A 57,671-nucleotide genomic window follows, 5' to 3' on the forward strand; every position below is an offset into this window, starting at 1 on the left:
GCGGGTTCCGTGTGCGCGTCGCCGGATCCCGCCGTCACCACAGCCGGTTCGACGGCCGTGTCACCCAGTCCCTCCGCCGCGGCGGCCGCATCCTGCGCGGCGCGGTCCGGAAGTGCCTCATTCTTGGTCATTCCCCTTCGACTCCCTTGCTGCCGAGCGAGGCCGCGACGGCCTCCAGCAGCTCCTGCCAGGCCGCCTCGAACTTCGCGACGCCCTCGTCCTCCAGCTGCTTCACGACCTCGTCGTACGAGATCCCGAGTGCCTCGACGGCGGCCAGTTCGGCGCGGGCCTGGGCGTAGCCGCCGGTCACCGCGTCGCCATGGATGTCACCGTGGTCGGCGGTGGCGTTCAAGGTCGCCTCCGGCATGGTGTTGACCGTGCCCGGCGCCACCAGCTCGTCGACGTACAGCGTGTCCTTGTACGCGGGGTCCTTGACGCCCGTCGAGGCCCACAGGGGGCGCTGCTTGTGGGCGCCGGACGGGGCGAGGGCGGTCCAGCGGGCACCGCGCTGTGTCGAATCGTCGGCAGAGCCGAACACCTCCTCGTAGGCCTCGTACGCGAGCCGGGCATTGGCGAGCGCGGCCTTGCCCTTGAGGGCGAGCGCCTCGTCCGTGCCGACCTTCGCCAGCCGCTTGTCGATCTCGCTGTCGACACGCGAGACGAAGAAGGAGGCGACCGAGTGGATCGTGGACAGGTCGAGGCCGGCCGCCCGGGCCTTCTCCAGGCCCGCCACGTAGGCGTCCATGACCTCGCGGTAGCGCTCCAGCGAGAAGATCAGCGTGACGTTGACGCTGATGCCGAGGCCGATGACCTCGGTGATCGCCGGGAGGCCGGCCTGCGTCGCCGGGATCTTGATCATCACGTTCGGGCGGTCGACCAGCCATGCGAGCTGCTTGGCCTCGGCGACGGTCGCCTCGGTGTGGTGGGCGAGACGCGGGTCGACCTCGATGGAGACCCGGCCGTCACGGCCGCCGGTCGCGTCGTACACCGGGCGCAGGATGTCGGCGGCGGCGCGCACGTCCGCGGTCGTCATCATGCGGACGGCCTCGTCGACCGTCACGCCGCGCACGGCGAGGTCGGCCAGCTGCTCCTCGTATCCCTCTCCCGAGCCGATGGCGGCCTGGAAGATGGAGGGGTTGGTGGTGACGCCCACCACGTGCCTGGTCTCGATGAGTTCGGCGAGGTTGCCGGACGCTATCCGCTTGCGGGAGAGGTCGTCGAGCCAGATGGAGACGCCTTCGTCGGAGAGGCGCTTGAGGGTTACCGCGGTAGCGGTTGCTTCGGTCACAGTGATCATCTTCCTTTGTGCGATCGGATCAACCGCGGACTGCGGTAAGAGATTCCCGCGCGGCGGCGGCTACGTGCTCGGCGGTGAAGCCGAACTCGGCGAACAGGGTCTTGGCGTCGGCGGAGGCGCCGAAGTGCTCCAGAGAAACGATGCGTCCGTGGTCACCGACGTACCGGTACCAGGTCAGGCCGATGCCCGCCTCGACCGCCACACGGGCCTTCACAGACGGCGGAAGGACGCTCTCGCGGTACTCCGCGGGCTGCTCCTCGAACCACTCCACGGACGGCATCGACACGACACGCGTCCCCACGCCCTCGGCCTCCAACTGCTCGCGCGCGGCGACGGCGAGCTGTACCTCGGATCCGGTGGCGATGAGGACGACGTCGGGCGTCTGGGTGGAGGAGTCGCGCAGGACGTAACCGCCCTTCGCCGCCTCGGGGTTGGCCGCGTAGGTGGGCACACCCTGACGGGTGAGCGCGAGGCCGTGCGGCGCCGGGTTGGCGGCGTGCCGCTTGAGGATCTCGGCCCAGGCGATCGCCGTCTCGTTGGCGTCGGCCGGACGGACGATGTTCAGGCCGGGGATGGCGCGCAGTGAGGCGAGGTGCTCGACCGGCTGATGCGTCGGACCGTCCTCGCCGAGGCCGATGGAGTCGTGCGTCCAGACGTACGTCACCGGGAGTTGCATCAGCGCGGACAGGCGTACGGCGTTGCGCATGTAGTCCGAGAAGACCAGAAACGTACCGCCGTAGATACGGGTGTTGCCGTGCAGTGCGATGCCGTTCATCTCGGCGGCCATCGAGTGCTCGCGGATGCCGAAGTGGACGGTGCGGCCGTAGGGGTCGGCCTCCGGCAGCGGGTTGCCCTTCGGCAGGAAGGAGGAGGTCTTGTCGATGGTGGTGTTGTTCGAGCCGGCGAGGTCGGCGGAGCCGCCCCACAGCTCGGGGAGCACACCGCCGAGCGCCTGCAGGACCTTGCCGGAGGCGGCGCGGGTCGCGACGGACGTGCCCGCCTCGAAGACCGGCAGCGCGGATTCCCAGCCCTCGGGCAGCTGACCGGCGACAACACGGTCGAAGAGCCCCGCGCGCTCGGGCTGCGCGGTGCGCCACTCGGCGATCTGCTTGTCCCAGGCGGCGTGCGCCTCGGCGCCCCGGTCGAGGGCGGTCCGGGCGTGGTCCAGGACCTCGGCGTCCACCTGGAAGCTCTGCTCGGGGTCGAAGCCAAGGATCCGCTTGGTGGCCGCGATCTCCTCGGCGCCGAGTGCCGAGCCGTGGGAGGCCTCGGTGTTCTGCGCGTTCGGGGCGGGCCAGGCGATGATCGTGCGCATCGCGATGATGGAGGGGCGCTCGGTCTCCGCCCGGGCCGTCTGCAGAGCCGTGTACAGCGCGTGGACGTCGATGTCGCCGCCCAGCGCGGGCTCGATCCGCTGCACGTGCCAGCCGTACGCCTCGTAGCGCTTCAGCACGTCCTCGGAGAACGCCGTCGCGGTGTCGCCCTCGATGGAGATGTGGTTGTCGTCGTAGACGAAGACGAGGTTGCCGAGCTTCTGGTGGCCGGCGAGGGACGAGGCCTCGGCGGAGATGCCCTCCTCCAGGTCGCCGTCCGAGACGATCGCCCAGATGGTGTGGTCGAACGGAGACTCGCCCTCGGGGGCCTCGGGGTCGAAGAGGCCGCGCTCGTAGCGGGCGGCCATCGCCATGCCCACGGCGTTGGCGACACCCTGGCCGAGCGGGCCGGTCGTCGTCTCGACGCCCGCCGTGTGCCCGTACTCCGGATGGCCCGGCGTCTTCGACCCGTGGGTACGGAACGCCTTCAGGTCGTCGAGTTCGAGTTCGTAGCCCGACAGGAAGAGCTGGGTGTACAGGGTCAGCGAGGTGTGGCCGGGGGAGAGGACGAAGCGGTCGCGGCCGGTCCACTCCGGGTCGGCGGGGTCGTGACGCATCACCTTCTGAAAGAGGGTGTACGCGGCCGGGGCCAGGCTCATCGCGGTGCCCGGGTGGCCGTTTCCGACCTGCTGCACGGCATCGGCCGCCAGGAGGCGGGCGGTGTCGACGGCACGCCGGTCCAGCTCGGTCCACTCGAATCCGTCGGAGAAGCTGTCGGGTGTCTGCGTGCTCATCTTCAAGAAGTCCTCGATAGGAGCGGTGTAAGTGCTCGGGCGTGTTCAAAACTAAAAGTCTGACTTTTGCCGGGGAAGGTGCCCGTGTGTCAGCCTTCGGTGAAAGTGGGACACGCAGCGCCGTACCGAGCCGACGCGAGAAGGACATGGCAGACAGAACCACCCAAGACGGTGACGGGATCAGAACGTTTCCCTTCCCCATAGACCTGAGCGTGAGCGGCGTCGGCATGCAGGTCCGGCCGATGGAACCCGACCGGGCCTGGGCCGAGGAGGCGCCCCTGGACCGGGTGCACCGCATCGACTTCCACGTGGTGATGCTGTTCCGCGGGGGTCCTGTGACGCACATGGTCGACTTCACCGAGTACGAGGTCACGGACGGCGATGTGTTGTGGATCCGGCCGGGTCAGGTACACCGTTTCTCCAGGGGAGGCGAGTACCGGGGGACCGCCCTGATCATGCAGCCCGGCTTCCTGCCCCGCGCCACGGTCGAGGCGACCGGCCTCTACCGCTACGACCAGCCCCCGCTGCTGCGTCCCGACGCGGCCCAGCTCGCCGCCCTGGAGAACTCCCTCGCCCAGCTGGAGCGCGAGTACAACGACACGACCACGCTGCCGCTCAGCCTGCACACCGCGGTACTGCGGCACTCCCTGACCGCGTTCCTGCTGCGCCTCGCCCATCTCGCGGCGAGCTCCGCCGAGGCGGCGCGCGAGCGGACCGACACCACCTTCACCCGCTTCCGGGACGCGGTGGAGAAGGGCTTCGCGACCAACCACAGCGTCAGCGCGTACGCCGACGCCCTCGGCTACTCCCGTCGCACGCTCGTCCGCGCGGTGCGCGCGGCCACCGGCGAGACCCCGAAGGGCTTCATCGACAAGCGGGTGATCCTGGAGGCCAAACGGCTCCTCGCCCACACGCAGATGCCCATCGGCCGCATCGGCGTCGCCGTGGGCTTTCCCGACTCGGCCAACTTCTCCAAGTTCTTCCATCAGCACACGGACACGACTCCGGCGGCATTCCGGGCGGAGCTGCGCTGAGGGCGCGGGTCGGCGGGGCGCCCGGACAGCGGTGAGCGCCGTGGGCATTGCCGCACGGAAAGGGGGCGGGCCGTCGGGCCCGCCCCCTCATCACTTCTTCACCGCGTGTAGTCGGCGGCGGCCTTCGCGGGCGCCGCCCCGGCCAGGCCGAGCGCCGGCACCGTGAGGAGGGCGGTCAGGACGGCGGTGACCAGTCGCCTGACCTCGGTGCGTGACGCGGCCGGCCCGGCCGGGGAGCGTGTGAGTATCGGTCAACTCACCTCTCAGTGACCGAAGTCGAACCAGTTGACGTTCACGAAGTCCGCCGGCTGGCCGCTGGTGAAGGTCAGATAGACGTCGTGGGTTCCGGTGACGGAGCTGATGTTCGCGGGCACCGTCCTCCAGGACTGCCAGCCGCCGGTGTTGGCCACCGCGAAGCTGCCGATCGGCGCGCTCGTACGGCTGTCGAGGCGCACCTCGACGAGTCCGCTGACACCGCCCGCCGCGCCGCTCGCGACCCGGCCGTAGAACTGATGAGCCGCCGTGGAACCGAAGTTGACGCCCTTGTATAGCGCGTAGTCGCCGTTCGCGAGTGAGCTGATGTTCTGTCCGCCGCCGGTGTCGGTGGTGGTTTCCGTGCCCACGCCTGCCTGGCCGTCGTACGACTCGGCCTGGATGGCGCTGTAGGCGTCACGGTTGCCGGAGGGTGGCGGGGTCGTGCCGCCGCCGTCGCCGGCCGCCTGCAGGACCTGGACGTAGTCGACGACCAGCGGGTGGCCGGGGTCCGTGCCGCTGTCCGGGCCACCGCCGAAGGCGTCGGGGAAGCCGCCGCCCATCGCCACGTTCAGGATCAGGAAGTAGCCGTGATCGGTGGCGTTCGCCCAGGTGGTCGCGTCGACCTGATTCGCCCGCACCGTATGGAAGTTGACGCCGTCGAGGTAGAAGCGCATCTCCTCGGGGCTCGTGGACTTGTCCCACTCCACCGCGTACGTGTGGAAGCCGGCCTGGCAGGTGGTCCCGGCGCAGGGGGTGTTGCCACCGATGCCGGAGGTCTCGTTGCAGGGGCCACCGGGCGAGGTGCCGCAATGCATCGTGGCCCACTCGGTGTTGAGCCCCTGGACGTTCTCCATGATGTCGAGCTCGCCGATGCCGGGCCAGTTCCAGTAGTTGCCGCGGAAGGGCGCGCCCAGCATCCAGAAGGCGGGCCAGTAGCCCTTGGCAGCGGCGCCGGTCACGTTCGGCATCTGCAGGCGGGCCTCGACGCGCAGCTTGCCGCCCGCGGAGGGCTGGAAGTCGGTGCGGACCGTCTCGATGCGGCCCGAGGTCCAGTTGCCCGCCGCGTCGCGCCGGGGGGTGATCCGGAGGTTTCCGGCGCCGTCCAGGGAGACGTTGTTCGTGCTGGAGGTCATCGTCTCGACCTCACCGGTACCGAAGTTGGCCGGCCCGCCGGGGTAGCTCGTACCCGTCGTGTACTGCCAGTTGGCGGTGTTGACGCCGGACCCGGCGGCCCCGTTGAAGTCGTCGAGGAAGACCTGGGACCAGCCGGACGGGGGTGTGGGGGCGGAGGCGTTCGCGGGGAGGGTGGCGGCCGTGGCAGCGGCGGCCGCCAGGCCGAGGGTGCTGAACACGGCGATGAGTACGCGCCGCAGGGGGCGGCGTCTGCCGGATGCGCCGGGTGTGCCGGAAGTTTCACTCATGGGTGCCTCTTCGGGTACGGAGTGGGGTGCGCGGGTGGGGATGAGAGCGCTCCCACGTTTGTGAGAGCGCTCTCACAGCAGCTGCGCGGACAATGTGCTCTCTGTCACTCCGGTCGTCAAGAGGTAAAGCCGAGAAACTCCCTTCCGCAGAAGGGAGTTCACGATGTGAAGGAAGGGCCGAGGGGCGCTAAAGTGCGCTTCCCGCCTTCCAGTCCGCCCAGGACAGGTTCCACCCATTGAGGCCGTTGGCGGGGGCCACGGTCTTCTCACCCGAGTTCTTGACGATCACCACGTCGCCGAGCATCGAGCTGTTGTAGAACTTGTAGCCCGGCACGGAGCTGTCGTTCGCGCCCTCGGCGTCGTGCAGGCCGACACAGCCGTGGCTGGTGTTGCTGGCGCCGAAGACCGACGTAGAGGCCCAGTAGTTGCCGTGGATGAAGGTGCCGGAGGTGGTCAGGCGCTGGGCGTGCGGGACGTCCGCGATGTCGTACTCGTCGCCGAGGCCCACGGTCGAGGACTCCATGCGGGTCTGCTTGAACCGCTCGCTGATCACCATGATCCCGGACCAGGTGGTGTGGTCGGAGTCGCCGCCGCTCACCGGGTAGTCGGCGAGCGTCGAGCCCTCCCGCTCGACCGTCATCGTCTTCTTCGCCAGGTCGACCGTGCTGATCTGGCGGCGGCCGATGTGGAAGCTGACGTCCTTGGACTGGACGCCGTAGACCCCGTCCGTGCCCTCGATGTCCTTGAGCCGCAGGCTCAGCGTGATCTTCGTGCCCGCGGCCCAGTACTCCTCGGGCCGGAAGTCGAGCCGGGTGTCACTGAACCAGTGGCCGATCACCTCGACCGCGGGCTCGGCCGTCACCGTGATCGCCTTCTCCACCGCGGCCCGGTCCTTGACGGCCCGGGTGAAGTTGATCGACACGGGCATGCCGACACCGGACGTCGAATTCGCCTCCGGAGTGAAATAGCCCACGAAGGTCTCGCCGGGGGACTTCGTGACGAAGGTCGCCGTGTGCGCGTCGGCACCCTGTGGTGTCGCTGTGACCGTGTACTTGGTGCCCGAGTACGGATTCCTGGTGGAGGTCCATGTCGTACGGGCGTCGTTGAAGGAACCGGCCAGGGTGGAACCGTCGTTGCCGGTGACCTTGACGGTCGACAGGGTGCCGTTCGCCACGGTGACCTCGACCGGGCTCGTGAAATCGGCCTTCTTCGTGCCGTCGGCGGGGGTGACGGTGACGGCGGGCGTCTTGGCCTCGACCTTGGCCTTGGTGCTGGTCGCGGCCTGCGTGGTACCTGTGCCCTCCGAGGCGTCCGCCGAACCGGAGCAGCCCGTCAGGGCCGTGGCCGTGGCGCCGCCGAGCACGGCGAGGATCCCGCGCCGCGACCACGCCGGCAGGTCGGACCGGTTCGCTCTCTGCTCGGACCGGTTCGATATCTCAGGGACGCCCACGGCACGCCTTTCCTAGATCACCACCACTGCGGTTGAATCCTGCGCCGCTTTCCTTTGTTGATTCTTTGAATCCGAGGGCCCCGACCTGAGATTCCTGTGAAGACGTCCCGGGGGACGGCCTGAAACCACGGTTGTCGGGCCTCCTCGGATTGTGAACACAGTATGAAACAGTCGACCGGCACCCTGAGTTTCCGATGAGATCCCCGCTCCCGGGGCCGTTTCCCACCTCTCCGGTCGGAGTAGTGAAGAAGGAGTTCCGCTGACCGGTCCCGCCGAACACCCCTGCCGGAGGTATCTGTGATTCCAGCTCGCAAGCGGCACACCGTGGCCATCGTCGGAGCGGGCGCGGCCGGAACGCTGACCGCCGTCCAGCTGTGCGAGACGGCGGCGCGCCGCCGGGCGCCCCTGGACCTGGTCCTGGTCGACCCGGCCCCGGAGGCCGGACGCGGTACGGCGTACGCCACCCCCGACCCACGGCATCGACTCAACGTGCCCGCGAGCGGTATGAGTTGCTATCCCGACGACCCCGGCCACTTCACCCGCTGGCTGTGCCGGCACGGCGAACCCGCCGTCAGGGGTGCCGACTTCGCCACCCGGTACCGGTACGGCGCCTATCTGGCCGACACGCTCGCCCAGGCGATCGTCCGCGCCCACGGCACGGTCGCCGTCCGTCGGCTGCGGACGCGGGCGGAGAGCTGTACCCGCACCCCCGACGGCGGACTGGAGCTTCAACTAGTCGATGGCGAAGGTCTCTTGGCCGACAGTGCGGTGCTCGCCACCGGGCCGGCCGCCGCGCGCGGCGACTGGGCGCCGTCGGGACTGCAGGCGTCCCAGCGCTTCCTGCGGTCCCCTTGGGCGCCGGGCGCCCTCGACGGCCCGCTCGCCGACCCGGCCGACGTCCTGCTGGTGGGTACCGGACTCACGGCGGTGGACCTGGCTCTGAGCCTCGACCGGCCCGGGCGCACCGTGCACGCCGTCTCCCGGAGGGGTCTGCTGCCCCAGCCGCACGCGATCGGGCCCGCCGCGGCGATGGCCGCCCCCGACGGGCTCGACGCGCCGTCGCTCTCCGCGCTGCGCAGGACGGTCTACCGCCACATCGGCCGGGCCGTCCGTGCCCACGGCGACTGGCGCCCGGCGCTCGACAGCCTGCGGCCGCACACCGCGCGGCTGTGGCGCAGCCTCACCCCCGAGGAGCGGGCCGAGTTCCTGGAACGCGAGGGCGCGCTGTGGAACACCCATCGCCATCGGATGGCGCCCGCGACGGCCGAGTCGGTGTCCCGTGCCCGTACGGCCCGGCGACTGCGGGTGCATGCCGGAGCGGTCACCGACGCCACCGTCCTGAACGACGGGTCGTTGCTGGTCGTGCTCTCCAACGGCCAGGAGGTCCATACAGGTTGGGTCATCGACTGCACCGGACCCGGCCCGCGTCTCGAAGACCCCTTGTGGAGTTCGCTGTTCGACTCCGGTGCCGCGGTGCGCGGTCCGCTGGGCATGGGCGCCGCGACGCGAGACGGCCGTCTTCTCGACGCCGAGGGCCGCAGTGAACACGGGCTGTTCACGCTCGGTGCTCCCCGTCGCGGGGAGCTGTGGGAGACCACCGCCGTCCCGGAGATCCGTGTCCAAGCCGCCGCGCTCGCACAGGAGTTGCTGGCGCCGCTGTCGCCACCCCGGCGAGCCGTTCGCCGACGGCCCGTCGACGGGCACGGGCTCTCGCTGTCCACCCACGCCGAGGCGGCCGCCGCCTATCGCACCGGGCTCGACCGGGTCCTCAAGGTCAGGGCCGGAGCGGAGGCGGCCTTCGGGCGCGCGGTCTCTCTCGACCCCGGATTCGCGCTCGCGCACGCCGCGCTCGCCCTGCTCGGTCACGAGTGCGGCGCCGACGTCGACGTACCCAGGGCCCTCGCCGACGCACAGCGCTCCGCGCGCGAGCGGGCCGACGAACGGGAGCGTTCCTTCGTGGACGTCGTCACGCGGCGCGTCCACGGCGAACCCTCGGACGGGGGCGCAGACGCCCTGCTCGGGCATCTCGACCGGCACCCCGCCGACGCGCTGGCGCTCGCCGCCGCCGTGCCCACCATCGCCTTCTCCGGCATCAACGACCTCGACGACGCCTACGCGCTGCGCCTGGTCGAGCGCACCTCGCCCGCGTACGACGGGCACTGGTTCCACACGTCGCTGCTGGCCTTCCTGCGCCAGGAACAGGGCCGCTTCCACGAGGCCGCCGAGCTGGCCCACCGCGCTCTGGCCACCGAGCCCGCCTCCGGGCACGCCGTGCACGCGCTCGCCCACGTCCACTACGAGTCGGGCGCTCACGAGGTGGGCCGCGACTGGCTCGACGCCTGGGTGTCCGGGCAGGGCCGGGGCGCCGTCCACCGGGCGCATTTCTCCTGGCACATCGCGCTGCACGAACTCGCCCTGGACGACCGCGCCGCCGTACGCAAGCGATGGTTCGCGCAGCTCGCGCCGGGGCGGGTGACCGGGGTGCGGGCGCTGGTCGACTCCGGGTCGCTGCTGTGGCGGGCCCGGCTGAGCGACAGCTGGCGTGGGCAGGTGCCCGCGGCGGACGTTCTCGACACCGTCTCGCGCGAGGTGGTCGAGCGGCCCGCGACCGCGTTCACCGCGTTGCACGCGGCGGTCGCCCTCGCCGCCGCCGGGGACGTGGCGGCCCTGCGCCGCCTGCGCGACCACGCCGCGGGGGCCGATCCCGTCCAGCGTGAGGTCATCGTCCCGCTCTGCCAGGCCTTCACCGCCCTGATCGAGGAACGCTTCCACGAAGCCGCCCGCGGCCTCGACGCCCTCCTGCCGGCGCTCCGCAAGGTCGGCGGGAGCGCGGCCCAGCGCGAGGTCGTCGAGGAGACCCTGCTGTACGCCCTTGTCTCGGCGGGCCGTTGCGACGCGGCCCGGCGACTCCTGGACACCCGCCTCGACCGCGGGGCGGCCCCGCGGGACCGGCGGCTGCTCGCCGCGCTGCCGGGCTGAGCGAGGCGTCTCGAACCGGGTCCCGTTCGACATGTGTCTCGGGCGACCTGTGACGAACCGCCGGCACCCCCGACTCCGGAGCCGGGAGCGCCGGCCCCCGGCTCCGGAGCCCCGCCGCGGACCTCGTCGTGGACCTCGTCGTGGAGCCGCGCGCCGCCCTTGCGCAGGGCGGGTTGGCGGCAGCCCTGGAGGTTTACCGGTCCGGCAGACGCCTGGGACGGACAGCGAGGACCAGGAATTCGGGGGCGACCAACTGGCGGATCCTGTGCGGCCGTTCGCGGACAGGGACAGTCCGTCCTCGCCGCCGGGCAGCGGGGACGGACTGTTGGATCAGCTCTCAGACACTGGTCAGTTGAGGCTGAGGCGACGCCTCCTCACTCACTCCGAACCGGTCGTGCGCCCGCCGCATGGCGCCCGGCGCCCACCACGCGCGCCGCCCGAGCAGCGCCATCGTCGCCGGTACGAGGAGCATCCGTACGACGGTCGCGTCGATCAGCACGGCGAGCGTGAGCCCGAGGCCGATCTGCAGGATGGGGGAGAAGCCGCCGGTCATGAACGCCCCGAAGACGATCGCGAGGAGCAGTGCCGCACAGCTGACCACGCGTCCGGAGCGGCGCAGACCGGTCACCACGGCCTCCTGGGCGTCGCCGGTCCGCAGCCAGGTCTCGCGCATCCGGGCGAGGATGAAGAGCTCGTAGTCCATGGCGAGTCCGAAGGCGATCGCGATGATCAGCGGCGGAGCCGTCAGGCTGAGCGAGCCCAGCCCTTCGGCGCCCAGCGCCCCGGCCAGATGGCCGTCCTGGAAGACCCAGACCACCGCACCGAGCGCGGCGCCCAGGCTGAGCAGTGTGGTCGCGATGGTCCGCAGAGGGATCAGGACCGAGCCGGTGAAGGCGAAGAGCAGCGCGAAGATGCCGAGCAGAACGGTGGCCGCCGCCCAGGGCGCCCGCTCGGCGAGCATCTCGCGGAAGTCGACCAGCCGGGCCGCGACGCCGGTGACCTCGACGGGCTCGTTCCCGCGCACCTGCCGTACCCGCTCGACCAGGTCGGTCGCCGCCTTGCCGTCGACGCCGCCGGTCGGCTGGAGGTGCACCAGCGTGGCGCCGCCCGGGAGGGTGCGGGAGTCGGTCGTGTCGGAGAGGGCGCGGATCCGGGCCACCATGTCGGGGGCCGCGCCGGGGCGTACCACCACGGTCACCGGCGAGACGCCGGTGCCGGGCGGGAAGTGGGCGTCCACGGTGTCGTACAGCTGCCGTGCCTCGGTGTTGGAGGGCAGTTGCTTCGCGTCCCCGATGCTGATCTTCATTCCGGCGACAGGCAGCGCGAGGACCAACAGGGCCGGGACGAGGGTGGCCAGGATGACGAGGGGACGGCGCGCGGCGAATCGGGCGACGCGGGCGAAGACGCGGCCCTCGTTGTCGGGATCGGTGCCGGACTTGAAGCCGAACCTGGAGCCGGCCTTGGCGTCGGCGTCCTCGCGAGGAGCGCGCGCCGGTGCGATGCGGGCGCCGGTGGGGGTCCCCCCGCGCGAGCGCAGCCGAGCGTGGGGGAGGGTCAGAAGTGCCGGCAGCAGGGTGAGCGCGGCCAGCATGTCGACGACGACCACGGCGGCCACGGCCAGACCCATGCTGCGCAGGAACGGGCTGGGGAACACCAGCAGCCCGGTGAGGCTGACGGCGACCGTGAGTCCGGAGAACAGGACGGTCCGCCCGGCGACGGCGACGGTACGGTGCACGGCCTCGATGACGTCGTCGGTGTGCCGTCGCTCCTCGCGGAAGCGGACCACCATCAACAGCGCGTAGTCCACGGCGAGTCCGAGGCCCAGCATGGTGGTGACCTGGATGGCGTACACCGAGATGTCGGTGAACTGGCTGAAGGCGAAGAGCGCCAGGAACGCGCCCGCGACTCCGCTGATCGCGATCAGCAGCGGCAGCCCGGCCGCCCGCAGCCCGCCGAAGACGACGAGCAGCAGCGCCAGGACGACCGGCAGGGAGATCAACTCGGCTCGCTGTACGTCCCCTTGGGCGCGCCCGCTCATCTGCTGGCCGAGCAACAGGCCGCCGCTGACATGGACTTGGGGCGCGTCGATCTGCCGAATGCGCTCGGCTGCCGTGTCCACGGCCTTCTTCTTGTCCTTGAACTTCAGGTCGCCCTTGAGTGTCACCGGGATGACGAGGGCCTCGCCGTCCTCGGAGGTGAGGCCGTGGGTGGTGTAGGGGTCGGGCACCTCGGCGACTCCCGAGACCGTACGCAGGTCGGCGACGACACGACCGACTTGGGACCGCAGGCCGGGGTCGGAGACCGCGGTGCCCGCGACGACGGCGGTGATCGACTCCCCGCTCTTGTCGACGCGGTCGAGGTAGTCGGCGGCCCGGGCCGACTCGGTGCCAGGGACATCGGGCACCGAGTCGACGAGCCGGCTGAACACGCCCGTGCCGAGGCCGAAGCCGATCAGCAGCATGAGCAGCCAGACGAGGATCACGGTGAGCGGGCGGCGGGTCGCCGCCCGGGAGATCGTGGCGAGCACGGTACGCCTCCCGGCGGTGGGTGCGGTCGGTGACATCGCCACTCAGCGTGCTGCCGGACAGGGGGCCGGCGGATCGCCGGGGGGAGCGGTTTCGGGAACTCCCCCGCGCGACGGATACCGGATCCGGCCTCACTCCTTCGAGGGAGTCGGACCTGCCCGCCCTTCGGGCGACGACGGGAAGGTGACGACAGGCCCTAGGCCCTGTCGTCAAATTCCCGTCTGCCCCGCGACGCCATGCACGCACTCTCGCCGCACCGGGCACAGACCCAAGTACATCCAGTACGAGGGCCTGTGCCCGGCACGCCGAGAGCACGCACCTGACGCCGCAGGGCCCGCCCTCCGGGCGGACGACGGGAATTTGACGACAGGACCTAGGAGGCGCCGGGTGTCACCAGACCCGTCTCGTACGCGCAGATCACCGCCTGCACCCGGTCCCGCAGTCCCAGCTTGCCCAGCATGTTGCTGACATGGGTTTTGACGGTGTGTTCACTCACGAAGAGCGTCGTCGCGATCTCCGCGTTGGACAGGCCGCGGGCGAGCAGCCGCAAGGTCTCCTCCTCGCGGGCGGTGAGGGATTCGAGGCGGGCCGGCGCGGGTTCCGTGGCCGCCTCGGCGTGGCGGCGCCGGGTGATGTCGGCGACCAGACGGCGGGTCACCGAGGGCGCGAGGAGCGAGTCGCCCGCCGCGACGACACGGACCGCGTGCACCAGGTCGTCGCGCCGGACATCCTTGAGCAGAAAGCCACTCGCTCCCGCGTACAGCGCCTCGTACACGTACTCGTCGAGGTCGAACGTGGTCAGCATGACGACCTTGCAGCCGGACTCCGCGCACACCAGGCGGGCCGCCTCCAGGCCGTCCATGTGCGGCATACGGATGTCGAGCAGCAGCACGTCGGGCGCGTGCTCCCGTACCGCCGCCACGGCTTCCACGCCGTCGCCGGCCTCCGCGACCACCTCGATGTCCGGCTGCGCCTCCAGGATCATGCTGAAGCCGCTGCGCACCAGCTCCTGGTCGTCGGCGACCACCACGCGGATGCTCATCCCAGGGCCGCCTGCCGGTCGCCGGTGGCGGGCAGGCGTACGGCGACACGGAAGCCGCCGTCGGGACCGCGCCCCGAGTCCGCGCTGCCACCGCAGGCGGCGGCCCGCTCACGGATGCCTATCAGCCCGTGACCGCCGGGTGGCGTGGTCGGCCCACCGGTACCCGGCCCCCGCCCGTCGTCCGTCACCGTGAGCGTCAACGCGTCCTCCGTCCAGTCGAGTTCGACCCGTGCCGTGGAAGCGTACGCATGCTTCACGGTGTTGGTGAGGGCCTCCTGCACCACCCGGTAGGCGGCGACCTCGGTGTCCGCGGGGAGCGGGCGGGGCACACCGGTCGTGCTCAGGTCCACCCGCAGCCCCGTGGACTCCGCGACCTGGCCGACCAGTGCGGCGAGCGCCGCGATGCCGGGCTGCGGCAATCGCGCCGATGTCCCGTTCACCTGCTCCTCCTTGAGCACGCCGAGGATCCGCCGCAGCTGCCGCATCGCGTCCCGCCCGCTCGTCGCGATCGCGTCGAAGGCCGCCTCGGCGCGTTCCGGATCGCTGCGCACGACCACCGGGCCGGCCTCGGCCTGCACCACCATCAGGCTCACCGCGTGGGCCAGGATGTCGTGCATGTCCCGGGCGATCCGGGCGCGTTCCTGCGCCGTCGCCCGCGCCGTGTCGGCGGCACGCTCCCGCTCCAGACGGCGCGCCCGGTCCTCCAGCTCCGCGGTGTACGCGCGCTGGACGCGGGTGAGGATCCCGAGCGCGTACGCGCTGAGGAAGCTCGTCAGATGGAAGGCGTACTCGAAGGGCTGGGCGTGTGCCTTGGCCATCATCGTCAGTGAGGCGCCGACCAGCCAGGTCACCAGCATGAACCGGCGTTGCGCGGGCGGACAGAGCGTGGCCACGGTGTAGAGGACGACCAGTCCGCCGTAGGCGACGTTCGGCGGCGGCGCGTGATACACCGCCATGGCGGGCGTACAGATCGACACCGCGCAGGCGGACAGGAAGGGCGCCCGCCGCCGCCACACGAGCGGCACCGCGGTGCCGACCGCCAGCAGGAACCCCTGCCATGTCAGCCGGTCGTCGCCCTCGTCGGGGAATATCCACTGCAGCGAGGCGGCGAACAGCACCAGCGCGGCGAGCGCGGTGTCGAGGACGTAGGGATGCGTCGTGCGCAACCGCGAGAAGACCGACCGCCATCGGACCGCGGTGGGCGAGAACACCGCCCGCCAACGTGAGACGGCGGGAGTGAACCAGGACTGAGCGGACATACAGGGCTCCTCTGGGCAAGGGCCGTCCCAGTATCCCGACCCCCGGGCGGCGAAGTCCTCACCGATGAGAGGGATTTCCGGCGTCCTACGCGTCGCGCGCGGCCCGCGTGTCCGGCTGCCATCCGAGCGCCCGCGAGATCCCGCGCGCCGCCAGCCGTACCGCCGGGATCAACACCGGTACCCGGCCGTCGGCCTGGGGCACGACCACCGAGACGGCCGCGACGACCGTCCCGCCCGCGCCGCGGACGGGAGCGGCCACCGACAGGGCGTCGTCGGTGACCTGACGACTGCTCACCGCCACTCCCGTGCGCCGCACTTCGGCCAGCAGGCGGCGCAGCCGAGCCGGATCCGTGACGGTGTGCGGGGTGAACGAGGCGAGCGGGCTGTCGCAGTACGCCTCCTGGAGCGCCGCCTCGCCGTGTGCGAGGAGCGCGAGCCCGACGCCCGTGGCGTGCAGCGGCCAGCGGGCGCCCACCTGGATGCGGACGCCGACCGCGGAGCGCCCGGAGATCCACTCGATGTAGACGACCTCGGAGCCGTCGCGGACCGCCAACTGCACGTTCTCGTGGGTCGCTTCGTACAGGTCCTCCAGGTACGGGAGCGCGATCTGCCGCAGTGCCAGGCCCCGGGGAGCGAGCGCCGCGATCTCCCACAGCCGCAGGCCCACGTGGTAGACGCCGTCCTCGTCCCGCTCCAGGGCACCCCATTCGGTGAGCGCGCCGACCAGCCGGTGGGCGGTGGTGAGGGTGAGCCCGGCCCGGCGGCTGATGTCCGACAGGCACAGCGCCGGGTGCTCGTGGTCGAAGGCGGCGAGCACGGCGAGCAGGCGGTCGGGCGCGGACAGGGCGGTCATGAGTTGAGTTCGGTCTCCGCGACCCGTTGCAGCAGGGCGTGCAGGGTGGCTCGCTCGGCGGGGTCGAGGGGCTGGAGCAGATCGTTCGTGACGCGCAGGCCGGCTTCGTCGGTGTCGCGCAGGAAGGCGCGGCCTTCCTCGCTCAGCACGACGATGCGGCTGCGGCGGTCGTCCGGTGCAGGGCGCCGCTCGGCGAAACCGAGCTTCTCCAGGTCGTCGACGAGCCCGACGATCGCGCTCGGGTCGTAGCCGAGCCGTGAGCTCAACTCCCGCTGCAGCGCGCCTTCGGTGGTGGCGAGGAAGCGGAGCAGCGCGTAGTGGCGCAGGCGGAGCCCCGACTCCTGCAGGAACGTGTTGAACAGCTGCCCCGAGCGCAGCCCCAGCCGGTACAGGAGGTAGCCGGTGTCCGCGTGCAGTCCGCGCATCCACGGTTCCTGGGCATCGATGGGGGCAGAGCCCTCGGCGTGGTGTGTGGTGCGCTGCTGACGTGCGATGACGGGCTCCCTGGGCCGGGCCCCGGGCGGGGCGGTTCGGATGTACGTCCGTACGGCACGACGCCGTACCGCGCTCGCGATGACGCCGTACCGCGCACAGCTTCGCGTCGTACTACGCACAGCATGACGCACCGATGAGTCAGCAACAACTATTGACGTCAACAATTATTGTCCTTAGCTTCGATCTCGTAGCCGCAGCTCGGCATTCCAGGCCGCGCTCGCTGATCCGAAGCATTGAAGGGACCCCTCGTGCCCAGCATCGATCTCACCGGCAAGGTCGCCGTCGTCACCGGCAGTGGCCGTGGCCTCGGCCTGGCCTACGCACACGCCCTCGCGGCCGTCGGTGCCTCCGTGGTCGTCAACGACGTCGACGAGGCTGTGGCCGAGCAGGCCGTCAAGTCCATCACCGAAACCGGCCGCAAGGCCGTCGCCGAAGTGGTCCCGGTCGGCACGTCCGAGGCCGCCGGCCGACTCGTCGCCCGCGCGGTGGAGGAGTTCGGACGGCTCGACATCCTGGTGACCAACGCGGGCATCCTGCGCGACAAGGTCCTGTGGAAGATGACCGACGAGGACTTCGAAGCGGTGATCACCACCCACCTCAAGGGCACCTTCACCTGCGCCCGCGCCGCCGCCGTGCGGATGCGCGAGCAGGGCGAGGGCGGCAGCCTGATCCTGGTCGGCTCGCCGGCCGGACAGCGCGGAAACTTCGGTCAGACGAACTACGCCGCCGCGAAGGCGGGCATCGCTGCCATGGCCCGCACCTGGTCGATGGAGCTGGGCCGCGCGGGCATCACCGTCAACGCGATCGTGCCGGTCGCCGCGACCGCGATGACCGAGACCATCCCGGCCTTCGCGCCCTACATCGAGGCCATGAAGCAGGGTGAGCCGCTCCCCGACTTCCTCCGCAAGGGCGAGGGCTTCGGCACCCCCGAGGACTGCGCGGCCCTCATCCCGTTCCTCGCCTCCGAGGCCGCCCGCGGCATCACCGGGCAGGCCATCGGCATTGGCGGTGACAAGGTGACACTCTGGTCGCATCCGCAGGAGGTCAAGGCGGCGTACGCGGACGGCGGCTGGACCCCGGACACCCTGGCCGACGCCTGGGCCACCTCGGTCGGTGCCGAACCGCAGACCGTCGGGATCCCCGCGCCGAAGCTGCCGGAGGCGTGATGGACCTCAGCGAACTGGTCGCGATCGACGTCCATACCCACGCCGAGGTGTCGTCGAAGGGCCACTCCTCGCTCGACGAGGACCTGCACGACGCCTCCAGTGCCTACTTCAAGGTCGAGGGAAAGCGGAAGCCGACCCTGGAGGAGACCGCCGCCTACTACCGCGAGCGGAAGATGGCCGCCGTGATCTTCACGGTCGACGCCGAGTCCGCCACCGGCACCGAGCCGGTCCCGAACGAGGAGGTCGCCGAGGCCGCGGCCGCCCACCCGGACGTGCTGATCCCGTTCGCCTCCATCGACCCCTTCCGCGGCAAGGCGGGGATCAAGCGGGCCCGCCGCCTGGTCGAGGAGTACGGGGTGAAGGGCTTCAAGTTCCACCCCAGCATCCAGGGCTTCTTCCCCAACGACCGCTCGGTGGCGTACGACCTGTACGAGGTGATCGAGGAGACCGACACGATCGCCCTCTTCCACACGGGACAGACGGGGATCGGCGCCGGGGTGCCCGGCGGGGGCGGAATCCGGCTCAAGTACTCGAACCCGCTGCACGTGGACGACGTGGCCGCCGACTTCCCGCATCTGAAGATCATCCTGGCGCACCCCTCCTTCCCCTGGCAGGACGAGGCGCTCGCGGTGGCTACGCACAAGCCGGGCGTGCACATCGACCTGTCCGGCTGGTCGCCGAAGTACTTCCCGCCGCAGCTGGTGCAGTACGCCAACACGCTGCTGAAGGACAAGGTCCTCTTCGGCTCCGACTACCCCGTCCTCACCCCCGACCGGTGGCTCTCCGACTTCGAGAAGCTGCCGGTCAAGGACGAGGTCAAGCCGAAGATCCTCAAGGAGAACGCCGCCCGCCTGCTCGGGCTCACGCCGTAAGGGGCCACCCCATGTGCCATCCCATGTGCGACGACGGACAGGGGCAGACAGATGCGCAATGAGGGACTGGGCTCATGGCCCGCACGCAGGGCCCGCAAGACCCCGCACCGCACCGCCCTGATCCACGGCGACACCGGCGTCACCTATGCCGAGCTGTACGCGCGCACGACCCGGCTCGCCCAGGCCCTGCGCGCCCTGGGGCTGCGCCGCGGCGACCGGATCGCCTATCTCGGTCCCAACCACCCGGCGTACCTCGAAACGCTCTTCGCGGCGGGTGTCCTGGGCGCGGTCTTCGTACCGCTCAACCCCCGCCTCGCGGGACCCGAGATCGCCTACCAGCTGAGCGATTCGGGCGCCAAGGCCCTGGTGTACGCGCCGTCGCTGGCGGGGCTCGTCGCGGGTCTGCCGGGCAGCACCGATGTGCGGACGTTCGTCGAAGTCGGCGACCATTACGAGGAGTTGATCGCCGAGGCCGGCGACGAGGCGATCGACCAGCCCGTCACCGCGGACGACACCTGCATCATCATGTACACCTCGGGCACGACCGGCCGCCCCAAGGGCGCGATGCTCACCCACGGCAATCTGACCTGGAACGCGGTCAACGTGCTCGTCGACCACGATCTGATCGCCGACGAACGCGCCCTGGTCTCCGCCCCGTTGTTCCACACGGCCGGGCTGAACATGCTCACCCTGCCGGTGCTCCTCAAGGGCGGCACCTGCGTCCTGGTCGAGTCCTTCGACCCGGCGGCCACCTTCGGCCTGATCGAGCGGCACCGGATCACCTTCATGTTCGGTGTGCCGACCATGTTCGACCAGGTGGCCCGGCATCCGCGCTGGGCCGACGCCGACCTGTCCTCGCTGCGCATCCTCACCTGCGGCGGCTCGCCGGTGCCGACTGCGCTGATAGCCGCCTACCAGGAGCGCGGCCTCACCTTCCTGCAGGGCTACGGGATGACCGAGGCCGCACCCGGCACCCTCTTCCTGGACGCGGAACACGCGGTCGGCAAGGCGGGTTCGGCGGGGGTGCCGCACTTCTTCAGCGATGTACGGGTCGTACGGCCCGACTTCATGCCGGTCGACGTCGGCGAGACGGGCGAAGTGGTCGTCCGCGGCCCGCACGTCATGCCCGGGTACTGGGGTCTGCCCGACGAGACCGCCGCCGTCTTCGCCGACGGCTGGTTCCGCAGCGGGGATGCCGCCCGGATCGACGAGGACGGCTATGTCTTCATCGTCGACCGCATCAAGGACATGATCATCTCCGGCGGCGAGAACATCTACCCGGCCGAGATCGAGGACTTGCTCCTCGCCCACCCCGACATCGTCGAGTGCGCGGTCATCGGCGTCGCCGACGACAAGTGGGGCGAGGTGCCGCGCGCGGTCGTCGTCGCCCGCGAGGGGGTCGACCTGGACCCGGACGCCGTCCTCGCGTCGCTGGCCGGACGCCTCGCCAAGTACAAGATCCCGAAGTCGGTCGTCATCGCGGACGAACTCCCGCGAACCGCCTCCGGGAAGCTCCTCAAGTCCCGTGTCCGTACGCGGTACGGCACCACCAACTCGTCAGCAAGGAAGCACATATGAGCATCACCGTGAACGGCCTCGACGCACTCAGGAAGCTTGCGGGCGGCGACCTCGGGACCAGCGAGTGGATCGAGATCACCCAGGAGCGCATCAACACCTTCGCCGACGCCACCGGCGACCACCAGTGGATCCACGTCGACCCCGAGGAGGCCGCGGAGGGCCCCTTCGGCGCACCCATCGCGCACGGCTATCTGACCCTCTCCCTCTTCATCCCGCTCTTCACCGAGCTGCTGGAGGTCGAGGGCGTGTCGGCGAAGGTCAACTACGGCCTGAACAAGGTGCGTTTCCCCTCGCCCGTGAAGGTCGGTTCGCGGATCCGCCTGGTCGCGAGGCTCGCCTCGGTCGAGGACGTGCCGGGCGGGGTGCAGATCGCCGTCGACGGCACGATAGAGATCGACGGCGGCGGGAAGCCCGCCGCCGTCCTGCAGAGCCTGTCGCGTTTTTACGCCTGACCTCTACTGCTGGCGGTACGCGTACACGGTGGTCGCCACCGCGCACACTCCGGGCGAGATCACCTCGGCCCGGAGCGTGCCGCGTACGGCGTCGTAGTCCACGCCCTCGGTCTCGTACGTCCCGTCCGTGCACAGGCTGCGCTGCGGCAGGGCGAAGAGGCTGGTGACATGGCCTGTGACCGGCTGACCGTCGAGCTTGTGGTCCAGGTCGACCTGGAGCAGCGGCCGGTCTTCGGGGAAGAGCGTGCGCGAGCCGTCGTCCGAGGCGCACAGCAGCCGGCTGGAGTTCACGAAGTCGCAGCCCTGGATGTCGCGGACCGGCTTGTCGAGGGTGATCTGCCAGGCCTCCGGCAGGGCGCCGCCGGTACGCGGGGTCGACGGATTGAGCAGGGGAGCGGGGAAGACCTGGAGCCGGTTCTGGTCGCCCCACTCGCCCGACACCAGCCACTGCCCGTCGGGCGACACGGTGGCGAAGGAGTTGTTCAGCTTCTCGCCCGGATCGAGCTGATGCACGTACTCGTAGCGCTTCCCGGCGGGTGTGGTGACGGCGAACATCTTCGACGTCGCCGTGTCCGGTCCCTGATAGGCGTCGAACACATAGCCCTGCGCGATGTCCGGGTCGCCCACGTGGTTCCAGCCCTTGATCCGCAGATCGAGGGGGACGGAAGCGAGCCCGCGGTACAGCAGTGACCCGTTCGCGCGGCTCGCCAGTCCCTGACCACCGCTCAGCGAGTCGACGTACGCCGTGCCGGTCTCGGTCCAGTGGGGTTCATCGGCGACGGCGGACGACGTACTCATGCCCACCGCCAAGGCGCCCAACAGGGAGCCCAGAGCCAGTAACTGACGTTTCATCACACACCTGCCACATCGACGAAGACCGGGTTGGCATAGAACCACGTATCGACCCACGGGTCACCGTCGCCGGGCACATGCGGAATCGGGCCGTGCGGGTCGATCGAGGCGCCGAGATACCCGGCGCCATTGCGGTTGCCGTCGCTGCCGCGCAGCCGGACGTAGAAGGACTCGTCACCGGCGACCAGCGGGATGCGCAGGGTGTACGTCCCCTTCCGGCCGCTCACGTCCCGCGTGTGGACGACCCTGGTGTCGGGCGCCCGCCAGTCGTCGCGGTCGGCCACCGGGCCGCGCACCGCGCCGCGGATCACGTCGACGTGCGCCAACTCGGGCAGGATACCGTGGGGGTTGGGACGCGAGGCGGTCGTCACGGTGACGCTCAGCGTGAGCTTCTCGCCCTTGCGGACGCGCAGTCGGCCGCCCATGGTCACACCCGGGCCGTGGTCGCAGTCCCGCTTCAGCCGGACGTCGAGGCCGTCGAGCAGATGTCCGTGGTCCAGCCAGACCCGGCCCGCGCGCAGGCCCGCCATCACGGCGCGGTAGCCGTAGCGGGTCACGCCGACATGCGTGCGGCTGAACTGGCCGGGCCAGAAGTCGCCGCCCGGCTGCTGTGTGTCGGTGTTCACCGGGTCGGGGATGTGCCCGGTGTTGTCGAAGTTCTGCCCGGGCGCCCAGTCGCCGTTCTTCCAGGTGTCGAAGACGACACGGTGCACATCGGAGTTGGTGGTGATCGTGAAGAGCCGCCCCTCGGCGAGCATCGCGTCCCACATGCCGCCGACGGTCGCCGTCATCCAGTCGAAGCCGCCGTACAGGACGTACGCGTCCTCCGGGTACCCGGCGAAGGAGTTCTCGGACGGCTTGTTGACGTACTCGCCGCGCTGCCGGCCGGAGCCGACCCAGCCGGGGATGCCGCCGCCCTGGGCGCCGGGCGCGCCCTCCATGCCGATCATGATCTCGGGGGCCGCGTCCCGCCAGTTGCGCATCTCGTGCGGGGAGTCGATGCCCAGGCGCAGCGGATGGTTGGCGAGGACGAGGACGTCGTCGACGTATCCGGCACGGCGCTGTGCGGCCAGCCACTGGATGGCCTTGACCGCGTGGGCCTCGTTGCGGGCCGTGTCGGGGCTGGTGGGGGAGCCCGCGGTGTAGCCCAGCAGCTTGCCGTCGTAGGCGAGTTCGAACTGGGTGAGCAGGTCCACCTCGTGCGGTCCGGGAGCGGCGAAGACGGTGGCGTGCTCGGCGGCCGGGATGTACCACTCCAGACCCTGGAAGATCAGCTGGCGCGGGTTCTGGGCGCGCGCCGCGAGGATCTCCTGGTGTTCCAGCTTCGCGCCGTAGTGGGCGTGCCCGAAGTTGGAGTGCTCGTTGAAGACCATCCAGTCGAGCCCGTACTGGGCGCCGGCCCGGGCGAGTTGGGAGAACGTGTACTTCGCGTCGTGGCTGTAGACGGAGTGGATGTGGTGGTCGCCCACGAGGTAGGCGAGACGCGGGTCGTTGCCGCCGAAGCCTCGGGTGGAGGCCGCCGCGGGTGTCGCGAGCGAGCCCACCGCGAAAGCCGCCCCGAACAGGCCCGCGCGGCGCAGCAGCCCGCGCCGCGACATGCCCTGCGGGTCCAGCGCGGCGGGTGAGACGGACGGATCGGCCCAGGCGGGCAGTTGCTGCTCGGTCATGATCGTGTGAGTCCCTCGGGTCTTCGGGTCAGTGGTTCATGAACGACGTGACGGGAAGGGCGCGCTCGACGATCCGGACGTCGCCGAGCCGGCCGTGCAGAATCTGGTCGATCTGCCCCGCGTACTCGTAGCCGCCGAGCAGCCACGGCAGCCCGAGGGAGGTGAGTCCCACGGCGGAGGCGTGCGGATTGCGGGCGACCGGGCAGCCCTGGACGTACATCGTGGTGTGGGAGCCGTCGTTGACGACGGCGACGTGCCACCACTGCTCCCGGGCCGTCTCGTCGCCCCAGTTGGTGGCGATGCCCTGCTGGTTGAGCGGCCGGACCGCCCACTGCGGGCCGGGCCCGTCGGACAGGGAGAGCGTGGCGAGCGGCTCGTCCGGGTCGTCCGCGGTCTTGCCCGCGCCGCCGCCGGTACCGGTGCGGCTGATCAGCGAGGCCCAGGCGTTGTGCGAGGCGTCCCAGTCGGCGGGCAGCTGGTAGAAGGCCTCGATGGTGTAACCACGCTGGAAGGTCGCCGAGTTGAGGGGCGCTCCGTCGACCGTGCGCAGATACGCGCCCTTCAGCGGAGGCTTGCCGCCCTGGAAGGAGAGGCTGCCATGGCCCGGCTGGTCCGGGTGGTGGGCCGACGACCAGGTGAGGGCGCCGTCGGCGACCTTGACCACGGTCAGGTCGTTCCCGTGCCCGGACAGATCACGGACCGTGCCGTCGACCGCCGTACCGTCGTCGTGTCCGTCGAAGCGCCAGTAGGCGACCGTGCCCCGGACGAGCATCTGCGAGGCGGCTCGCGACGGCCGGGCGGGAACCGGAGCGAAGCCCGAGAAGCGCTCCTCGAAGTCGAGGGTGACGGAGAACCGGTCGGCGTCGCCACTGAGTTCGATCTCCTGCCGTTCCAGCTCATTGAGGCCCTTGGCGGCCCGGCCCAGGATCCACGGCGAGATCGTCTCGACGTCTATGGTGTTCCGGTCGAGGTCGAAGCGGTAGAGGCGGATCATCGCCGCACCGCCGTAGTAACGATTCTGATAGTTCGTCAGGTGCAGATGCACCTCGTTCCCGGCCGCGTTCTTGCGGGTGGCGCGGGCGGCGGGCCAGTAGTGCCCGTTGAGGGTCAGGAAGATCTGGTCGTGATCATTGACCAGCTCGTCCCACAGACGCTGCCCGTACGAGGAGAGGGTGTCGTCCTCGACGACCAGCTCGTGCGTGGTGAGGATGACGGGCGTCCTGGGGTGCTGGGCGATGACGTCCTTCGCCCACGCGTAGCCCTTCGCCGACAGCCGCCAGTCCAGTGCGAGGACGAGCCACTGCCGGCCGGCCGCCGTGAAGAGGTGGAAGGTGTTGTAGCCGTCCGGCGAGGCACCGCCGAAGGTGCGCTGGTGCGCGAAGCGCCGCGGCCCGAAGACGTCGAGGTACGGCGTCGCGCCGCGCTGGTCGTCCGTGGACGACCTGATGTCGTGGTTGCCCGCGAGCACGCTGTAGCCCACGCCGCGCCGGTCGAGCAGCTCGAACGCCTTGCCGGCCGCGTCGAATTCGGCCTGCGCGCCGTTCTCCGTGAGGTCGCCCAGATGCGAGAGGAAGACGATGTTCTCGTCCTTGCCGTGCTCCAGGAGGTAGCGGAGCGAGGCCTCGATCGGCGCGGGGTTGATGCTGGGGCCGTCGAAGAGGTACTGGGTGTCGGGCATGACGGCGAGGGTGAAGCGGCGGCTTTCGGGGTCGGGCCGCCAGCTCGCCTCACGGGCGGCAGCCTGGGCGGTCGCGGGCAGCGCGACGGTCGTGGCCGCAGCGCCGATCAGCGCCGTGGCCCGCAGGAAGTTACGTCTTCCGGCGTCGGCCTGGTCGGCTTGGGCGGCGGCCTGATCGGCCTGCGTCCGGGCATGCGAAGTACACACGTCTGCTCCATCAAAGAGGCGTCGAAGAGGTGGGTGCGCAAGGAGAGGTCGAAGAGGTGGATGCGAGCGAGGTCAGAGGACGCGAAGTGTCCAGGACCAGCGGTGCGTACCGGCGTCGATGAGGTACTCGGGCGAGGTGTCGGGCCCGCACGAGGCGGTGCCCAGGCCCCGGTGCGCGGCGTCGATGTGCACGACGCAACCGGGCCGCGGCACCAGCTCGTCGTGGTGGGTGGCGGCGGCCAGGTCCTCGGCGCGGTACCGGGTCACGGACACCTGGCGTGGTTCGTCCAGTGCGACCGAGAGGCCGGTGGCGTCGGGCGCCGACAGCGTGAAGTGCCGTACGCCGTGCCGCCCGCCGCTCTCCTGCGGACGCAGATAGGGGGTGAACAGCTCGTCCACGGGCAGGGAGTGGTGGCCGACGGGCGCGCCGGCGCAGCGGTCCGGATACGACTCCCAGGGACCGGGCCCGTACCACTTCAGGACATCGAGGCCGGCGGCGGTCTCGAAGACCGAGCCCACCCGCGCCACGTCGTCGAGGCCGTCCGGCAGCTCGGCCGACTCCTCGACGAGCACACCACCCTCGACGCGCGTGAACACCTGCTCATGGCGCACCACGCCCGCCGAGGTGTCGTACTCGGCCAGCACGCTGACCCGTCCGCCCTCACGCCGTACGGCGACGACCTTGCGCACGAGCGTGTCGAGACCCCAGGCGCGCCAGCGTGTCGCGACGCCGCCCAGCTCGTCGTTGTCGGTCGGCGTCCGCCACAGCGAGAGCACAGGGGCGGCGGTGAGCAGCGGGTGAACGAGGAGCCCCGCCTCGTCGATGTCGACGGGTTCCCCCGCCGCGGGGAGGTCCTCCGTGACGTCCTCGTCCCAGAGGTCGCCCTCCGTGACGTCCTCGTCCCCGAGGTCGCCCTCCGTGACGTCCTCGTCCCCGAGGTCGCCCTCCATGTCGGATGCCGCCCACAGCCGCACCTGCGGCAGGCACACCACCGTGCCGCGCGGTGCCCACGGTTCGTCCGCCGCGGTGGTCACCCGCAGCGTCAGCCACGCCTCGCCGGCGTCGTCCGGCAGCGAGAAGGGCAGCGGAACCGCGGCCGACTCGCCGGGACCCACGTCGGGCAGCTCGGCCGGAGCCGTCAGCGTGCCGCCGTCCGCGAGCGACAGCTCCCACTCGGCGGCCAGCCATTCCAGCCCCCGGAAGTGCTGGCGATTGGCGACGGCCGGCCCCTCGTGGTGGAAGTTCGTCAGCATGACCGGTGCCGCGATCTCCCGGTGCTCGTACATCACCGGCTTCGGGGTCCGGTCGGGAAAAACGACCCCGTCGGCGATGAACGCGCCGTCGTGGATCGTCTCGCCGAAGTCGCCGCCGTACGCCCAGCGGTGGCCCGGCGCCGCGACACCGTTGTCATACAGCCCGGCGCCACCGCGCCCGGCCGGTCTTCCGTCGTTCACGCGTTGGAGAATGCCGTGGTCCCAGAACTCCCAGATGAAACCGCCCTGAAGCCCCGGGGTTGACTCGATGGCGGCCCAGTGCTCGGCGAGCGTGCCGTTGCTGTTGCCCATGGCGTGCGAGTACTCGCACTGGATGAGCGGCTTGGTCTGCGTCCCGGAGAGGGCGTGGGCGACACAGTCCTCGATGGGCGCGTACATGGGGCAGGCGATGTCGGACGCGACGGTCGTGTCGGCCCAGTCGAGCTTGGCCGCGCCCTCGTACTGCAGCGGCCTGGTCGGGTCGTGACGGCGCAGCCACCCCGCGGCGGCGTCGTGGTTGGCGCCGTAGTCCGACTCGTTGCCGAGGGACCAGATGATGACGCACGGGTGGTTCTTGTCGCGGAGGACCATCCGTGCGACGCGGTCCACGAAGGCACTGGTGTAGCGCGGGTCGTCGGCGATCTCGTGCGCGTGGTCGTGCGCCTCGATGTTCGCCTCGTCCACGACGTACAGGCCGAGCTCGTCGGCGAGGTCGAGGAGGGTCGGGTCGTTCGGGTAGTGGGCCGTGCGGATCGCGTTGAACCCGAAGCGCTTCAGCAGCTCCAGGTCCGCGCGCATGTCCTCGTACGACACCGTCCGCCCCGTCAGCGGATGGAAGTCGTGCCGGTTGACGCCCCGGATGTAGACCCGCTCGCCGTTGAGGAGCAGGTCCCGGCCGCGGATCTCGACCTCTCGGAAGCCCACGCGGTGGTACGAGGTGTCGGCGACCGAACCGTCGGCGCGGTGCAGGCGTACGGTCAGGCCGTACAGCTCGGGTGTCTCCGCGGTCCATGGGCGGACGTCGCGCACGACGGCGGTGAGGCGTGCCTCGCCGAGGAAGTCGGAGACCCGGCCGTCCTCGGCGTTGTAGCGGTCGAACTCCGCGTCCTGCGCCAGCAGTCGACCGTCCAGCTCTCCGGTGACGTACCAGCCCTCGGGCAGCGCGCCGGAAGCCTGCCGCACCTGACAGTCCACGCGCAGCTCGCCGTCGAGCCGCGTCCGCACGGTCACGTCGGCCAGATACAGCGGATCGGTGGCGTACAGCAGGACCGAGCGGGTGATCCCGCCGTGCCACCACTGGTCCTGGTCCTCGATGTGCGAGGCGTCCGACCACTTCACGACGGTGAGCCGTACGGTGGCGCGCCGCCCGGGACGGACGACCTCGGAGAGATCGAACTCCGCCGCGAGGTGCGAGTCCTTGGAGATGCCGACCGGCCGACCGTCGACATGGACCAGCAGGACACTCTCGGCGGCACCGACCTGGAGCACGATCCGGCGACCCGCCCACTCGGCGGGGACGTCCACGTCACGCTCGTACACACCCGTCGGGTTGGCGGCGGGCGACGCGGGCGGGAACTCGCTCCAGGGCATACGGAAGTTGGTGTACTGAGGGAGGTCGTCGGTGTCCCCCATGGTCCAGGCGCCGGGGACCTCGATCCGGGCCCAGTCACCGAGCGGGGCGTCGGGCGCCGGCAGCAGCTGGAACCGCCATGGCCCGTCCAGCGACAGGGCGCCCGGCCGCCGCTCCACGGCGCTCATCGGCAACCGCCCCCGGGAGGTCACCTCAGGTGCCTCCCAGGGGCGCAGGGCGATCAGGGGATCGGCGGGCAGCGGCCCGCGGATCGACGGATCGGTCATCAGCGGATGGCCCCCTTGCCGAGGTCGCCGATGATCTGCTTGGCGCCGATCGCGAAGACGATCAGCAGCGGGACGAGGGCCAGCAGCGCGCCCGTCATGACCATTCCGTAGTCGGTCGTGCCGTGGACGCCGTTGAGCTGGGACAGGGCGACCTGGAGGGTCACATTGTCCGGGTTGGTGAGGGCGATCAGGGGCCAGGCGTAGTCGTTCCACTGGCCCATGAAGGTGAAGATGCCGAGGAAGGCGAGGCCGGGACGGACGACCGGGAGCGCCACGTGCCAGTACTGGCGCAGGAATCCGGCCCCGTCGAGCTTGGAGGCGTCGAGGAGTTCGTCGTGGATGGCGCTCTTCATGTACTGGCGCATCCAGAAGATGCCGAAGGCGTTGGCGGCCGCCGGGACGATCAGCGCGGTCATCGAGCCGATCCAGCCCAGCTTTGCCATGATCACGAACTGCGGGATGGCCTGGAGCTGCGCCGGCACCATGAAGATCGCCATCATCAGGGCGAAGAGCACCCGGCGCCCGGGGAACTGGAACTTGGCGAAGACGAAGGCCGCGAGGGAGTCGAAGAAGAGGACCAGGACCGTGACCGAGCCGGCCACGAGCAGGGAGTTGAACATCGACCCGAAGAAGTCGACGCTGTCGAAGAGGTGGCGGAGGTTCTCCAGGAAGTGCGAGCCGGGCAGCAGCTTGGGCGGGTAGGAGAAGATCTCGGTCGACGAGTGCGTCGACATGATCACGGCCCAGTAGAACGGGAAGACCGAGAGCAGCAGGCCGACGATCAGGACCAGGTGGAGGGCTATGCCCCGCTGCCGTGAACCCTTGATGGATGCCATGGTGGCGGTCTCCTAGTCTTCGCCCCGGCGCTGCACCAGCCGCCAGTTGATGATCGAGAAGAGGATGACGACCAGGAAGATGCCCCAGGCGACGGCGGCGCCGTATCCGAAGTCGTTGTTGTCGAAGGTCTGCTGGAAGAAGTAGAGGACCATCGTCTGGCCCGCGTGTCCCGGACCGCCCGCGAACGACGAGTTGTTGTCCGTGGTCTGCAGCAGCACCTGCGGTTCGGAGAAGCTCTGCAGTCCGGTGACGGTCGAGATGACCAACACGAAGAGCAGCACCGGACGCAGCAGTGGCAGCGTGATGCGGAAGAAGGTCTGCACGGGCCCCGCGCCGTCCATCCGCGCCGCCTCGTACAGCTCGCTCGGGATCGTCTGGAGCCCGGCGAGGAAGATGATCGCGTTGTAGCCGGTCCACTGCCAGGTCATCAGCGTCGCGATGGCGACCTTGATGCCCCAGGGACTGTTCAGCCACGCCACCTGGTCCAGGCCGAGCGCCTGCAGCACGGCGTTCATCAGGCCGAAGTTGGTGGAGAAGACCGAGCCGAAGATGATCGCGACGGCCACGATCGAGGTGACGTTCGGCAGGAAGAAGGCGAAGCGGTAGACGTTCTTGAAGCGGACCGCCGAGTTGAGCAGCACGGCCGTGATGATCGCCAGGAAGATCATGGGGAAGGTGGCCAGCGCCCAGATGATGATCGTGTTGCCGATCGCCGTCCAGAACTGGCTGTCCCCCAGCAGATAGCGGTACTGCGACAGGCCCGCGAACTCCATTGAGCCGAGCCCGTCCCAGCGATGGAAGGACAGGTAGAGCGAGAAGCCGACCGGGATCAGGCCGAAGGCGAGGAACAGGAGATAGAAGGGCGAGATCGCGGCGTACAGCCGCCAGTGGCTCAGGATGCCCTTCTTCCGGTGGACGACGGGGGAAGTGGCCACGACCGCCGGAGGTGTCTCGACCACGGGTGCGGTAGCCATCAGTAACTCACCCCCAGGTGGTCCGCGATGCGCCGGCACTTGCTCATGGCGTCCTTCCAGGCCTGCTTCTCGTCCTTGCCGAGAACGGAGAAGTTCCGCAGCTCGTCGTCGATCGGGGTCTTGAGCGCGATGTCGTACGGGCTGTTGTAGGCGACCGGGATCTTCTCCGCCGCCGGTCCGAAGACGTCCATGGTGATCTGGTTGCCGAAGAACGCGTCGGGTTCGCGGAGCTTCCCCATGCCGTACGACGCCGGGGTCGACGGGAAGAGCACCGAGTCGACGAAGCCCTGGGCCTGGTTGTCCGCGTCGAGCATCCAGGTGATCATCTCGAAGGCCTTCTCCGGCTCCCGGCACGCATTAGTGATGGCAAGGAACGAGCCGCCGATGTTCGACGGTCCGCCCGGACAGGCCGCCACCCGCCACTTGCCCTTGGTCTTCGGCGTATTGAGCTTGATGTCGCCGGCCGCCCAGGAGGCGTTCAGCTGGCTGGGCAGCAGGCCTCGCTCGGTGGCGGATATGTTGTCCGGCGTGCCGTTGACGATCTTCGAGACCAGACCGCGGCGGGTGGCCTCGACCGCGCGGTCCCAGGCGGTGCGCACATGCTCCTGGTCGCCGATGAAGTGCCGGTCCTTGTCGACGAACCGCTTGGTCGTCTGGTTGATCGAGATGCCGTAGATGCTGAGGGCGTCGGTGAGGATGAACGCGCCCGGGATGCGTTTCTTGAGCTGCTCACCGGCCGCGAGGAACTTCTCCCAGGTGTCCAACTCCTTGGACACGTCGGTGGGCTCGTAGGGCAGCCCGGCCTTCTCGAAGACGGCCGGCTGGTAGTAGTGCGCGACCGGACCGCAGTCGATCGGGAAGCCCACCATCGAGCCGTCCTCGGCGATGCCCTCGTTCCACTTCCAGGGCAGGTACTGGTCCTTCAGCTTGTCGGCGCCGAGCGTGCGCAGGTCCACGAACTGGTCGGAGTTCGGCAGGTACGAGGCCATGTCCTCGCCCTTGAGTCCGGCGATGTCCGGGATATGGGCACGGCCGGTCATGGTGGTCATCAGCTTCGAGCGGTAGTAGCCGCCGATCTGGATGGCCTGCAGGTTCACCGAGCTGTCGTAGCGGGTCTTGGCGTCCTGGACGACCTTCGGGCTCAGCCCGCCGCTCCAGTACCACATGACCATGTTCCGGCCGGTGGAACCGGTCGGAACGGCACAGCCGGTCGCCAGGCCGCCGAGCGCCGTGGCGGCCGTACCGGCCAGGCCCGCGCGCAGCAGGCTTCTTCGTGAGAGCCGCACAGCTCCCACCGCCTTTCGGTTCTTTGACGTTCTTCGACGTTCTTCGACGTTCTTGGAAAGCGAGAGGTACCGATCGGGGGTTCAGCGGGGGGTGACGGGCGCGTACTGGACGGGCGGGCCCGGGTCGGCCGGGATCCGGTCGGCCAGGAAGCCGTACGCGCGCCGTAGTTCGGGGTCGTCGAGGGAGTGCCACCAGCGGTGCACGCCGTACCAGCCGGGCGCGGCAAGCGCACCGCCGTGCCGCCGCACGGACAGCCCGGCGGCCAGGACCGCGAAGCGCAGCCGCTCCTCCAGTGGCCAGCCGCCGAGCGAGGCCGCGACGAAGCTCGCTCCGAACACGTCACCGGCGCCCGTCGGGTCCAGGACATCGATGTCCAGGGCGGGCACTTCGGCGTACTCGCCCGTCGTCTGGTCCACGGCCACCGCGCCGTCGCCGCCTCGTGTGACCACGGCCACCGGCACCAGTTCGGAGAGGGTGCCGAGCGCCGCCACCGCGCTGTCGGTACGCGTGTACGCCATCGCCTCGGCCTCGTTGGGGAGGAAGGCATGGCACAGCGAGAGCTGGTCGAGGAGGTCGGTGGACCACTGCTGGGTGGGGTCCCAGCCGACATCGGCGTAGATCTGCGTGCCGTTCGCGGCCGCCTTGGCGAGCCAGGCGCGCGGCTCGGCCTCGATGTGCACCAGCGCGGTGCGCGCCTCGGGCGGGTCGCCCATCAGCGTGTCCTGCGAGTACGGGGGTTCCTGGCCGTGGGTGACCAGGGCACGGTCGTGGACGGGGGACCCCCCTGGTCGAGGGGAGCCGTGAGTTCGGGGGAGAGCGAGCGAGACGGTGACCGGGGTGTGCCAGCCGTCCGCCGTGCGGGAGAGCGAGAGGTCGATGCCCTCCTGGCCGGCGAGGACTTCACGGCAGTACGCGCCGTAGTGGTCGTCGCCGAAGACCGTGGCCAGGGAAGTGCGCAGGCCGAAACGGGAGGCCGCCACGGCCAGGTTGGCGATGCCGCCGGGGCTCACACCCATGCCCTCGGTCCAGATCTCCTCACCCGGCGTCGGAGGCTTGCCCAGCCCGGTGAGGACGAGGTCGTAGAAGAGCAGCCCGGTCAGCAGGACATCGGGCCCTTCGTCGCCCACGGGCGCATCCTCTCGTCAAAAGTCTGCAAGCGGTGCACAGGATCGTGCGCGCCCCGCAGGGATTTGGCAAGAGTCGAGCAGAAGTGAGCGTAGAAATGATTGGGAATGACGAGTACTGTTCACGACGTGCTGGCAGAGCGACGACATCAACTCATCCTGCGGGCCCTGCGCTCCGGCGGTCCCGCGGCCGTGACCGATCTCTCCGAACAACTGGGCGTGAGCCCGGCCACGGTCCGCCGTGACCTGTTGAAGCTGGAGGAGGAGGGCCTGCTGACGCGGGTGCACGGCGGCGCGGTCGTGGACGAGGGCGACCAGCCCTTCGCCGAGGTCGCCGAGGTGCGCGTGCCCGAGAAGGACGCCATAGCCGCGAAGGCCGCTTCACTCATCGAGGACGGCCAGTCCGTGCTCCTCGACATCGGCACCACCGCGTACCGGCTGGCCCGGCAGCTGCACGGCCGCCGGATCACCGTGATCACCAGCAACCTGGTGGTCTACGAGGAACTCGTGGACGACGAGGGCATAGAGCTGGTGCTGCTCGGCGGGATGGTCCGCCGCGAGTACCGCTCCCTGGTCGGCTTCCTCACCGAGGACAACCTGCGTCAACTGCACGCCGACTGGCTCTTCCTCGGCACCAGCGGGGTCCGGCCGGGCGGTCAGGTGATGGACACGACCGTCGTCGAGGTGCCGGTCAAGCGCGCCATGATCAAGGCGGGGGAGCGGGTGGTCCTGCTCGCCGACCGGGCCAAGTTCCCGGGGACGGGGATGGCGAAGGTCTGCGGCCCCGAGGATCTGGACGTGGTGGTGACGAACGCGCCGGTGGACGCGGCGACGCGGTCCTCCTTGGAGGAAGCCGGCGTGCAGGTGGTCGTGGCGTGAGCCCCCGCCGCGTGTCCTGCTCGATGCACGAACTGCAAAGGTGGTAATTGCGTGAGGCTGACCATTCTGGGCGGCGGCGGATTCCGCGTCCCGCTCGTGTACGGGGCGCTCCTCGGGGACAGCGCCGAGGGCCGCGTCACCCAGGTCGTGCTGCACGACCTGGACGCGGGACGGCTCTCCGCCGTGGCCCGCGTTCTCGCCGAGCAGGCGGCCGGCGTGCCGGACGCGCCCGAGGTGACCGTCACCACCGACCTCGACGAGGCCCTGCGCGGCGCCGACTTCGTCTTCTCCGCGATCCGCGTCGGCGGCCTCGAAGGGCGTGCGGCGGACGAGCGGGTCGCCCTGGACCAGGGCGTCCTCGGCCAGGAGACGGTCGGCGCGGGCGGTATCGCGTACGGGCTGCGCACGGTGCCCGTCGCCGTCGACATCGCGCGGCGGGTGGCCCGCCTCGCTCCCGACGCCTGGGTCATCAACTTCACCAACCCCGCGGGTCTGGTCACCGAGGCCATGTCCCGCCACCTCGGCGACCGGGTGATCGGTATCTGCGACTCGCCGGTCGGCCTCGGCCGCCGTATCGCGAAGGTACTCGGCGCGAACCCGCGCGAGGCCTGGATCGACTACGTCGGCCTCAACCACCTCGGCTGGGTACGCGGGCTGCGCGTCGCGGGCCGCGACGAACTCCCGCGGCTGCTCGCCGACCCGGAGCTGCTCGGCTCGTTCGAGGAGGGCAAACTCTTCGGCCCCGAGTGGCTCCAGTCGCTGGGCGCCGTCCCGAACGAATACCTGCACTACTACTACTTCAACCGCGAAGCCGTCCGCGCCTATCAGGAGGCGGAGAAGACCCGCGGCGCCTTCCTGCGCGACCAGCAGGCCCGGTTCTACGACGAGATGAAGCGCCCGGACGCCGCCGCGCTGACCGCCTGGGACCGGACCCGCGCCGAGCGTGAGGCCACGTACATGTCCGAGAACCGGGAGACGGCCGGCGCCGGCGAACGCGACGCCGACGATCTCTCCGGCGGCTACGAGAAGGTCGCCCTCGCCCTGATGCGGGCCATCGCCCGCGACGAGCGCACCACCCTCATCCTCAACGTCCGCAACCGTGGCACCCTCTCCGTCCTCGACACGGAGGCCGTCATCGAGGTGCCGTGCCTGGTCGACGCCAACGGCGCGCATCCCGTCGCCGTGGACCCGCTGCCCGGCCATGCGACCGGGCTGGTGTGCGCGGTCAAGGCGGTGGAGCGGGAGGTGCTGTCCGCGGCCGAGTCGGGCTCGCGTACCACCGCGGTGAAGGCCTTCGCCCTGCATCCGCTCGTGGACTCCGTGAACGTGGCACGCAGTCTCGTCGACGGATACACCTCGGTCCACCCAGGCCTGGCGTACCTTAAGTAAGCGCTTTCCACCTCCCTGGAGACTTCTTATGCACGACGAACGCCGCCGGATCGAAGAGCGCGTAGAGCGCGTCCACGACCAGCGCATCAAGCCCGCGATATACGCCGCGTCCGTACCGTTCGAGGTCGAGGCCTGGCAGGCTCCCGGCGAGCCCGTCCCGTTCGACGAAGCCGCAGCCGCCTCGTACGAGCCCTTCGCGATGGACACCCCGTGGGGACCGCCGTGGGGCACGACGTGGTTCAAGATGCGCGGCCAGGTCCCTGCCGCGTGGGCCGGCAAGCGTGTCGAAGCCGTCATCGACCTGGGCTTCGTCGGCGACTGGCCGGGCAACCAGGCCGAGGCCCTCGTCCACCGCACGGACGGGACACCGCTGAAGGCGGTCAACCCGCTCAACCAGTACGTGCCGATCGGCAACCCGGTGGCGGGAGGGGAGTCGGTCGACTACCTGGTCGAGGCCGCTTCGAACCCCGACATCCTCGCAGGCGACTTCGCGCGCCCGACCCCGCTCGGCGACGTCCTGACCGCCGGCGACAAGCCGCTGTACGTCTTCAAGCGGGCCGACATCGCGATCCTCGACGAGGAGGTCTGGCACCTCGACCTGGACGTCCAGGTGCTGCGCGAGCTGATGCTCGAACTGGGCGAGCACGACCCGCGCCGCCACGAGATCATGCACACCCTGGACCGCGCGCTCGACGCCCTGGACCTCGACGACATCTCCGGCAGCGCGGCGGCCGTCCGGGAGGTCCTCGCCCCGGCCCTGGCCAAGCCCGCGCATGCCAGCGCCCACCGGATCTCCGGCGTGGGCCACGCCCACATCGACTCCGCCTGGCTGTGGCCGATCCGCGAGACCAAGCGCAAGACGTCCCGCACCTTCTCCAACGTCACGTCGCTCGCCGACGAGTACGAGGAGTTCGTCTTCGCCTGCTCACAGGCCCAGCAGTACGCGTGGGTGCGCGACAACTACCCGCACGTCTGGGCCCGCATCCAGGAGTCCGTGAAGAAGGGCCAGTGGGCGCCGGTCGGCGGCATGTGGGTCGAGGCCGACGGCAATCTGCCCGGCGGCGAGGCGATCGCCCGCCAGCTCGTCCACGGCAAGCGGTTCTTCATCGAGCACTTCGGGATCGAGACCAAGGGCGTCTGGCTGCCCGACTCCTTCGGCTACAACGCGGCCTACCCGCAGCTCGCCAAGCTCGCCGGCAACGACTGGTTCCTGACCCAGAAGATCTCCTGGAACCAGACCAACAAGTTCCCGCACCATACCTTCTGGTGGGAGGGCATCGACGGCACACGCATCTTCACGCACTTCCCGCCGGTCGACACCTACAACGCCCGTTTCAGTGGCGAGGAGATGGCCCGCGCGACGCGCAACTACCAGGAGAAGGGCGCCGCCACGAGATCCCTGGCCCCCTTCGGCTGGGGCGACGGCGGTGGCGGCCCCACCCGCGAGATCATGGAACGGGCGCGCAGGCTCGCCGACCTGGAGGGCTCGCCCAAGGTGGTGGTCGAGCACCCCGACGCCTTCTTCGCGAAGGCCCGGGAGGAGTACCCGGACGCCCCCGTCTGGGTGGGCGAGCTCTATCTGGAGCTGCACCGCGCCACGTACACCTCCCAGGCCCGCACCAAGCAGGGCAACCGCCGCAGCGAGCACAAGCTCCGCGAGGCCGAGTTGTGGGCGACGACCGCCGCCCTGCACGCGCCGGACTACACCTACCCGTACGAGAGGCTCGACCAGCTCTGGAAGACGGTCCTGCTCCATCAGTTCCACGACATCCTGCCGGGGTCGTCGATCGCCTGGGTGCACCGGGAGGCGGAGGCCGAATACGCCCGCGTGGCCGAGGAGTTGGAGGTGCTGACGGCCGAGGCGGTCGCGGCGCTCGGCGGTGGCGAGGTCCGGGCCTTCAACACGAGTCCCTTCGAGCGGTCCGAGGTGGTGCGCGCGCCCGACGGCGCGACCACCTTTGTGAAGGTGCCGGGGAACGGAAGCGCTGCCCTCGGCCACGACCGGCCCCAGGACATCGTGGTGGTGACCGACCGCGTCCTCGACAACGGCCTGGTCCGTGTCGAGCTGGCCGACGACGGAACGCTCGCCTCCGTCCGGGACCACCGTGCCGGGCGTGAAGTCCTCGCCGACCAGGGCAACCTGCTGCGCCTGCACACCGACCTGCCCAACTACTGGGACGCCTGGGACGTCGACAAGCACTACAAGAACCGCTACACAGACCTCCTGGACGCCGACTCGATCACGGTCGTCGACCAGGACCCGCTGCTCGGCGCGATCCGCGTGGAGCGGTCGTTCGGCCAGGGATCGAAGATCGTCCAGACGATCACCGTCCGGGCCGGCAGCGCCCGTATCGACATCGAGACGGAGATCGACTGGCACGAGGCCGAGAAGTTCCTCAAGGCCGCCTTCCCGGTGGACATCAGGGCCCCGCACTCCTCCGCGGAGATCCAGTTCGGCCACGTTCAGCGCCCCACCCACACCAACACGAGCTGGGAGGCGGCCCGTTTCGAGGTGTACGGCCACCGCTGGGTGCACATCGGCGAACCGGGCTACGGCGTCGCGGTCATCAACGACTCGACCTACGGCCACGACGTCTCCCGAACGGTCCGTGAGGACGGCGGTACGACGACGACCGTGCGGCTGTCGCTGGTGCGCGCCCCGCGCGTGCCCGACCCGGAGGCTGACCAGGGCAAGCACCGCTTCACGTACTCCCTCCTCCCGGGAGCGAGCATCGAGGACGCGGTCGCGGAGGGCTACGCGCTCAACCTGCCGCTGCGGGTGACCGATTCCGCCGGTCCTGTCCAGCCCGTCGTCTCCGTCGACGGCGAGGGTGTGACGATCGAGGCGGTCAAGCTCGCCGACGACGCCTCGGGCGATGTCGTCGTACGTCTCTACGAGTCCCGCGGCGGCCGCGCCACCGGTACCCTGCGCACCGGCTTCCCGCTCGCCGGGGCCCAGGTGACCGACCTTCTGGAGCGCCCGCTCTCGGTTGCGGACACCGACGGGAACGCGGTCCCGGTCGCGCTGCGCCCCTTCGAAGTGCAGACGCTGCGCCTGGCCGTGGAGAAGAAGTGACGCTGCTGCCGTGACCGTGACCGCCGCTCCCATGAAGAATTAAGAAAGCGGTAAGAGGCCTGGTCACGGTGGGTGCACCACTCGCCGTGACCATGGCCCGTTCCCTGCGCGACACCTGGAGTTCTTCCTTCCCCCCTGTGATGCGGGTCAGACGCGAGAGAAGAGAGGTGCCACCGTGCGAGACCGGCGTATGGCCGCGATCGGCAAGGGACTGAGGCGCAGGGGGAGGCTGATGGCCGAGGCGGTGCGCCCGCCGCGGCGCGTCCTGGATGCCGTCCCGTCGCCCTGGAGTCCCGGGAGTCCCGACGAGCGGTCGTACGTCGCCCCGCGCGCTCCGCGGCTGGTGGACTCGCCCGTCTTCGTGCTCTCCTCCGTGCGCTCCGGCTCGACGCTGCTGCGGGTCCTGCTCAACAGCCACAGCCAGATCCGCGCCCCGCACGAGATGCATCTGCGCACCGTCCACGTCCACTTGTCCCGTGACTTCACCGCGGACGCCATGCAGGCGCTCGAACTCGACAAGGACGAGCTGGAACACGCCCTGTGGGACCGGCTGCTGCACCTCGAACTCACCCGCAGCGGCAAGCGGATCATCGTCGACAAGACCCCGCCGAACACCCTCGTCTGGCCCCGCCTGCACCGATGTTGGCCGAACGCCCGCTACATCGTCCTGCTCCGCCACCCGGGCGCGGTCATCACCTCGCTGACCAACCGCCGCTCGGACCCCGACCACGAGGCCATTGCCGCCGAGGTCCTCGACTACAGCGAGAAGCTGGAAGAGGCCCGCCAGAACCTCGACGCCCACGTGATCACGTACGAACAGCTCACGGCCGACCCCGAGACGACCACCCGAGGTCTGTGCGACCATCTCGGCGTCCCCTGGGAGAGCGGCATGCTCGACTACGGCACCCAGGACCACGGCACCTTCCGTCCCCAGCTCGGCGACTGGAGCGACACCATCAGGTCGGGCCGTGTGCAGCCTGCCCGTGGTGCCGATCCGGCGGTCGAACTGCCGCCCAGGCTGGCGGAGTTGGCGCGTGCCTGGGGATATGCGGCGGGTTGACCGGTCACTCGCCGAGGAGGGCGGCCTCCGCTCGCGCGAGCGTCGTGGGGTGGCCGAAGAGCCCGGGCAGACCGCCGGTGTGAAGGAAGACGGTGCGTTGCCCCGCGGTGATGTCGCCGTCCTCGACGGCCGCGACCAGCCCCGCCATCGCGCGTCCGGTGTAGATCGGGTCGAGGACGATGCCCTCGGTGCGCGCGGCCAGGGTCAGGGCGCTCATCACCGGTTCGGTGAGCGTGCTGTACCCGTCTCCGACCTGGTCGAGCCCGATCCGCAGCGCCTGTGGTGCGCAGGGCCTGCCGGTCAGCGCGGCGGTCAGGTCGGCCACGGTCCGGGCGGGGTCGGCGACGGCGCCGCAGTGCACGCCGAGCACGCGCGCGCCGCCGAGCTCGGCGACGAGCCCGGCCATGGTGCCGCCCGAGCCGAGCGCGACGACGACGTTCGCCACGTCGGGTGCCTGGTCCAGGAGTTCGCGGGCGCACTCGACGTAGCCGCGGGCGCCGAGCGCGCTGGACCCTCCGAAGGGGATGAGCGCCGGGACCTCGCCCCGCCGCCGCAGCTCCTCGACCACCTGCTGCGCCCGGGACTCCAGTCGCTCGCCCTCGCCCGCCCAGACGACGGTGGCACCGAAGAGCCCGTCGAGCGCGAGGTTGCCGGCGGCCGACGATCCGGCCGCCCCGGCGAGCACGAGGACGACACGGAGCCCCAGCCGGGCGCCCGCCGCCGCGGTCAGCCGCGCGTGGTTGCTCTGCGGCGCGCCGGTGGTCACCAGGGTGGTGGCGCCCTCCGCCAGGGCCGCCCCGCATGTCCACTCCAGCTTGCGGATCTTGTTTCCGCCGCCGCCCAGTCCGGTGAGGTCGTCGCGCTTGACCCACAGGTCGCCGGCACCGAGACCCAGTGCGAGGGCCAGTCGGGGAGCGGGTTCCAGCGGGGTGGGCCAGCTGCCCAGGCGGGCGCGCGGCGGGGTGCTCTCATCGGGGGGCGTCGTCGTCACCTCGTGAGTATGACTGCCGCGAACCCTGGGGGCGGACCGGGTGGTGCGATGGGTCGTCCGGAAGTCCCGGACGGCCCACCGCACTCTCGCGCCGTCAGCCGTGCCTCAGCCCGTGAAGCCGGCCGTGATGGAGGTGAACTGCCAGTTGCTCTGGCTGATGCCGGAGCAGTTGCTCACCACGCCGCCGCCGGGGCAGGGCCGGTCGCGGTTGACCGCCCAGTAGGCGAGCCGGGCGATGTGGTGGGAGTTCGCCCAGTCGCGGATCTGGGTCCAGATCGCCGGGGTGGTGTTCTCCTGCTGGTCGGACAGACCGTTCATGCCGGAGATGCCGATGTGGGAGTAGGCCGTGGCGTCGTCCCAGCCGAAGGTCGACTTCAGTTTGGCCTTCAGCCCCTCGGTGGCATTGACGGTGTTGCCGTACATGTCGGAGCCGCCGCCGAAGTCGAACGGCATGATCGTGAAGACGTCGATCCCCGCGTTCAGCGACTGCGCCTGCTCGATGAGACGGTTTCCGTAGTAGGTCGGGCCGGTCGTCGAGGTGCCGAAGGTGACGATCGTCTTCAGGCCGGGGTTGTTGGCCTTGACGGTCTTCAGCGCGGTCAGGATCTTCGCCTGGACGGCCTCGTTCTCGAACTCGTCCGTATTCTCGATGTCCATGTCGATCGCCTTGAGACTGTAGGCGTCGATCACCTTCTGCAGCGCACCGGCGAGAGCGCTCGCCGACGAGCAGTTGGCGCCGAGCTTGCTGCCCTGCCAGCCGCCGAACGACGGGACGATGTCACCGCCCGCGGAGCGGATCTGGTTGATGACGGTCTGGTCGTTGCCGCCGGTCAGCGGCCTGCTGCCGTCCCAGGCGGGGTTGCAGCCGCCCGAGTCGAGCATGAACGCCATTGTGTACCACTTGATCCCGGTCGAGCTCATCACCGAGGTCGCGCTCGGCGGATCGCCCCAGCCGAGGTACAGATAGGGAGCCGCCTGCTTGAAGCCGGTGCCGCCGCCACCACCCGCGTTGGTGGTCACGGAGACGGAGTTGGAGGCCGCCGAGGTGTTCCCGGCGGCGTCCCGCGCCTTGACGGTGAACGTGTAGGTGGTGCTCGCCGACAGCCCGCTGACCGTGGCGCTCGTGCCCGACACGCTGAGCACCTGGTTCGAGCCGCTGTAGATGTCGTACGCGCTCACGCCGACGTTGTCGCTCGACGCGCCCCACGACAGCGACACGCTCGAAGAGGTCTTGCCGGTGGAGGTCAGGTTCGTCGGAGCCGTCGGCGCCTGGGTGTCGGAGCCACCGCCGCCGCCCGGCCCGTCCAGGCTGATGTCGTCGGCGTAGTAGGTGCCCTGCGCGTACCAGCCGTGGACATAGATCTTGGCGCTCGTCTGCGAGGCGCCGGTCGTGAAGGACACGGTGAGCTGGCTGTACGCCGACGGGGACGTCGTCCAGGTCGACGCACCGCCGTCCACGCCCAGGTACACGTAGCTGCCGCGCACCCAACCGGAGAGGCTGTACGTCGTGTTCGGCTGGACCGAGACGGTCTGGCTGCACTGGGCGTTGTCACTTGAGCTCGCCGCCCCCGCGAGGGCCTTGGAGCCGCCGTGCACGGGGCTGGAGACGACCGAGCCCAGGTTCCCGGTGCAGGTCCAGGGGGAGAGGCTGCCCGACTCGAATCCGGGGTTGGTCAGGATGTTGGCCGCCTGGGCCGTAGTGGGCAGGGCGACCGCCCCGGCCAGGGCCAGGGCGGCGGTGCCGAGCAGAGCGAAGAAGCGATGTCTGGAACGTCTGAGGTGTGTGATGCGCACGCGATCTCCCTGAAGAAATGGGGGTGTTCGGGAGTGCTGAGAGGTGCGCAACCAAGTTGGTATGGACCAATCTCGCTGTCAAGACGCTGAGCGGGAATTGGTCCAGACCGGTTGATCGGAATGCCCTCAGGCCGGTGCGATGGCCGCGCCGGCGGTGGCGGTGACGGTGACGGTGGTGGATGCGGGTTCTGTGGCGGGGGAAGGCGCGGGTCCCGTGGTCGGGGCGGGCACGCCGGGCAGCGGGGCCGCGGGCGTGTCGGTCCGCTGCTGCGGCAGCGACACCGCGCGTACCGGACGGGGGCCCGAGACCACCGTGTAGTCCTGCCCGAGGAACGGCGGAACGACCTCCCCCGTCTCCTCGCCGAGCGCCAACTGCACAGCCGCCCAGGGCGCGTTGACGCCGCACTGCGAGAGCTGGTGGAGTCCGCCCGCCGGACGGGTGTTGACGTCCATGAGGACCGGCTCGTCGCCGTACATGCGGAACTGGATGTTCGTCAGATAGTGCAGTTCGAACGCCTCGGCCAGCAGCCGCGCGGGCTCGATCCACGAGGGGTGGAGGGTGAACCCGCGGCGGCGCCCGCCCTTGGTGCGGCCCACCGCCATACGGACCCGCCCGTCGGGCCCGGTGAGGCAGTCGACGGACACCTCCGGCTCCTCCAGGCGCGGCATCACCAGCCAGTCGACGGGATGGTCGGCCTCGCGCAGCGCGTCCACGACCAGCTCCAGCGGCACATAAGGGCTGGGAAACCCGTTGAGGTGCATGAGCGAGAAGGGGGCGCGCGTGATCACGCGGAAGCCCACTCCGCCCGCCCCCGCCGCCGGCTTGAAGCACGCCTTGTGCCCCGAGGACTCCAGCGCCTCGACCGCCGCGACCAGCTGCTCCGCGGTGCGCACCCGCCACCAGGGAGGCACCGGCACGCCCACCGCCTGGACCGCCTCGTAGGCGGTGACCTTGTCCTGGAAGACGGTCACGGCCTCGGTGGGCGGAGCCAGCAGTGCCGTACCGACCGCGGCGAACTCGGCGCGCTGCGCGACGACGGCGGCCTGGTGCAGCACCGGCACGAACACGTCGATGGAGTGGCGGGCGCAGTGGTCGAGGGCGTACTCGACATACGCGCGCGGGGACAGCCCCTCGGGCTCCATGGAGGCCACGTCGGCGGCGGCCAGCACGGGAGAGTCGGGATCGCCGTGGGTGGCATGGATCTCGACCGCGCGGTGCTGCGGATTACTTCGCAGCTGATCCATGAAGAACACGTTCTCCGCGTACGTGCGGTTGAGCCAGACGCGTACGCGAGAGCCCATGCAGGCCACCTTTCACGGTTCGCGGGCACGGCGGAGCAGGCCGTGCCCGGCCAGGGGAGTGGGAGGAACACCAAGTCGCCGTACGCCGAAGGAGGTTCGTGGCGGCCGTGTTGGGGCGATCATAGGGGGCGTGGGGCCCCTGTGCTGCTACGGGCGTGTTACGGATTTCGGAAGTGCTCGACAAGAGGTCATGGACGCCGGGATCCGAAGCGAAGGAGGGCCTGCGGCGGGCCGTTCTTGTCCCGTGGGGGGCGGATGTGTTCTTGTGTTTCCATTCGTCTTCTTCGGGGGTGTCACGCGTGCGGTCGACAGACGGCGGTCACGGGAACCTGCTGGCCATCAGCGATCTGCACATCGGATACTCCGAGAACCGCGCGATCGTCGAGAAGATGCGCCCCGAGACGGACGACGACTGGCTCCTGGTCGCCGGTGACGTCGGGGAGGTCGTCGCCGACATCCAGTGGGCCCTGGAGACGCTCAGCGGCCGCTTCCGCAAGGTGATCTGGGTGCCCGGGAACCACGAGCTGTGGACGCACCCGAAGGACGCCGTGGAGCTGCGCGGGGTCGCCCGCTACGAACACCTGGTGGCCATGTGCCGGGAGTTGGGCGTCACGACCCCCGAGGACCCCTATCCGGTCTGGGACGGACCCGGCGGCCCGGCGGTCGTCGCACCGCTCTTCCTGCTCTACGACTACTCGTTCCTGCCGCAGGGCTGCGTCACCAAGGCCCAGGGGCTGGCCTACGCCGAGGGGACCGGAGTGGTCTGCACCGACGAGCACCTGCTCCACCCCGACCCCTATCCGAGCCGCGAGGCCTGGTGCCGGGCCCGGGTCGCCGAGACCGAGCGCAGGCTCGCCGAACTGCCGGACGATCTGCCCACCATCCCGGTCAATCACTACCCGCTGGACCGTCACCCGACGGACATTCTGCGCTACCCCGAGTTCGCGATGTGGTGCGGCACCACGGCGACCGCCGACTGGCACCACAGGTTCCGTGTCGAGGCCATGGTCTACGGTCATCTCCACATCCCGCGGACCACCTGGCACGAGGGTGTCCGCTTCGAAGAGGTCTCGGTGGGTTACCCCCGCGAATGGCGCACACGACCGGGAACACCGGGCACGCTGCGCCGCATTCTGCCGATGGAGGTCGGAGCCGGTGATGGAGGAGCTGCTCCCGGAGTCGGTCGTGGCCGTGGAGAGCTACGGTGACGACGGGGCCGAGGGCGCGACCCTGTACCCCGAGGAGCAGGCGCTGCTGACGCGCGCCGTGCAGAAGCGGCGCCGCGAGTTCACCGCCGTGCGCACCTGCGCCCGGCGGGCCATGGAGAAGCTCGGGGTGCCCCCGGGACCCGTCCTGCCGGGCGAACGCGGAGCGCCGCAGTGGCCGTCGGGCCTGATCGGCAGCATGACGCACTGCGACGGCTACAGCGCCGCAGCGCTCGCCCGCGCCACCGATCTGGCCTCCCTCGGCATCGACGCCGAACCCCACCTGTCGCTCCCGGAGGGGGTTCTCGACGCCGTGGCCCTGCCCGCCGAGGTGGGTCGGCTCGACCGGCTCGGCACCGAGATGCCCGACGTCCACTGGGACCGGCTCCTGTTCAGCGCCAAGGAGTCGGTCTACAAGGCGTGGTTCCCGCTCACCAAGAAGTGGCTGGACTTCTCCGAGGCGGACATCGACGTCCTCCAGGGGGCCGCGTCCGGCGGCCCCGTTCTGTCAGGGCGTTTCCACGCCCAACTCCTGGTGCCGGGACCGTTGGTGGACGGCGAGCGCGTCGAAGCCTTCGACGGCCGCTGGACCGTCCAGCGGGGGCTGGTCGCGACAGTGGTCACGGTGCCGCACGCCTGAGGCGGCCCTGGGCACCGTGCCGTATGCCGGTGTCCGGCGGTGCTCGTCGTGCGGCACGTGGGTGTCCGGCGGTGCTCGTCGTGCCGCACGCCGGACTCCAGCCGCAATCGTCGTGCCTCACGCCTGAGTAGGCTCCGGGCACCAGGTGTGCAGCAGCCGGAAGAATGCCTCCTCGTTGCCCGCGAGCCCGGCCGCCGCCAGCGCGCGCTCCGCCTCGGCGAGCGCGGCGGGCGGCACCATGGGTGGTCGGCGCCCGTCCGGCGGGCTGTCGAAGGCGGCCCGTACGGTCTGCAGGAGACGGAGGTAGGCCTGCACGGCGGCGCGTTCATGGTCGGTCAGTACGGCGGTCGGCATCGGACGGCTCTCCCCGGGTCGGATTGTCGAAGCGGTACATGGCGGTACATGGAGTGGTGCATGGCGGTACGTGACTCCAGCTTGCCGTCTGCCACTGACAATCCCGTTTCGGTGCGCGGTGGTTCGCCCGCTTAGCCGAGGCGAAACCTCACGGAAATGCCGTGTGGGACAGCGGCCCTAGGCTGGACGGGAAAGCCGGGGTCCGCCTGCACGGCGGCCTGGGAACAGGAGGTGGCCCGTGGTCGACGTACCGCCTCGGCGTCCGCGGCTGCGCTCGGTGGGCGACGGGGAACTGCGCCTGCACCACCGCGTCGTGCACGGCTACCGGCGCGCCTACCGGATGGCAGGCGAGGGTCCGGCGCTCGTCCTGATCCACGGCATCGGCGACTCCTCCGCGACCTGGGCGGAGCTGATCCCCGACCTCGCACATACCCACACGGTGATCGCGCCCGATCTCCTCGGCCACGGTGCCTCCGACAAACCGCGGGCCGACTACTCGGTGGCCGCGTACGCCAACGGGGTACGCGATCTGCTCGCCACGCTCGACATCGAGTCCGCCACGCTGGTCGGGCACTCGCTGGGCGGCGGAGTGGCGATGCAGTTCGCCTATCAGTTCCCCGAGCGCACCGAGCGGCTCATCCTGGTCAGCGCGGGCGGTGTCGGGGGTGAGGTCAATCCCGTACTGCGCGCTGTCTCGTTGCCCGGCGCCCACCTCATGCTCGCTACGCTGCGGCTGCCCGGAATGCGCCTCCAAGTGGGGCTGTTCGCCCGCCTGATGAGACTCCTCGACAGCGATCTGGGCCAGGACGCACCGGAGTTGCTGACCCTCGTGGACGCGCTGCCCGACGCGACCTCGCGCAGTGCCTTCATCCGCACCCTGCGCGCCGTGGTCGACTGGCGCGGCCAGGCGGTCACCATGCTCGACCGCTGCTATCTGACGGAGGGCATGCCCACGATGCTGCTCTGGGGCGACCGGGACAGCGTGGTGCCGGTGCGCCACGCGTACCGGGCGCACCAGGCGATGCCGGGCAGCCGCCTGGAGATTTTCGAGGGCGCCGGCCACTTCCCCTTCCACAGCGACCCGGCGCGCTTCCTGGCCCTGGTCGAGGAGTTCACCAGCACCACGCACCCGGCCGACTGGAGCCGTGAGCACTGGCGGGAGCTGCTGCGCGCCGGCCGCCCCGGCACCGCGGCCGGTCAGCCGGACACCGCCAAGAACCGTGCCGTGGAACGGGACCTGCGGGAGGCGAGCGAACGCAGCGCGACGTGAGGCCCGCTCGCTCCCGCGGCGCGGTGTCAGCCTCTGGCGGGTGACTCCTCGGTGCGAACCAGGGCCCGTTCCTGGTCCGTGAACGGCGGTTCGGACAGCGGCGGGCGCCGCGGGCCGCGGAGTACCGCGAAGGCGACCTCGGGCTTGAAGAGAGCGGGGAGCGGTCCGGACAGCGTCATCACGGCGAGCAGGGCCTGGGTGACCAGCGGGCGCCCGGTCGCCGTCAGCATGAGCCGGTTCACATAGCGGCCGAGCAGATTCTGCGCGCCCCCGGGCTGCTTGCCGATCGCGCCCGGGTAGCGGATGTCGGTGCCCGTCGCGAGGTCCCAGGCAACGGCCACTGGCCGGGACACCGCACGCTGTGCTCGCCGCGCCAGCCCCGGTGCCCTCAGCCCGTGCTCGGCCACGAGCCCGCGCAGCGCCACGGCGCCCTGCGCGGCCACCGACATGCCGTGCCCGTAGACCGGGTTGTACGTGGCGACGGCGTCGCCGAGTGCGACGAACCCCTCGGGCCAGTCCTTCACCTTCTCGAAGAAGCGCCGCCGGTTGACCGTGCTGCGGCTGAGCGCGACGTCCGTCAGCGGCTCGGCGTGCGCGATCAGCTCACCCACGACCGGATGCCTGACGCCGCGCGCGAACGTCTCGAACTCCTCGGTGGCGTCGGTCGGTTGACCGTCGCGTGTGCCGGAGAGCGTCACCAGCCAGCGGCCGCCCTCGATGGGCACGATCGTCGCGGACTGGCCCGGCACCGGCTGCGCCGCGTCGGGCTGGACATTGACCACGGGGAAGTCCTCGGTGTCCGCGGGCGCGCGAAAGATCCGGCTGGCGTACGCGAGGCCGGAGTCCACCTCGTCCATCGGCGCCTCGGGCACGCCCAGCGCGTCGAGCCAGGTGCTCGCCCGTGAGCCGCGCCCCGAGGTGTCCACCACCAGATCGGCGTCCAGGACGAGCTCCTCGCCCTCGGACGTTCGCACCCGCACGCCCGTCACCCGGGAGGCTCCGCCCTCCAGGCCGAGGAGCTCGGTGCGCTGCAGAACGGTGACGCGCTCCTTCTTGGCCAGCTGCGCGCGCAGGACCGAGTCGAGCAGATCCCGGCTGCACGCGATCATGAACTGCATCTCGGGAAAGCGCCGAAGCCAGCCCTGCGCCGACAGGGAGACGAGGCCGGTCGGCAGCGGAATGCGCCGGGCGCCCGCGGCGAGCCAGGCGTCGGTCACCCCGGGCAGCAGGTCCTCCATCGCGCGGACGCCGCCGGACCACAGCAGATGGGCGTGGCGGGCCTGGGGAAGGCCCTTGCGCGGCTCGGGCCCGTCGGGCAGCGCGTCGCGCTCGACGACGGTGACGTCGGCGTATTCGTGCAGGGCGGCCGCGGCCAGCAGACCGGCCAGCCCGCCGCCGACGACGACGGCACGACGGGCGGGCCCGTCCGACGGCAGACGGTGTGCGGCGTCGGCGGATCTGTCCGGTGAAGCCGAGTCCCGGGAGGCGCTAGCTGGTTCGTTCATGGAAGTCGCTCTCTGACCTGGTCGGGGCCTGCCCTCGGGCAGCCGCGACGACGGGTGACTGACGCAGCGCGATGGACATCCGCACGAGGTCGCGCGGGCCGTCGGTGTACGCGTACGCGTCGGCGGATCCGTCCGCCGCCGGCGCGGCGGTGGCTGCCTCCGCCGAGCTGATGATCCTGCCGTCCGGATCCGCGGCCCTGGCGCGCACCGCGGCCGTCACCATCGCCGCGTCCGCCTCGGCCTGCGCCTGGACGGGCGAGGAACCCGCCGCCATGGCCGCGTCGTAGGCATGGGCGCGCACCGCGGAGTCGAAGTAGGGGTAGAGGCTGAGCATGCCGTCGTGGATGTCGGACTCCCGCTGGGTGACCTGGAGTTCGGCGGGGGACCACCAGGAGATCCGCACCGCCCGGTCCTCGTGCGCGGAGACCGGCTTCAGCTCGCGCCACAGCGGCCCGAGCCTGCGGTACGTCGACCAGGTGTTCCAGCTGTCCCCGATGCGCTGGCAGGCCAGCGGGACACAGAAGCCGACCGCGGTGATCTGTGCCCCGACGGAGGCCAGCACGGGTGCCACATTGGTGCTCAGGCCGTCCAGGTTCCCGCCGTTCCAGCGGGCCACCACGGCGGTGAACTTGGCCGCCGCGTAGGGGATGTTGCACAGCGAGCCGAACGCGATGATCAGCAGCCCGGCCCGTAGCCAGCCGTGCACCTGGACCGCCCAGCGCCAGCACATGACGTTCATCGCGACGCCCGCGACGGTGAGCGACACGAGGTAGAGCACGATCATCTCGCGGATGAAGGGCGTATTGGCGTAGTAGGTGTCGAGGTCCCGCAGCCGCTCCTCGGGGGCGTCTCCCAGGGCGAAGGACACGATCAGCGCCACACCCACCACGCTGTACCCGGTGATCCAGCGGCGCGTGAGCCGACGGGTCACCTCGGGCGGCCCGCCGCGCCAGTTGATGATCAGCACAAGACAGGACGCACTGAAGGCGCTGAGCAGGCAATAGACCAGTGGCGCCGAGATGTTGGGCACCCCGGTGAGTTCGTTGACCTCGGCGATGGTCGGCGGGGCCGCGAAGAGGAACACCAGACCCGCGAGCGCCAGGAGTACGCCCACGGAACGCATCAGCGGGTCGCGCCAGCCGCGGACCAGGGCGGGCCCCTTGAAGGCGATGGCGGCGCCCATGGCGACGGCAGGGAAGTAGTAGCTCGATCCGTCCATGTCCTGGAGACCCTCAGCCCTGCGGGCCGCGGTAGCCCAGGGACGCCTCGATACGGCCGGCCAGACCCTCCCGCTGCACCGGCCCGCGCAGCGACGACCCGGCAAGCCACGTACGGCACTTGCTGGCCAGCAGCAGACCGAAGCTCTCGGCCTCCTTCTCGTCGGCGAGGTCGAAACGCGTGCGCGCGGCCACCTTCAGCACGGTCGCCTGCAGATCCGCGCTGTCGCTCAATAAACGGGCCGCGACGGCCGCGCCCTCGACGTGGTGGCTGCAGTGCCCGGCTTTCATGTGCCACAGCTCGTGGCCGAGGATCACCAACTGGTGGTCGGGAGCGGTGCGTTCCTCGATGACGACGAGGTCCTGCTCGGCCATGTCGAGCCACAGCCCGCTGGCGGTGTTGGGCGGGAACGCGGCCGTACGGAACTGGACGGGACGGCCGCGGCGTCTGCTCATCGCGTCGCACAGCGCCGCGTAGAGGTCGGCGGGTTCCGCCGGCGCCGGGAGCGACAGCTCCGCGACCAACTCGCCGCACAGGCGGCGCATGTCCCTTCCGATGCCCACAGTTCTCCCCCGGCTCACGACTCGGGCCGCTTGACGCTTTCCAGGAGCATGTCCAGCCACTCGGCGACCTTGTCCCGGTGCTGGTCGGTGGGCAACTGCGCGGCCCGCCAGGCGATTCCGCGGACGCCGTGGTCGAGGAGCAGCCGCTCCAGCGGGTCGTCCGCGACCACGGCCGCGGCGCGCTCGCGGTCGGCGAGTCGCTGAAGGAGCTCCTGCTCCGAACGCTGCAGGGCACCCACGAGTGCCTCGGAGTCCTCGGCCGTGAGGAACCCGGCATGCACCCGGAAGAAGCGCTGAATGGCGTCGCAGTGCTCCATGGTGGGCCGCCGGTCGCCATTGATGAGGGCCCCCGCCTGCTGGCGCGACATCCCGGCGCCGTCGGCGATCTCCTGCTGGGTGTAGCGGCGTCCGTTGGGCTTGAGCCGGGTGCGGCGCAGCAGGTCCAGGCGTTGCAGGAAGCGGGCCTGCAGATCGGGCTCCCCGGCGGGGCGACCGCTGAGCAGCGCCTTCACCACGGGTTCGGGGACGCCGGACTCGCCCGACAGGCGCTTGACGTCGAAGACCTCGGCGTGTTCCACGCCGAGCCGGTCGGCGAGTGCGGTGACCCGGGCCACGACGGCCTGCAGCAGAACCGTCGCCGTGGCGCCCGGAACTTCGAAGCCATCCGTCACCGACAGATCTCCTACGTCTCTCTCAGGTCTCTCTCACGAACGTCAGGAACCATCCGGACACGAAGGTCAGGAATCACCCGGAGACTAGCCCCTCGCTCGAACTCACATCCAGGTCTCGCCACAACTGTGGCGAGATTCAGCCGTCAACGGGCGCCAAATGCCACGATAGTTGACACGACTACTGCCTGGGCAGCAGGATCGGGGCGCCGCGTGAAGGCCGCAGAGGCAAGAGGGGTGACCTCCCGATGGCGTACCAGGCAGGAAGGCAGCGGTCCCAGCCGCGACCTGTCCCCGAGAGTCTCGAAGCTCAGGCGTATCTCCAGGACTACGCCGGCCTCTTGGAGGCCGTACCGTTCCCCTCCGTCGTCTTCGACCACCGCTGGGACGTCGTTCTGTCCAACGCCGCGTTCGAGACACTTTTCGACGGCGTCGGCCCCCACCCGACGGCCATGCCCGGTGACAACTTCCTCCGGTTCGTTCTGTTCCATCCCGATGCGAGCACCGTCCTCGGTGAGCACGAGTCGAGTTGGTGCCTGCCGATGCTGGCCCACTTCGCGGCCGCCGTGGAGCGTCACGGCCAGGACCGTGGACTCCAGTCGATCCGCCGGGACATCGCCCAGGACCCCATCATGGACGCCGCCTACCGGCACGGACTGCCGCACTGGATCCGCGCGGTCGGCCCGGACGCCGTCGAGCACGACGGCGCCGTGCGCCCGCTGGTGCACCCCGATCCACGCTGGGGCAGCACGCACTGCCGGATTGTCGACGACACCCCCAAGACCCTTCAGGACATGGGCTACACGCGGATGACGCTGGTCCTGCGCGAGGCACGGAGCGCGATCGCCGTACCGCGCAAGGCGCGCAAGACCCGCAACGGCGCGGCGGAGCTGCGGGCGGTCTGAGCCCGCCGGCCGTACCGTCCCATGAGGTTCCGTTCCGAGACCGCGGGCCGTACCGTCCCACGAGGTTCCGGTCCGAGCCCGCCGTTCGTACCGTCCCACCAGGGTCAGTCGGCCGACACCACGAGCACCAGCGGAACGCCGTCGCACGGAATCAGCCGCATCCCTTCGAAGCGCGCGCTCCGCGCCGACGCCAGTACGGCCCCGAAGTCCGGGCCCTTGGTGAGCGATCCGGCCAGATGCGCGGGGTCGGCGGACGCGGCCACCCGCCCGCGCGCGTTCACCAAGTGGGCGGCACCCGGCAGCCGTTGCAGCAGCGGGACGACCGCGGCCTCGAAGTGCCGCAGATACACGTCGGCCGCGGCGACGCCCACGAACCGGCCCTCCATCTGGACGGGGGCGGACAGCGTCAGGCTGTACTCGTCGGAGCAGAGGTAGTCGACATAGGGTCCGGCGACCGCGCGCTGTCCCGTGTCGCGGGGGAGGGCGAACCAGTCCCAGTGCGTGTAGTCGGAGTACGCGGAGTGCCGCGGATCGAGGTCGAGCAGCAGCGGTCGTACGTCTCCGTCGGAGCCCGTCTGCCACCACTCCAGCCATGCCGGTACGTCACCGAGCAGCCCCGGCGCCGCGACGAACCCGACGCCCGACACCAACTCCTGCCGGGCGAGCCGGAGATGGAGCCCGGGCCGCAGTGCGGCCAGATCCACGGTCGCGGGGCGACGGCCCTGCGCGGCGACCCGGACGAGCAGGGCCGCCGTATCGGTCCGGGTCTCGGCGACCGCGTCGAACACGGCCTCCAGCGTGGAGCGGACCTGGGTGGCGACGGCAGCCTCCGGTGTCGCGTCAAGCGTCGCCGTGGCGCCGACCGGGCCGGGGCTCCTGCTCATGGGTGCCCTCCAGCGGACGGGGACCGGACACGGTGCGCGGCATCGCGAGGCGGAGGGCGATGAGCCGCGCCGTCGAGTCCTGGACGCACCGCTCGGCCAGCGCTCTGGCCGAATCGTGGGCCCCATCTTGCACCGCCGAGATTACGGAGCGGTGACGGTCGGCGACTTCTTCACGATATTCGTCGTCCCCGAGCACGAGACACAGCAGCGCCCCCACCTCGGTCTGGAGCGCGACCTGTTCGCGGGTCAGCCGGGCGGACTGGGACGCCGCCGCCAGCTCGACATGAAAACGGCCGTAGACCCGGCTGCGCGCCGCCACGTCCTCGGCGGACGCCAGCTCCTCGAGGGTGCGCCGCAGCTGGTGAAGATCGGCCGGTTCCGTGCGCTGGGCCGCCAGCCGGGCCGCCGCGCCCGACACCGCGGCCCAGTGATCGCCAAGGTCGCGCAGCTCCTCGGTGCTCCAGCCGGCCAGCCGGGCCTTCAGCCGCTCCTCGCCGGGGAACTCGGGGAGCGATACGAAGCTGCCGCCCCCGCGCCCCCTGCGGGTGGTGACCAGACCCTGCTGCCGCAGCGCCATCAGCGCCTCGCGCAAGGTCACCGTGGACACTCCGAGCTGTCCGGCCAGCTCCATTTCGCCGGGCAGTTGCTCCCCGTCAGCGAGGAGTCCGAGCTCGATGGCGTCGCCGAGCCTGCGGACGACCGTCTCCACTCGCGCCCGGTTGTCCACCGGAGTGAAGACGGCCCTCCGGGCGCCAGCTATCTGTTGCTTCACGGCTACCACCTTGTGCGATGACTCAACCTTTACCTTAAGGGGGTCTTGAGCTTTGAACTATGACTTCATATCTTTCCGATCAACGAAAGAGTGCACCAGAAAGGTTCCCGTCCATGGAGGGAAGCGCGATCCGGCTGCGGGATCTGCGGAAGTCGTTCGGCGAGACGACCGCGGTGGCGGGGATCGACCTGGACATATCCGACGGCGAGTTCTTCTCGATGCTCGGCCCGTCCGGCTCGGGAAAGACGACTGTCCTGCGCATGATCGCGGGCTTCGAGAGCCCCACCTCCGGGGAGATCGAGTTGGCCGGACAGGAGGTCACGGGGCTTGCCCCCTTCGAGAGGGACGTGCACACCGTCTTCCAGGACTACGCGCTCTTCCCGCACATGACCGTGGAGCAGAACGTCGCCTACGGCCTCAAGGTCCGCAAGGTGCCCAAGCCCGAGCGGCTGGTGCGGGCCCGCAAGGCGCTCGCCGATGTGCGCCTCGAAGGATTCGGCAGGCGTCGCCCCGGCCGGCTCTCCGGAGGCCAGCGCCAGCGCGTCGCGCTCGCCCGCGCCCTCGTCGGGCGCCCCCGTGTGCTGCTGCTCGACGAACCGCTCGGCGCTCTCGACCTCAAGCTGCGCGAGCAGATGCAGGTCGAGCTCAAGGCGATCCAGCGCGAGGTCGGCATCACGTTCGTCTTCGTCACCCATGACCAGGAGGAGGCCCTGACGATGAGCGACCGCATCGCCGTCTTCAACCAGGGCCGCATCGAACAGGTCGGCACCCCGGCCGAGATCTACGAACGGCCCGCTACTCCGTTCGTCGCGGGCTTCGTCGGCACTTCCAACCTGCTCGAGGGCCAGTCCGCGCGGCAGGTCGTCGGCGCCCCGGGCACGTACAGCATCAGGCCCGAGAAGATCCGGGTCCTCAAGGAGTCCGCCGAGGCCGACGAGCCGGAGCACTCCACCGCCACCGGCACCGTCGCCGAGGTCGTCTATCTGGGGGACGCGACCCGTTTCCTCGTGGACCTCGACGCGGGAGGGCGCCTCACCGCGCTCCAGCAGAACCTGGAGACCTCCTCCGAGGACGTCGCCGCCTACCGCGGCACACGGGTCCGGCTCCAATGGCACCGCCGCCACACCTTCAAGGTCCCCGACCCCCGCTGACCCCCACGCTCAGTCCCCATCACGTATGGAGTACGTCGTGCGCCTCACCACAACCCTCCGGGCCGCCGCCGCAGTCGCGGTGCTCGTCGCGGCCACCGCCTGTGGATCGTCCGACTCGGGCGGCTCCTCCTCGTCGACCGGGCTCAACCCGCCCGACCTGAAGGCGCAGTCGAAGCTCGGCAAGACCGAGGGCCAGGTCAACCTCATCGCCTGGGCCGGTTATGTCGAGGACGGTTCCAACGACCCCAAGGTCGACTGGGTCAGCGACTTCGAGAAGCAGACCGGTTGTCAGGTCAACTCCAAGGTCGCGGCCAGCTCCGACGAGATGGTCAAGCTGATGAAGACCGGCCAGTACGACGCGGTCTCCGCGTCCGGCGACGCCTCCCTGCGCCTCATCGCCTCCGGCGACGCGGCCCCGGTCAACACCAGCCTCGTACCCAACTACAAGGATGTCTTCAGCGGCCTCAAGGGCGGGGCCTGGAACTCCGTCGACGGTCAGATGTACGGCATTCCGCACGGCCGCGGCGCCAACCTGCTGATGTACAACACCCAGAAGGTCACGCCCGCCCCCACCTCCTGGTCCGCCGTCTTCGACGACGCCTCCCAGTACAAGGGCCATGTGACCGCGTACGATTCGCCGATCTACATCGCCGACGCGGCGCTGTATCTCAAGGCGACCAAGCCTGAGCTGAAGATCAAGGACCCCTACGCGCTGGACCAGGAGCAGTTCGACGCGGCCGTCGCGCTGCTGAAGAACCAGAGCGCGAACGTGGGGGAGTACTGGAGCGACTACCTCAAGGAGATCTCCGCCTTCAAGAGCGGTGACTCCGTGGTCGGCACCACCTGGCAGGTCATCGCCAACCTCGCGGCCGACGAGGGCGCCAAGGTGAAGGCCTTCGTGCCCAAGGAGGGTTCGACGGGCTGGTCGGACACCTGGATGATCTCCGCCAAGGCCAAGCACCCCAACTGCGCCTACAAGTGGATGGACTGGATCATCTCGCCGAAGGTGAACGCCCAGGTCGCCGAGTACTTCGGTGAGGCTCCGGCGAACGCCAAGGCATGCGACCAGACCAGCGACAAGTCCTTCTGCGACACCTTCCACGCCGCCGACGAGGCCTACTGGAAGAACATCGCCTTCTGGAACACGCCCATCGAGCAGTGCCTCGACGGCCGCACCGACGTCAAGTGCGTGCCGTACGCCAAGTGGGTCCAGGCCTGGACCGAGATCAAGGGCTGAACGACCGATGACCACCACCGCGCAGGCCGCCGGACGGTCCCCCGTCCGGCGGCTCGCCGGGACCCTGCACCGACACCCCCGGCTGCGGCTGTCCCTCCTGCTGACCGCGCCGCTGCTCTGGCTGGCCGTGCTCTACCTGGGCTCGCTGGCCGTGTTGTTCGTCTCGGCGTTCTGGACGACCAACTCCTTCACCTCCGAGGTCGTGAAGGTCTGGTCGACCGACAACTTCCACGCGCTGTTCACGACTCCGGTCTTCCGGCAGGTGATTCTGCGCAGTATCGGCGTCGCGCTCGCGGTCACCGTCCTGTGCGCGGTGATCGCCTTCCCGGTCGCCTTCTACACGGCCCGGATCGCCAAGCCCAAGTGGCGCCCGCTGCTCGTGGTCGCCATCCTCACGCCACTGTGGGCGAGTTACCTGGTCAAGGTGTACGCCTGGCGGCTGATCCTCTCTCAGGGAGGCCTGGCCGACTGGATGCTGAAACCCTTCGGGATGAGCGGGCCCGGCTTCGGACTGCTCGCGGCGGTCATCGCGCTCACATACCTCTGGCTGCCGTACATGATTCTGCCGATCCACACGGCACTGGAGCAGTTGCCCGCCAGCCTGCTCGACGCGTCGGCGGACCTGGGAGGACGCCCCGCACGCACCTTCCGCTCCGTGGTGCTGCCGATGGTCCTGCCGTCCGTGGCCGCCGGCTCGGTCTTCACCTTCTCGCTCAGCCTCGGCGACTACATCACCGTGCAGATCGTCGGCGGCAAGACCCAGCTCATCGGCAACCTCGTCTACTCCAACATCGAACTGAACCTGCCCATGGCCGCCGCGCTCGGCACGGTCCCCGTCGTCGTCATCGTGCTCTACCTGCTCGCGATGCGCCGCACGGGCGCCCTGAGCAGCCTCTGAGGAGCCCGCTGTGCAACTCTCCCGTACCGCGCGCATCGCGCTGCGCGTCGCCGCCGGGCTCGGCTTCGCGATCATCTACGTTCCGCTCGCGCTCGTCCTGGTCAACTCCTTCAACCCGGACCGCAGCGCGAGCTGGCCGCCGCCGGGGCTGACCTTCCACTGGTGGTCGGTCGCCTGGGAGAACGAGGGCGCCCGAGCGGCCCTCTGGGTCTCGGTCAAGGCAGGGCTCGGCGCCACCGCCATCGCCCTGGTGCTCGGCACGCTGATCGCCTTCGCGGTCGCCCGGCACCGCTTCTTCGGCCGCGACGCCATCTCCTTCGTCGTCGTCCTGCCGATCGCACTGCCCGGCATCGTCACGGGCATCGCGCTCAACTCGGCGTTCGGCACGGTGCTCGAGCCGCTCGGCGTCGGCCTCGGCCTGTTCACCGTGATCGTCGGCCACGCCACCTTCTGCATCGTGGTCGTCTTCAACAACGTCGTAGCGCGGCTGCGCCGTACGTCCGGCTCGTACGAGGAAGCGGCGATGGACCTGGGCGCGGACACCTTCCGGGCCTTCGTCGACATCACCTTCCCGCTGGTGCGCTCGGCGCTGCTGGCGGGCGGACTGCTCGCGTTCGCGCTCTCCTTCGACGAGATCGTGGTGACGACGTTCACGGCCGGACCCGGTATCGAGACCCTGCCGATCTGGATCTTCAACAACATGACACGGCCCCAGCAGGCCCCGGTTGTGAACGTCGTGGCGGCGGTGCTCGTCCTGCTCTCGGTGATTCCGATCTATGTGGCGCAGCGGCTGTCCGCCGACACGGCGGCCGAGAGCAGGATCTAGACGTCGGTGAACATCCAGGCCGGCGACACCTTGACCGCGGGTGCGGCGGAGCGCTTCGGCATCACCATCGTGATCGTCACCCACGACCGGGCGGTGGCCGGCAGCGAACACGAGTGACTCCGCCGCCCGGTGATCCATTGCCGTAACCGAACGGTAATCGCGCGAAGGTATTGACGGCTTCGGAACCCGGTGTCATGGTTACCGCCATTGAGACATCAGATGTCTGACGTCAGATCTCTGGATCACCAGCTCTTGATGTCAGACTCTGGATCACCACATGCCGAAACCAGCCCGCGGAGGCCCAACGATGTCGCTCTCCGAAGATCTCGCCGAGCGCCTGCTCAGCGCGATCATCGACGGCACCTACCCGCCGGACGCCGTCCTCCCCCCGGAGGCCGAGCTGGCCGAGCAGTCGTCGGTGAGCCGTCTGACCGTCCGCGAGGCGGTGAAGCAGCTGCGCGCACAGAACGTCGTACGGGTGGTGCGCGGCCGCGGCACCTACGTGAACCCGCCGGACCGCTGGACCGCGCTGGAGCCCGTGGTCCGCGCCGCGTCCCGCTCC

47 protein-coding genes (2 of these 47 cut by a window edge) are annotated in these 57,671 nt (G+C 70.3%); 19 read left to right on the forward strand and 28 right to left on the reverse strand.

Features of this window, described 5'->3' with window-relative positions:
* The 3 genes in view from zwf to tkt are tightly spaced (at most 19 nt apart) and all read right to left on the reverse strand, a layout consistent with a single transcriptional unit that may run on beyond the window.
* Positions 1–131, reverse strand: partial view of a glucose-6-phosphate dehydrogenase gene (gene zwf / locus IEY95_RS38925; protein ID WP_229703649.1) — the 5' portion only. The gene continues 1,615 nt to the left of window position 1, outside the view; only the first 131 of its 1,746 coding nucleotides appear in the window; its start codon is at positions 129–131; its stop codon lies beyond the left edge, outside the window.
* Positions 128–1,297 carry a transaldolase gene (gene tal / locus IEY95_RS38930; RefSeq protein WP_189190944.1) on the reverse strand — a complete coding sequence of 390 codons (1,170 nt, stop codon included), beginning with the start codon at positions 1,295–1,297 and terminating at the stop codon, positions 128–130. The genes zwf and tal overlap by 4 nt, the downstream gene beginning before the upstream one ends.
* Positions 1,298–1,316: 19 nt before the next feature.
* A complete protein-coding gene (gene tkt / locus IEY95_RS38935; RefSeq protein WP_189190945.1) occupies positions 1,317–3,404 on the reverse strand; it encodes a transketolase in 2,088 nt (695 codons plus the stop codon).
* Positions 3,405–3,550: 146 nt separating this feature from the next.
* Here tkt and IEY95_RS38940 point away from each other — a divergent pair, with 146 nt between their 5' ends.
* Positions 3,551–4,438 carry a helix-turn-helix transcriptional regulator gene (locus tag IEY95_RS38940; protein WP_189190946.1) on the forward strand — a complete coding sequence of 296 codons (888 nt, stop codon included), beginning with the start codon at positions 3,551–3,553 and terminating at the stop codon, positions 4,436–4,438.
* Positions 4,439–4,701: 263 nt separating this feature from the next.
* On the opposite strand, the gene IEY95_RS38945 is transcribed toward IEY95_RS38940, so the two are convergent.
* Together IEY95_RS38945 and IEY95_RS38950 are read right to left on the reverse strand one after the other, a co-directional pair.
* On the reverse strand, positions 4,702–6,114 hold the full coding sequence (locus IEY95_RS38945; RefSeq protein ID WP_189190947.1) for a glycoside hydrolase family 16 protein: 1,413 nt from the start codon (positions 6,112–6,114) through the stop codon (positions 4,702–4,704).
* A gap of 187 nt (positions 6,115–6,301) precedes the next feature.
* Positions 6,302–7,564, reverse strand: a complete 1,263-nt coding sequence (locus IEY95_RS38950) for an Ig-like domain-containing protein (RefSeq protein ID WP_189190948.1) — start codon at positions 7,562–7,564, stop codon at positions 6,302–6,304.
* 324 nt (positions 7,565–7,888) lie between these two features.
* Between IEY95_RS38950 and IEY95_RS38955 the strand changes: the two genes are divergently transcribed.
* Positions 7,889–10,543, forward strand: a complete 2,655-nt coding sequence (locus tag IEY95_RS38955; RefSeq protein ID WP_229703650.1) for an FAD/NAD(P)-binding protein — start codon at positions 7,889–7,891, stop codon at positions 10,541–10,543.
* Positions 10,544–10,880: 337 nt separating this feature from the next.
* Here IEY95_RS38955 and IEY95_RS38960 read toward each other — a convergent pair whose 3' ends face one another.
* From IEY95_RS38960 to IEY95_RS38980, 5 genes are all read right to left on the reverse strand, one after another.
* Entirely contained in the window at positions 10,881–13,070 is a 2,190-nt protein-coding gene (locus IEY95_RS38960; protein WP_189191017.1) for an MMPL family transporter, read from the reverse strand.
* Between the two features lie 371 nt (positions 13,071–13,441).
* On the reverse strand, positions 13,442–14,110 hold the full coding sequence (locus tag IEY95_RS38965; RefSeq protein WP_189190950.1) for a response regulator: 669 nt from the start codon (positions 14,108–14,110) through the stop codon (positions 13,442–13,444).
* The gene (locus IEY95_RS38970) at positions 14,107–15,369 is read right to left on the reverse strand and encodes a sensor histidine kinase (RefSeq protein ID WP_189190951.1); all 1,263 of its coding nucleotides are present in this window, start codon (positions 15,367–15,369) and stop codon (positions 14,107–14,109) included. Before IEY95_RS38970 ends, IEY95_RS38965 begins: the two co-directional genes overlap by 4 nt.
* Positions 15,370–15,454: 85 nt before the next feature.
* Positions 15,455–16,222 carry an IclR family transcriptional regulator gene (locus IEY95_RS38975; protein WP_189190952.1) on the reverse strand — a complete coding sequence of 256 codons (768 nt, stop codon included), beginning with the start codon at positions 16,220–16,222 and terminating at the stop codon, positions 15,455–15,457.
* A complete protein-coding gene (locus IEY95_RS38980; RefSeq protein ID WP_189190953.1) occupies positions 16,219–16,647 on the reverse strand; it encodes a MarR family winged helix-turn-helix transcriptional regulator in 429 nt (142 codons plus the stop codon). The genes IEY95_RS38975 and IEY95_RS38980 overlap by 4 nt, the downstream gene beginning before the upstream one ends.
* Positions 16,648–16,965: 318 nt before the next feature.
* Here IEY95_RS38980 and IEY95_RS38985 point away from each other — a divergent pair, with 318 nt between their 5' ends.
* From IEY95_RS38985 to IEY95_RS39000, 4 genes are read left to right on the forward strand one after another with little or no spacing between them, the layout of a single operon-like run.
* A complete protein-coding gene (locus IEY95_RS38985) occupies positions 16,966–17,883 on the forward strand; it encodes an SDR family NAD(P)-dependent oxidoreductase (RefSeq protein ID WP_308429387.1) in 918 nt (305 codons plus the stop codon).
* Positions 17,883–18,755: an amidohydrolase family protein gene (locus IEY95_RS38990; protein ID WP_189190954.1), complete on the forward strand. Its 873-nt coding sequence runs from the start codon at positions 17,883–17,885 to the stop codon at positions 18,753–18,755. Before IEY95_RS38985 ends, IEY95_RS38990 begins: the two co-directional genes overlap by 1 nt.
* Positions 18,756–18,806: 51 nt before the next feature.
* Positions 18,807–20,333 (forward strand): acyl-CoA synthetase, encoded by a 1,527-nt coding sequence (locus IEY95_RS38995; RefSeq protein ID WP_189190955.1) that lies wholly within the window; start codon positions 18,807–18,809, stop codon positions 20,331–20,333.
* Positions 20,330–20,785: a MaoC family dehydratase gene (locus tag IEY95_RS39000; RefSeq protein WP_189190956.1), complete on the forward strand. Its 456-nt coding sequence runs from the start codon at positions 20,330–20,332 to the stop codon at positions 20,783–20,785. The genes IEY95_RS38995 and IEY95_RS39000 overlap by 4 nt, the downstream gene beginning before the upstream one ends.
* A gap of 3 nt (positions 20,786–20,788) precedes the next feature.
* Here IEY95_RS39000 and IEY95_RS39005 read toward each other — a convergent pair whose 3' ends face one another.
* From IEY95_RS39005 to IEY95_RS39040, 8 genes are all read right to left on the reverse strand, one after another.
* Complete coding sequence (locus IEY95_RS39005) at positions 20,789–21,637, reverse strand: hypothetical protein (protein WP_189190957.1); 849 nt, start codon at positions 21,635–21,637, stop codon at positions 20,789–20,791.
* A complete protein-coding gene (locus IEY95_RS39010; RefSeq protein ID WP_189190958.1) occupies positions 21,637–23,304 on the reverse strand; it encodes a PHP domain-containing protein in 1,668 nt (555 codons plus the stop codon). Before IEY95_RS39010 ends, IEY95_RS39005 begins: the two co-directional genes overlap by 1 nt.
* Before the next feature lie 28 nt (positions 23,305–23,332).
* Positions 23,333–25,189: a LamG-like jellyroll fold domain-containing protein gene (locus IEY95_RS39015; protein WP_189190959.1), complete on the reverse strand. Its 1,857-nt coding sequence runs from the start codon at positions 25,187–25,189 to the stop codon at positions 23,333–23,335.
* 72 nt (positions 25,190–25,261) lie between these two features.
* Entirely contained in the window at positions 25,262–28,300 is a 3,039-nt protein-coding gene (locus IEY95_RS39020; protein WP_189190960.1) for a glycoside hydrolase family 2 TIM barrel-domain containing protein, read from the reverse strand.
* The gene (locus tag IEY95_RS39025) at positions 28,300–29,136 is read right to left on the reverse strand and encodes a carbohydrate ABC transporter permease (RefSeq protein ID WP_189190961.1); all 837 of its coding nucleotides are present in this window, start codon (positions 29,134–29,136) and stop codon (positions 28,300–28,302) included. The genes IEY95_RS39020 and IEY95_RS39025 overlap by 1 nt, the downstream gene beginning before the upstream one ends.
* 12 nt (positions 29,137–29,148) lie before the next feature.
* Positions 29,149–30,111: a carbohydrate ABC transporter permease gene (locus IEY95_RS39030; protein WP_189190962.1), complete on the reverse strand. Its 963-nt coding sequence runs from the start codon at positions 30,109–30,111 to the stop codon at positions 29,149–29,151.
* The gene (locus IEY95_RS39035) at positions 30,111–31,397 is read right to left on the reverse strand and encodes an ABC transporter substrate-binding protein (protein ID WP_189190963.1); all 1,287 of its coding nucleotides are present in this window, start codon (positions 31,395–31,397) and stop codon (positions 30,111–30,113) included. The genes IEY95_RS39030 and IEY95_RS39035 overlap by 1 nt, the downstream gene beginning before the upstream one ends.
* 81 nt (positions 31,398–31,478) lie before the next feature.
* The gene (locus IEY95_RS39040) at positions 31,479–32,525 is read right to left on the reverse strand and encodes a carbohydrate kinase family protein (RefSeq protein WP_189190964.1); all 1,047 of its coding nucleotides are present in this window, start codon (positions 32,523–32,525) and stop codon (positions 31,479–31,481) included.
* A gap of 126 nt (positions 32,526–32,651) precedes the next feature.
* Between IEY95_RS39040 and IEY95_RS39045 the strand changes: the two genes are divergently transcribed.
* The 4 genes from IEY95_RS39045 (at position 32,652) to IEY95_RS39060 (ending at position 38,926) form a co-directional block, all read left to right on the forward strand.
* Entirely contained in the window at positions 32,652–33,401 is a 750-nt protein-coding gene (locus IEY95_RS39045; protein WP_189191019.1) for a DeoR/GlpR family DNA-binding transcription regulator, read from the forward strand.
* A 51-nt stretch (positions 33,402–33,452) separates the two neighbouring features.
* Positions 33,453–34,790, forward strand: a complete 1,338-nt coding sequence (locus IEY95_RS39050; protein WP_189190965.1) for a 6-phospho-beta-glucosidase — start codon at positions 33,453–33,455, stop codon at positions 34,788–34,790.
* A 28-nt stretch (positions 34,791–34,818) separates the two neighbouring features.
* Entirely contained in the window at positions 34,819–37,866 is a 3,048-nt protein-coding gene (locus IEY95_RS39055; protein WP_189190966.1) for an alpha-mannosidase, read from the forward strand.
* Positions 37,867–38,041: 175 nt separating this feature from the next.
* Entirely contained in the window at positions 38,042–38,926 is an 885-nt protein-coding gene (locus IEY95_RS39060; RefSeq protein WP_229703651.1) for a sulfotransferase family protein, read from the forward strand.
* Positions 38,927–38,930: 4 nt separating this feature from the next.
* Here the strand turns inward: IEY95_RS39060 and IEY95_RS39065 are convergent, their stop codons facing one another.
* The 3 genes from IEY95_RS39065 to IEY95_RS39075 all read right to left on the reverse strand — a co-directional run bounded on the left by IEY95_RS39065 (position 38,931) and on the right by IEY95_RS39075 (position 43,013).
* Positions 38,931–39,917, reverse strand: coding sequence for a D-cysteine desulfhydrase family protein (locus IEY95_RS39065; protein WP_229703652.1), 987 nt, complete (start codon positions 39,915–39,917; stop codon positions 38,931–38,933).
* A gap of 105 nt (positions 39,918–40,022) precedes the next feature.
* A complete protein-coding gene (locus IEY95_RS39070) occupies positions 40,023–41,711 on the reverse strand; it encodes a carbohydrate binding domain-containing protein (RefSeq protein WP_189190967.1) in 1,689 nt (562 codons plus the stop codon).
* A gap of 126 nt (positions 41,712–41,837) precedes the next feature.
* Entirely contained in the window at positions 41,838–43,013 is a 1,176-nt protein-coding gene (locus IEY95_RS39075; protein WP_189190968.1) for an ATP-grasp domain-containing protein, read from the reverse strand.
* A 299-nt stretch (positions 43,014–43,312) separates the two neighbouring features.
* Between IEY95_RS39075 and IEY95_RS39080 the strand changes: the two genes are divergently transcribed.
* Both IEY95_RS39080 and IEY95_RS39085 read left to right on the forward strand, forming a co-directional pair.
* The gene (locus IEY95_RS39080) at positions 43,313–44,221 is read left to right on the forward strand and encodes a metallophosphoesterase family protein (protein ID WP_189190969.1); all 909 of its coding nucleotides are present in this window, start codon (positions 43,313–43,315) and stop codon (positions 44,219–44,221) included.
* Positions 44,169–44,858, forward strand: a complete 690-nt coding sequence (locus IEY95_RS39085; protein WP_189190970.1) for a 4'-phosphopantetheinyl transferase family protein — start codon at positions 44,169–44,171, stop codon at positions 44,856–44,858. Before IEY95_RS39080 ends, IEY95_RS39085 begins: the two co-directional genes overlap by 53 nt.
* A 117-nt stretch (positions 44,859–44,975) precedes the next feature.
* Here the strand turns inward: IEY95_RS39085 and IEY95_RS39090 are convergent, their stop codons facing one another.
* Positions 44,976–45,212 (reverse strand): hypothetical protein, encoded by a 237-nt coding sequence (locus IEY95_RS39090; protein ID WP_189190971.1) that lies wholly within the window; start codon positions 45,210–45,212, stop codon positions 44,976–44,978.
* 238 nt (positions 45,213–45,450) lie between these two features.
* On the opposite strand from IEY95_RS39090, the gene IEY95_RS39095 reads away from it, so the two are divergent.
* Complete coding sequence (locus IEY95_RS39095) at positions 45,451–46,482, forward strand: alpha/beta fold hydrolase (RefSeq protein WP_189190972.1); 1,032 nt, start codon at positions 45,451–45,453, stop codon at positions 46,480–46,482.
* Between the two features lie 26 nt (positions 46,483–46,508).
* Here IEY95_RS39095 and IEY95_RS39100 read toward each other — a convergent pair whose 3' ends face one another.
* From IEY95_RS39100 to IEY95_RS39115, 4 genes are read right to left on the reverse strand one after another with little or no spacing between them, the layout of a single operon-like run.
* On the reverse strand, positions 46,509–47,987 hold the full coding sequence (locus tag IEY95_RS39100) for an NAD(P)/FAD-dependent oxidoreductase (RefSeq protein ID WP_189190973.1): 1,479 nt from the start codon (positions 47,985–47,987) through the stop codon (positions 46,509–46,511).
* Positions 47,971–49,206 carry an MAB_1171c family putative transporter gene (locus IEY95_RS39105; RefSeq protein WP_189190974.1) on the reverse strand — a complete coding sequence of 412 codons (1,236 nt, stop codon included), beginning with the start codon at positions 49,204–49,206 and terminating at the stop codon, positions 47,971–47,973. Before IEY95_RS39105 ends, IEY95_RS39100 begins: the two co-directional genes overlap by 17 nt.
* Positions 49,207–49,219: 13 nt before the next feature.
* Positions 49,220–49,750: a toxin-antitoxin system, toxin component gene (locus IEY95_RS39110; RefSeq protein WP_189191022.1), complete on the reverse strand. Its 531-nt coding sequence runs from the start codon at positions 49,748–49,750 to the stop codon at positions 49,220–49,222.
* Positions 49,751–49,782: 32 nt separating this feature from the next.
* Entirely contained in the window at positions 49,783–50,439 is a 657-nt protein-coding gene (locus tag IEY95_RS39115; RefSeq protein ID WP_189190975.1) for a helix-turn-helix domain-containing protein, read from the reverse strand.
* Between the two features lie 245 nt (positions 50,440–50,684).
* On the opposite strand from IEY95_RS39115, the gene IEY95_RS39120 reads away from it, so the two are divergent.
* Complete coding sequence (locus IEY95_RS39120) at positions 50,685–51,341, forward strand: MmyB family transcriptional regulator (RefSeq protein WP_189190976.1); 657 nt, start codon at positions 50,685–50,687, stop codon at positions 51,339–51,341.
* Positions 51,342–51,445: 104 nt separating this feature from the next.
* Here the strand turns inward: IEY95_RS39120 and IEY95_RS39125 are convergent, their stop codons facing one another.
* The gene (locus IEY95_RS39125; RefSeq protein ID WP_189190977.1) at positions 51,446–52,225 is read right to left on the reverse strand and encodes a cache domain-containing protein; all 780 of its coding nucleotides are present in this window, start codon (positions 52,223–52,225) and stop codon (positions 51,446–51,448) included.
* A complete protein-coding gene (locus IEY95_RS39130) occupies positions 52,182–53,006 on the reverse strand; it encodes a FadR/GntR family transcriptional regulator (RefSeq protein WP_189190978.1) in 825 nt (274 codons plus the stop codon). The genes IEY95_RS39125 and IEY95_RS39130 overlap by 44 nt, the downstream gene beginning before the upstream one ends.
* Before the next feature lie 104 nt (positions 53,007–53,110).
* Between IEY95_RS39130 and IEY95_RS39135 the strand changes: the two genes are divergently transcribed.
* The 5 genes from IEY95_RS39135 to IEY95_RS39155 form a co-directional block, all read left to right on the forward strand.
* Positions 53,111–54,148 (forward strand): ABC transporter ATP-binding protein, encoded by a 1,038-nt coding sequence (locus IEY95_RS39135; protein ID WP_189190979.1) that lies wholly within the window; start codon positions 53,111–53,113, stop codon positions 54,146–54,148.
* Between the two features lie 25 nt (positions 54,149–54,173).
* Positions 54,174–55,385, forward strand: coding sequence for an ABC transporter substrate-binding protein (locus tag IEY95_RS39140; protein ID WP_189190980.1), 1,212 nt, complete (start codon positions 54,174–54,176; stop codon positions 55,383–55,385).
* 7 nt (positions 55,386–55,392) lie between these two features.
* Complete coding sequence (locus IEY95_RS39145) at positions 55,393–56,283, forward strand: ABC transporter permease (RefSeq protein ID WP_189190981.1); 891 nt, start codon at positions 55,393–55,395, stop codon at positions 56,281–56,283.
* A 10-nt stretch (positions 56,284–56,293) separates the two neighbouring features.
* The gene (locus IEY95_RS39150) at positions 56,294–57,109 is read left to right on the forward strand and encodes an ABC transporter permease (protein WP_189190982.1); all 816 of its coding nucleotides are present in this window, start codon (positions 56,294–56,296) and stop codon (positions 57,107–57,109) included.
* A 307-nt stretch (positions 57,110–57,416) separates the two neighbouring features.
* Positions 57,417–57,671, forward strand: the start of a protein-coding gene (locus IEY95_RS39155; RefSeq protein WP_189190983.1) for a FadR/GntR family transcriptional regulator. It continues 447 nt past the right edge of the window; 255 of the gene's 702 nt are visible here — the first part of the coding sequence; the start codon lies at positions 57,417–57,419; its stop codon lies off the right edge, out of view.

Origin of the sequence: Streptomyces albiflavescens (assembly GCF_014645835.1) — a bacterium.
Lineage (GTDB): Bacteria > Actinomycetota > Actinomycetes > Streptomycetales > Streptomycetaceae > Streptomyces > Streptomyces albiflavescens.

Bases quoted from the DNA above. Each gene is read 5' to 3' on its own strand.
- tal (WP_189190944.1), bottom strand. From the start codon at position 1,297: ATGATCACTGTGACCGAAGCAACCGCTACCGCGGTAACCCTCAAGCGC.
- tkt (WP_189190945.1), bottom strand. From the start codon at position 3,404: ATGAGCACGCAGACACCCGACAGCTTCTCCGACGGATTCGAGTGGACC.
- IEY95_RS38940 (WP_189190946.1), top strand. From the start codon at position 3,551: ATGGCAGACAGAACCACCCAAGACGGTGACGGGATCAGAACGTTTCCC.
- IEY95_RS38945 (WP_189190947.1), bottom strand. From the start codon at position 6,114: ATGAGTGAAACTTCCGGCACACCCGGCGCATCCGGCAGACGCCGCCCC.
- IEY95_RS38965 (WP_189190950.1), bottom strand. From the start codon at position 14,110: ATGAGCATCCGCGTGGTGGTCGCCGACGACCAGGAGCTGGTGCGCAGC.
- IEY95_RS38970 (WP_189190951.1), bottom strand. From the start codon at position 15,369: ATGTCCGCTCAGTCCTGGTTCACTCCCGCCGTCTCACGTTGGCGGGCG.
- IEY95_RS38975 (WP_189190952.1), bottom strand. From the start codon at position 16,222: ATGACCGCCCTGTCCGCGCCCGACCGCCTGCTCGCCGTGCTCGCCGCC.
- IEY95_RS38980 (WP_189190953.1), bottom strand. From the start codon at position 16,647: ATGCGCGGACTGCACGCGGACACCGGCTACCTCCTGTACCGGCTGGGG.
- IEY95_RS38990 (WP_189190954.1), top strand. From the start codon at position 17,883: ATGGACCTCAGCGAACTGGTCGCGATCGACGTCCATACCCACGCCGAG.
- IEY95_RS38995 (WP_189190955.1), top strand. From the start codon at position 18,807: ATGCGCAATGAGGGACTGGGCTCATGGCCCGCACGCAGGGCCCGCAAG.
- IEY95_RS39000 (WP_189190956.1), top strand. From the start codon at position 20,330: ATGAGCATCACCGTGAACGGCCTCGACGCACTCAGGAAGCTTGCGGGC.
- IEY95_RS39005 (WP_189190957.1), bottom strand. From the start codon at position 21,637: ATGAAACGTCAGTTACTGGCTCTGGGCTCCCTGTTGGGCGCCTTGGCG.
- IEY95_RS39010 (WP_189190958.1), bottom strand. From the start codon at position 23,304: ATGACCGAGCAGCAACTGCCCGCCTGGGCCGATCCGTCCGTCTCACCC.
- IEY95_RS39020 (WP_189190960.1), bottom strand. From the start codon at position 28,300: ATGACCGATCCGTCGATCCGCGGGCCGCTGCCCGCCGATCCCCTGATC.
- IEY95_RS39025 (WP_189190961.1), bottom strand. From the start codon at position 29,136: ATGGCATCCATCAAGGGTTCACGGCAGCGGGGCATAGCCCTCCACCTG.
- IEY95_RS39030 (WP_189190962.1), bottom strand. From the start codon at position 30,111: ATGGCTACCGCACCCGTGGTCGAGACACCTCCGGCGGTCGTGGCCACT.
- IEY95_RS39055 (WP_189190966.1), top strand. From the start codon at position 34,819: ATGCACGACGAACGCCGCCGGATCGAAGAGCGCGTAGAGCGCGTCCAC.
- IEY95_RS39075 (WP_189190968.1), bottom strand. From the start codon at position 43,013: ATGGGCTCTCGCGTACGCGTCTGGCTCAACCGCACGTACGCGGAGAAC.
- IEY95_RS39090 (WP_189190971.1), bottom strand. From the start codon at position 45,212: ATGCCGACCGCCGTACTGACCGACCATGAACGCGCCGCCGTGCAGGCC.
- IEY95_RS39100 (WP_189190973.1), bottom strand. From the start codon at position 47,987: ATGAACGAACCAGCTAGCGCCTCCCGGGACTCGGCTTCACCGGACAGA.
- IEY95_RS39105 (WP_189190974.1), bottom strand. From the start codon at position 49,206: ATGGACGGATCGAGCTACTACTTCCCTGCCGTCGCCATGGGCGCCGCC.
- IEY95_RS39110 (WP_189191022.1), bottom strand. From the start codon at position 49,750: ATGCGCCGCCTGTGCGGCGAGTTGGTCGCGGAGCTGTCGCTCCCGGCG.
- IEY95_RS39120 (WP_189190976.1), top strand. From the start codon at position 50,685: ATGGCGTACCAGGCAGGAAGGCAGCGGTCCCAGCCGCGACCTGTCCCC.
- IEY95_RS39125 (WP_189190977.1), bottom strand. From the start codon at position 52,225: ATGAGCAGGAGCCCCGGCCCGGTCGGCGCCACGGCGACGCTTGACGCG.
- IEY95_RS39135 (WP_189190979.1), top strand. From the start codon at position 53,111: ATGGAGGGAAGCGCGATCCGGCTGCGGGATCTGCGGAAGTCGTTCGGC.
- IEY95_RS39140 (WP_189190980.1), top strand. From the start codon at position 54,174: ATGGAGTACGTCGTGCGCCTCACCACAACCCTCCGGGCCGCCGCCGCA.
- IEY95_RS39145 (WP_189190981.1), top strand. From the start codon at position 55,393: ATGACCACCACCGCGCAGGCCGCCGGACGGTCCCCCGTCCGGCGGCTC.